Raw genomic sequence first — 57,671 nt, 5'->3', positions numbered from 1 at the left:
TATTCTTGCTTGAATAATCAATCTGGGTATGAGGAAACCGCTCAATGAAGGCAGCAGAGCTATTTGTCAAAGCACTTGAGAATGAAGGTGTTGAATATATTTTTGGCATTCCGGGAGAAGAAAACCTGGACGTGATGGATGCCTTGCTGGATTCACATATCCAATTTATTACAACTCGTCATGAGCAAGGAGCTGCTTTTATGGCGGATGTTTATGGTCGGCTTACCGGGCATGCTGGCGTCTGTATTGCTACCTTGGGTCCGGGAGCTACCAATCTGATCACTGGGGTTGCGGATGCAAATATGGATCACGCACCGTTAATTGCTATTGCTGGTCAGGCATCCACTCACCGCCTGCACAAAGAATCTCATCAAGTGCTAGATCTGGAAGCGATGTTTCGGCCGATTACTAAATATGCCTCGCGTATTGTCAGCCCAGAAGTTATTCCAGAAGTGGTTCGAAAAGCATTTAAAGTCGCCCAGACAGAAAAAACCGGAGCCTGCTTTATTGAGTTTCCGGAAAATATTGCTGAGATGGAGATTGACGATGTTCCATTACGAGTCAAAAATGCCTCCGCTCCGGAACCTGCTGCAGAAGAAATTGAACGTGCGGCAGAAGTGATTTCTAATGCAAAAAGCCCGATCATTCTCGCTGGTAATGGTGTGATCCGTGCCGATGCCTGTAATGAACTGGCCGAATTTTCAGAGAAATTGGGCATTCCTATTGCCAATACCTTTATGGCGAAAGGGGTTGTTCCTTTTCGTCATCCAATGGCTTTAGGTAGTGTTGGCCTGCAATCTAATGATTATGCTAATTGTGGTTTTGCTAATGCCGATGTCATTATTTGTATTGGTTACGATATTGTGGAATATCACCCTTATCTATGGCATCCATCACGTGACAGAACCATCATTCATATCGACACTACACATGCAGAAGTCGATGCACACTACAGTATCAGTCTGGCGGTTGTTGGCAATATTCGTCACAGTCTAAATCGAGTGGCTGCACTAACGACACCACATCAGGGCAAGGCTATGCGCACCCTGCGTGACAGCCTGATCGCGGAGATGAATATTCACCGTGACGATATTGAGTTTCCGGTTAAACCACAAAAAATTATCTGGGATCTACGTACCGCTATGGATTTGCAAGATATTGTGATCTGTGATGTCGGCGCCCACAAAATGTGGATGTCTCGGATGTTCCGCTGTGAATATCCCAACACCTGCATCATCTCCAATGGATTTGCCAGCATGGGTATTGCCGTACCGGGGGCGATTGCTGCTAAGTTAGCCAATCCACAACGCAAAGTTGTGGCTGTCACTGGTGACGCTGGCTTTTTGATGAATTCACAAGAAATCGAAACAGCGATGCGACTGAATATCGCCATTGTTATTCTGGTATGGAACGATGCCAGTTATGGCCTGATTGAGTGGAAACAACAAAATCAATTTGGCCGGACCAGTCATGTACAATTCACCAACCCCGATTTTGTTCAATACGCGCAATCTTTTGGTGCGTTTGGTGTCAGAGTTGAGAAGACAGAGCAATTAATGCCCATTCTAAAAGAAGCCTTAGACAGAAATACCGTGACGGTTATTGATTGCCCGGTTGATTATCGAGAGAACCTCAAACTAACAGAAGCATTAGGCCAACTAACCTTAACGATTTAATTTCACATGACACAGTTTATAAAACCCGCCATTGGCGTCATCGTTCTTGCGATAGTCGCAGTACTTATTTTTAATGTCGTCCAGACAAAACAAGGACTACCTGAACAAACCTTTACGGATCTGGATGGAAAGACACATTCATTTGAGGATTTTAAAGGGAAACCATTATTAGTTATTTTCTGGGCGACGGATTGTCCTGCCTGTGTCCAGGAGCTACCCGAACTCAAAGCGGTTTATAAAGAATACGTGCCTAGAGGCTTAGGTGTTGTCAGTATTGCGTTAGCACACGATAAACCTGAACATTTACTGGCAATGCGGCTTGAAAAACAGATCCCCTATCTGATTAGCTGGGATAAAACGGGTGAACTGGCAGATGCGTTTAATAATGTGCGGGTTACCCCTACTCACTTTTTATACTCCGCTGATGGTGATGTTGTTATGCGCAAAATCGGTAGTGTGTCAAAAGAAATGCTCAGCGAGAAACTCAGCAGTATGGGGCTATAGCAAATTCTAATACATTTACACTACACTTCTATAGTCTTATATGGTATAAAGTACGGCTTTGTAAATGCAGGCAGGGACCAAAATCGGCGCCCTGTGGTAAAAGTGTATCAGGAGCAGGTTTTAAAATGGCCAGAGTATGTCAGGTAACGGGCAAGCGCCCTATGAGCGGTAACAATGTTTCACACGCTCATAACAAAACAAAACGTCGTTTCTTACCCAACCTTCACTCACACCGTTTTTGGGTTGAGTCTGAAAATCGCTGGGTTAAGCTGCGTGTCAGCAACCATGGTCTGCGCATCATCGATAAGAGAGGGATTGATTCCGTTCTTACTGACATCCGCGCCCGTGGCGAAAAAATTTAGGAGTAAGACATGCGCGATAAAATTAAATTAGTCTCATCTGCGGGTACTGGTCACTACTACACCACAGACAAAAACAAACGTACTATGCCTGAAAAACTAGAGATCAAAAAGTTTGATCCTGTTGTGCGTAAACACGTTATGTATAAAGAAGCTAAAATTAAATAATGTTGCCCACAATATTATTTTAGAAAAACCCGCTTTCGCGGGTTTTTTTATGTCTGAAATCACACTATTATGCTCATTTCTTTATTATTAAGTTCTGATACATGAGTGACGACGCTGATTTATCTTCTATCATTATCGCTAGGCAGCCTATATTTGATCGTCACTATAATACTTATGCTTATGAACTATTATTTCGTAATAACCAAACATCACAATCAGCTGATCTAGATTATTACTCTGGCGATATCGCCACCACACGTGTTATCAATTACAGCTTTCTTGAACTGGGTATAGAGCGCGTTATCGGCAATCACCTGGCTTTCGTCAACTTGACCCGGAATTTTATACTAAGTGATGACCCAATACCTTTTGGTGGCGAGCGCGTTGTCCTTGAAGTGTTGGAGGATATTGAGGTTGACGAAGAACTGATCAATGCGGTTAAAAAACTAGCATTGAGTGGTTATCACATCGCACTTGATGATTTTATTTTCCATGAATCATTACGGCCACTTATTGAGTTATCCTCCATCATCAAAGTCGATATACTTTCTTTATCAGAGTCTGAATTAAGACATCATGTCGAGCGGCTTCGAGAGTTTCCAGTCAAGCTACTGGCAGAAAAAGTTGAAACCAAGGCTGAATTTGAACTGTGCATGGAATTGGGTTTTGACTATTTTCAGGGTTATTTTTTCTGTCGGCCTGAAATCATTAAAGATAATCCCATCCCTAATAATAAGATTAAACTGCTCGAGTTATTAGGTAAACTACAAGATCCAGATATTGAATTTAAAACGATAGAAGCAATCATTCGTCAGGATCCTGGTCTCAGTTTAAAGCTGTTACGTTTACTCAACTCAGCTGCGATAGGGTTTCCAAGACAGATAAACTCACTGCATGAAGGCCTCGTTATTTTAGGTTTAAAGGCAATAAAAACCTGGACGACTTTGATTGTAATGAGTGAAATGAGTTCTGGACCGGCAGAACTAATTCATATGACATTGGTCAGAGCAAAAATGGCAGAAAAGATAGCAGCTCAATTTAGCTGCTCACCGGATAGTGGCTTTTTATTAGGCTTGTTTTCAACCATTGACACCATATTGTCAAAACCGATGGACGAAATTATTAAATCAATCCCACTCAGTAATGAATCGAGCCTTGCACTGATTAGTCGTGGAGGTATAAAAGGTCAACTATTAAACTGTGTTACCGATTACTGTGAAGGATATTGGAATAAGGTAGCCGATAGTAACGGACCATCACTGGAAGTGATGAGCAATGCCTATATTGAAGCCTGTCACTGGTCCACAATTACTCTCGATACGATTTAGTGTAAATGACTGATTCCATACTCTTACTTGAAGCGAAAGAACTATCGCGTTTTTTTGGCGATACTGCAGCTGTTAACAATGTCAGTTTTAGTATAAAACAAGGTGAGGTACTTGGTTTCTTGGGACCAAACGGCGCCGGAAAAAGTACTACCATGCGTATGCTGACCGGCAACCTTGCTCCTGATAATGGACAGATAATTATCAACGGCATTGATTTACTGGATAATCCTAAACAGGCTAAAGCCTGCATCGGATATTTACCAGAAACCCCACCTTTATATAAAGAGCATACCGTCACTGAATTCCTACAGTTCTGTGCCCGCCTGAATGGCATCGCAAAAAAGCAGCAAAAAACAGCCGTGAATACCGTGATTGAACGTTGTGGCCTGGCTGACGCCAGTAAGCGCTTGATTGCGAATCTATCAAAAGGGTTTCAACAACGTGTTGGCATTGCTCAAGCGATTATTCACTCACCAGCCGTAGTGATACTGGACGAACCGACATCGGGGCTGGATCCTATACAAATTCGCGAAATACGTCAGCTTATCCGGGATATTGCCAATGAACACAGCGTTATCCTGTCTACCCATATTCTGCCTGAGGTGCAGATGTTATGCGACCGGGTGCAGATCATTTCAAAAGGCCAGTTATTGTTTAATGACAGTCTGCAAAAGCTCACTGAGCAAATGCAATCTACCGCTATTGTCGTTGGTTTTTCGCAAAGTATTGGACAACAGTCTCTGACTTCACTTCCTGGTGTGATCGATGTAGAAAAAATGGATAGTCATCACTACAGACTGGCGTATCTTCCTGAGCAAAACCCAACACAAGCCCTATTAAAAAGTGCTGTTGAAAATAACTGGCCATTAACGTCATTAATACCAGAGCAGCATTCTTTAGAAGATGTCTTTATGAAAATTATTCGTGAAGAAGATGCCCATGCTTAACATTGCTCGTAATGAATTACATCGCTTGTTTTTATCACCTCTGGCCTGGGTGATGTTAGCGTTGAGTCAGTTATTGCTGGCTTACCTGTTTTTAACGCATATGGATTATTTCAACAGTATCCAGAGTCGAATTTCTGCTATTCCAGGTGCCCCCGGTGTGACAGAACTTATTGCTATGCCTCTGTTGAGTAATGCCGCAATTATTGCATTGCTTATCAGCCCTTTATTAACGATGCGTACCCTTGCAGAAGAAAGACGAAACGAGACCTTGCCTTTGCTGTCATCAGCGCCACTCAGCATGTTCGATATCGTGCTTGGAAAATTCTTTGGGACCTTAGCCTTTTTCCTATTAATGACATTACTCACGGTATTCATGATTTGTTCATTAGCTGTTGGCACCGCACTGGATTTTTATCAGTTAAGTGCCGGTGTACTTGGGCTTATTTTATTAGTTGCCAGCTTTACTGCCGTTGGTATTTATATGTCCAGTCTGACCAGACAGCCAACCATCGCGGCCATCAGTACGTTTGCCATTCTCTTTTTATTCTGGATTATCGATTGGGCAAGCCACTCCACCACCGAATTCTCACTGTTTAGTTGGTTATCTCTGCTAAAGCACTTTGAACCGATGATGCAGGGACAAATCAATACACAAGATATCAGCTACTTTTTAATCATTATTGCGGCTTTTCTATTATTGACTGTACGTCGACTGGATAGAGAGCGTTTAGACTAATGAAAATCACCAAACGCGTACAACACTTTATTCGATTTCAACAAATCGTTTTTTATGCCTTATTAATTGCTGCTGTCGTCTTATTGAGTCAGCTGTCTATTTCAACTAATAAACAGTTTGACTGGACTCAGAATCATCGGCATACCTTATCTGACACCAGTTTAACTATTCTCCATAATTTAAAAGACAGCATCACTATCCAGGTCTTTGTTAGCCCTGACTATGAGTACCGTTCAGCTATCGTTGATTTGCTTCAACGTTATCAACAACACAGCGATAAACTGAAGATTCAGTTTGTTGATCCCAGCTTCTCACCGGATATCGTCAGACAATTTAATATTCAACAGCAAGGCGAAATGGTCATCAGCCGTGGTGAACAAAATCAGCATGTATTTGATCTCTCGGAACAATCACTGACCAATGCCATTGTCACTGTCTCCAGACAATCGCAACCCTGGTTAGTATTTATCGAAGGTCATGGTGAGAGAAGCCCTTATGACAAAAGTGATTTTGGCCTCGACACACTGGCGAAAAACTTGGAAAGTCAGGGTATAAAACTGCGGTCACAGAATCTTCTGGAAGCGCCCGAACTACCAGATAATACAGCGGCCTTAGTCATTGCCAGCCCAGAAAAAGACTGGCTACCAGGTGAAATCAAAATCGTTCGTGACTATTTAGATAAAGGCGGTAACCTCTTATGGTTAGCCGACCCGACTCAGACGAAATCATTAGCGCCTTTAGCTGAGCAGTTAGGCATTGAATTCGTGCCGGGCACGGTTCTCGATCCCAACTCCAGCATGCTGGGAATTCAAGATCCAAGATTTGTTCTGATTACTGATTATGCGAACCATCCTGTCGGGCAGGCAGTGAAAAGTGTGACCTTATTGGCAGAAGCGACAGCCATGCAAAAACGTGATGAAAACACAGAAAGTCCGTGGCACTACATTAATTTGCTCAACAGTCAGCCTAACGCCTGGGTAGAATCAACACCCATTACACAAGCCAATCTTAGCCAGCAAAAATATAACGAGGGTGCTGATGTATCAGGTCCAGTTTCACTCGGCATGCTAATTGACCGTGATACAGACAAGGATGATAGCCAGCAACAGCGCGTCGCTGTTATTGGTGATGCCGACTTTGTCGCCAATAGTTATATCGGTAACGCTGCCAATCTGGACTTAGGTATGGCGCTGATTAATTGGTTAGTTGAAGATGATGGTCTCATTTCTATTCCAATAAAAACCAGTATCGGCACGCAGCTTACCTTATCAAAAACACAATCTATTATTATTGGTTTTGGCTTTTTATTTGCTGTGCCATTACTCCTCCTCACTATCGGGCTGACCTTGTGGTGGCGGAGAAAACGTCGATGAAAAGCAGCTATTTTACAAACTTCATTTTATTGTTATTAGTTGTCGGGTTGTTCTGGTTTTCGCAACATAACACTAACAAGCAAGCTGACAACTCAGTTCAGTTATTAACCTCTTTAAATCCAGAAGATATCAACACGATTGATATCCAACAACCTCAAAAAGACGATATAAAACTAATACGCAATAATCAGTCCTGGCAACTGATGTCGCCTTACCCTGCCCCGGTGAGTCAAACTCGTATTAATCTTATTCTGAGCTTGTTAAAAACGCCGGTGCATGGCGAGTTTCAGCCAATGGACACTTCATCACTTGCCCAGTTTGGTCTGAATACACCCGCCGTCATTGTCAGCATGAATAATGAGAGTTTTGCTTTTGGTGATGTGGAATCAATCAGCAAACGACGTTATGTTCTATATCAGCATATGATTTATCTGATTGAGGATGATGTCACCCCTTTATTAACAGCAAGTGCTGATAGTTTTATTGATAACAGACTGATTACTGAAAATAATACGATTGAAAAACTCAGCCTTCCCCACTCACTGAGTAACTCAGATATAGTTCAGATTGATAATGTCGATGGGCAATGGCATAGCGATGATAAAAAACTCACGGCTGACCAATTAAAAATACTGATAGATGGCTGGCAGTTTGCCTACGCCACTCAGGTAAGAAAACTCGCGCCAGAGGCTTTAACTGCGTTGCCTAGTCCTCAAATACGCGTATGGCTCAAGGATCAGCAACAGCCTGTTTCTCTTATCCTGCAAACCACAGATAATAATCTTACTCTGATTAATCCAGACTCAGGTTTGGAATATATTTTCCCTATGGCAATGAGCACGCAATTGTTGCCGGACACACCGACTCAAACAAATTAATCGACTATGCCTGAACTACCTGAAGTAGAAACCACTCGGCGTGGTATTCAGCCCTTTATTGAAAACCAGTCCATTACCAAAATGGTGGTGCGTCATCGCGGATTACGCTGGCCGATTCCTGAAGGGCTGGAATCCATCGTAAAAGATCAAACTGTGCACACAATTGAGCGCCGAGCAAAATATTTACTCTTACACTGTGACACCGGCACCTTGATAATCCATCTAGGTATGTCCGGACGTTTACGTGTGCTCGATAATGATGACAACATCAATAAACATGATCATGTCGATATCTTTTTTCACAACGGTTACGTGTTGAGGTTTACCGACCCACGCCGCTTCGGTGCCGTTTTATGGACAGAGAAATCATATGAATACCATCCACTCATTGCCCATTTAGGGCCAGAGCCTTTGTCAGATGCCTTTGATCTTAACTATCTTCATCAGCGTGCCAAAAGTCGGACCAGCCCTATAAAAACATTTATCATGAATGGTGAAGTGGTGGTTGGCGTCGGCAATATCTATGCTAATGAAGCCCTCTTTATGGCGGGCATTCACCCGAGTACTGCTGCCGGTAAGATCAGCAAAAAACAACTTGCTGAATTAGTCGATGCCATCAAAAAAGTATTGGAAAAAGCCTTGCTCGCAGGAGGAACAACCTTACGTGATTTCAGAAAAAGTGATGGCAATCCGGGATATTTCGCACAAGAACTCCATGTCTATGGACGGGAAGGGCAAGCCTGCTTACGCTGCCACACCCCGATAAACAGTATCAGACAAGCGCAAAGAGCTACTTATTTCTGCCCCCAATGTCAGCCTCACTGATTATTTTTGCTCGGAAAAATACTGCGCCAGCAAACGAATCTCTTCCTCAGTATAGCCAGAAGCATGCTGTGTCATCACAGTCGCCTCTCGCTGCCCATGCTTGAAAGCCAGCATTTGCTGAACAAAATAATTTTTGTTTAAGCCAGCGAGGCTAGGTGTTCCTCCCTGACTATGACCATTGGTACCATGACAAACAGCACATGCAGATGCCAATAACGCGACATTACGGGGTTCAGCCTGTGCAGTATGAATTGAAATCAACATGATCCCAGCTACCATAAAATGAGAAAAACGCATTTTTGTCTCCATAATCCAACGCCAGTTATAAGCCTACGTTATAATGTCGCTTTAATCATCAGCTAAGTTTCCATGTCAGAAAAAATTCAATTAGAAGATATCATTCCGGATGAATTGATGGGTATGCGCATCGATCAGGCGCTCGCCAAAATGTTTCCCGAATATTCACGCGGACAACTGACAAAGTGGCTTAAAGCCGGTGATGTGCTGGTCAATGGGCAGTTACTTAAACCTAAGGAAAGTATTCAGGGTGGTGAGAAAGTCACTATCGGTACAGAACTGCAAGTCCAGGATGAAAGCTGGCTGGCTGAAACAATTGCTTTAGATATCATCTACGAAGATGACGATGTCATCATTATCAATAAACCAGCCGGTATGGTCGTACACCCCGGCGCTGGAAATCACCAAGGCACGCTGGTCAATGCGTTATTAGCCCATGCGCCACAACTGGCCAATATTCCTCGTGCCGGCATCGTGCATCGAATCGATAAAGCCACAACCGGCTTATTGATGATCGCCAAAACCTTAACTGCGCATAACTCACTGGTTTCCCAGCTTCAGGCTCGTAGCGTTAAACGTGAATATCTGGCTGTCGCCTGTGGTGTTTTCACCGCCGGAGGAACTGTTGATGAAGCAATTGGTCGTCATAGTATTGATCGCAAAAGAATGGCAGTCAGCGCAACAGGGAAACCTTCAGTGACCCACTATCGTGTTGAACAACGTTATCGTGCGCATACCTTGATTAAGTGCAAGCTTGAAACCGGTCGCACCCATCAGATCCGCGTACACATGGCTCATATCCGACACCCTCTTTTAGGAGATCCGGTTTACGGGGGCCGATTTAAACAGGCAAAAGGCATGACCGAGTCTTGCCGAGAAGTCATTCAGAATTTCCGCAGACAAGCGTTACATGCCGGTTTACTTGGCTTTATCCATCCAACGACTGGCGAAGAAGTGTCATGGCAAATCGATTTACCTGATGATATGCAACAGTTGGTGGATGCTCTGGCAGCTGATGCAGAAATGATTGACTGACTTTAACCTATGACATTGCATTGAATTCTCTGTCGTGGACAATACTTCACGGTCATGAGTCAATTCATACATCAGTTGGTACGCCATTAGTATTCAGATTATCTCATCAAGGAGACAATACAGCGTGATGACTGTGAATCATCTATATCCATCTCTATCTGCTCTCATTAAAGCAGGATTGTATGCTTTTTTGCTTTTCTTTAGCCTGTCCAGCCTGGCATCAGCTGAGAATGTCAAAGACGCAAAGTTCAGTCATCAAACAGTGCTTGATTTAGCCAAAAAATTAGCTAAGGAGCCCTATAAGCTTCCTAAACAAGCGCCCATTTCACTTACCCGCCTGGATGCCGAGACCTATCAGAAAATTCGCTTCCAGCAACATGCCGCTATTTGGGGTAACACACCCTCCCCCTTTTCTATCCAACTATTTGCTCCCGGTTTTTTATACAAGAACCTGGTGAATATTGATATTGTGGAAAGTGGAAAAAGTGTACCAATTAATGTCACCGAATCTTCCTTCAAAGTACCTAATCCAGAAATAGCCAAGGCGCTTGCTCAAGTAGGGAAGTATGCTGGATTCCGTCTGCACTACCCGCTTAATAATAGTCAGGATAAAAATGAGTTCATTATTTTTCAGGGTGCCAGCTATTTCAGAGCCGTCTCAAAAGGTCAGCTTTACGGTATTTCAGCCAGAGGTTTAGCCATTGATGTAGCAGAGCCCAAAGGTGAAGAACACCCTACGTTCACTCACTTCTGGATAGAACGTCCAGGCAGAGAGCAAAAAGCGATCGTTGTTCATGCCCTACTTAATAGTAAAAGTGTCACCGGCGCATACCGTTTTGGGATTTATCCTGATGATCCCACCCATATGGATGTCAAAGTTACTTTATTTCCACGTGCTGATATCCCACATATTGGTCTAGCACCGCTGACCTCAATGTTCTTACATGGCGGGATGGTGCCTGCGAAATCAACGGATTACCGGCCAGAAGTGCATAATTCACAAGCATTGGCCATCACCACAGGGAATAACGAACATTTATGGCGCCCCCTGAATAATCCCAGCTCACTGCAGATCAGTGGCTTTATGGATGAACACACCAAAGGATTTGGACTGATTCAGCGTGATCGTCAGTTTGTGAATTATCAGGATTTAGAAGCACATTATGAACTTCGCCCTTCTTTATGGGTAGAGCCTATTGAAGACTGGGGTAAGGGTCAGGTTCAACTATTTGAAATCCCTTCTAATGCGGATAGCAACGACAATATTGTGGCTTACTGGCGCCCGGAAGGCGGATTAAAAAAAGGCCAGACCTTTAGTTACAACTACCGTCTTATCTGGTTAAACGATATCAATCCAATGCCCGGCAAAACAAAGATTGTGCGCAGTACCAAAGGACAATCGTCAGAAGATGGCAACAGAGTGATGATTATCGATTTTAGTCACATTAGTGCCGAACAATTGAAAACGCTGAGCATTAATGCATCCAGCAATCATGGAAAAGTTGTTAAAACAAAGCTGATAGCTAACCCTAATATCGACGGTGCTCGTGTGTTTTTGACCTTCAACCCGGAAAATGCAGATGTTGCCGAATTACGATTGCAATTAATGAATAAAAATATCCCTATCAGCGAAACATGGCTATATCGTTGGATTAAGCCAGGTCTATTTACAGGCGAATAATGAAAGCACATAAAGTTTTACCTGAACGCGCACCACTAGATATGCCACGTCACCGTGTTAATGAACGCGGTCAAGCCTTACGTCAAAATTCAGTCTCCTTTTTTTATTCATTAAGTACTGTTTTTTCACGGTTATTTATTTTATTGGTCACGGTTGGCTTATCGAGCTACGGTATTATCGAAATGCATGGCGTGCTCAGCACCAATAGCATTACGTCATTACAGTGGGTGTTTTTGTTTTTGTTCAGTCTGAACTTTATCTGGATATCATTTGCTTTCTCGCAGGCTTTATTGGGGTTTTTAATTAATCTCAAACCACGCCTTATTAAAAAAGCCGAGACAGACCCCGCATTCAAAACGGCCATTTTATTTCCCGTCTATAAAGAAGAACCCGGCCGAATTGTGGCAGCAATAAAAGCCATGCGTGAAGATTTATTAAAACAGGCACCCGGTAAATATGCTTTTTTTATATTAAGTGACACGAATCAAGCTAATGCCTGGCTGGCAGAAGAAAAAGCGTTTATTGAATTATTTGAAACGCAGGATGAAAACTGCCCGGTTTATTATCGCCGCCGTGCGAATAATCAGGAGCGTAAGGCCGGTAATATTGCGCATTGGGTCACTAACTGGGGTGGTGCATATGAAGCGATGATCGTGCTGGATGCAGATAGCCTGATGAGTGCACAAAGCATGCTCACATTATCTCGCAGACTGGCAGCAGCGCCCGGTGTTGGATTAATCCAGACGCTACCCACTTTAATTAGCGCCAGTAGCCTGTATGGCAAGTTACAACAATTTGCCAATCACTGTTTCGGTCCTATTTACGCTGAAGGCCTGGCCGCATGGCATGGATTGTCTTCCAACTTTTGGGGTCACAACGCCATTATTCGCACTCAAGCGTTTGCTGAATCATGCTCATTACCGATATTACCCGGTAAAGCCCCTTTTGGTGGTCATATCCTCAGTCATGACTTTATAGAAGCAGCGCTGCTTCGACGTGCAGGCTGGGGCGTCAGATTTGATACCGATATTCAACACTCTTATGAAGAAGCACCTCCGTCATTAACCGATGTGATTGTGCGTGACAGACGCTGGTGTCAGGGTAACTTACAGCATGGGCGCATTCTGCTTGCGCATGATCTGGCATTTCCAACCAGACTGCATATTTTCTCTGGCATGATGTCCTACCTCAGCGCTGTGCTCTGGTTATCGTTAATCATGGTCGGTTTGGCCATTGCTGTTCAGGCTCAGTTAGTTCGCCCCGAATATTTTGCAAACCCGTCACTGTTCCCTATCTGGCCAGTATTTGATGCTGAACGTGCACTGGAGCTGTTTATTGTGTCTATGGCGATTGTTCTGGCACCAAAACTGTTTGGCTGGTTTGCTGCTTTGGTGAATTGGCGCCGTTGCAGACAATTTGGCGGACCAATTTTATTAACCCTGAGTACGCTTTTTGAAACGTTAATGTCGGCACTCTATGCGCCTATTCTGATGGTTGCTCAGTTTGGTGTTGTCTGTCATATCCTTATGGGCAAAGACAGTGGCTGGAACCCTCAGTCGCGAGATGATGGTGCCCTGAGTTTAGGACAAGTTACCCGTGCCCACCGCGGCCATACCTTGTTTGGTTTTATCCTGGCAGGTATTTCTTACGGCTTAAGCATCGAAATGTTTTATTGGCTGTTACCCATATCCGGTGGACTGATGCTGTCTATTCCTCTTTCATGGTTAAGTGGAGGAGCAAAACGGGCGAGACCCTTTACGATTTTCGGCTTCCTAAGGGCACCAGAAGAAAAACGCCCTAGCGCCATTGTCAAAAGCCTACTTGAACAGATTAACAACACGCCTAAACAAGAGCCTATTGATACTCCGCTTATTTGTCTGGATCAACATGCCGGACTCTGTAAATGGCATCTGGCTCAGTTACCGTTAATTGATGCGCCAAAGCCTGACGAATTCCATGCACCAACAGTAACGGCCGAATGGAAAATTCGACATGCCTCCTCTCTGCAACAACTGGAGAAGACATTAGAACCCGTTGAGTTGATTGCCTTACTCTCACAAGAGTCAGCCGTGAAACAACTCAAAACACATGGCCTGGTCAAACATCATGACTAAACCGACAAGCTAGTAGTTAGCCTTCTATGACAACTCTTTTACATATATCCGACCTACACTTTGGACGTATTCTGACTGATGTTTTAGAAGGCTTAGAACGTAGTATTCGTGTTTTAGCACCCGAGATGATTATCATTAGTGGTGATCTGACCCAGCGTGCAACAGCCAAAGAATATCAGCAAGCCGCTGACTTTCTTAGCTCACTCAATACACCTTATTTTATCGTTCCCGGCAATCATGATCTCAGTACATTCCGAGTTGTCGAGCGATTTATCTGTCCATGGCGTAATTGGAAAAAGTGGATTCAGTCTGATTTAGAGCCCCAGTTTTCAACAGAAAACTATCAGCTTATGGGTATTAACACTGCCAGAAAAGCCGGTTTTTATATGGATTGGTCCAGAGGGCGAATCAGTCCTTCACAAATACAACAAATTACACAGCAGATGAGTCATGCACCGCAGCACCAACTTCAACTGCTTGTGGCACACCACCCTTTCTGGCTACCTCCGCAATATGAAGCCAGGCATCTCATCGGCGGTCGCGATGAAGCGTTAGCATCATTTAAAGGCACTGGTCTTGATTTAATACTCAGTGGTCATGTACATATTGATTATTGTCACGTGCTTGACGGCATGATCATCTCTCATGCTGGCACCACCACATCAGATAGACTTCTACCCGATACGCCAAATAGTTTTAACATGATTCAAGGTGATAAAAACCGTTTGACTATTGCCCGTCACCATTGGCAGCAAGGTGAATTTCAGTTATCTCAGTCACAGGCTTTTCATCGTAAAAACGGGCGATGGCATGAAGCCTAATCAAAACGCAAGGCCCGAAACCAAAATACCGGTTTTTGTGAATAAACACGCAGGTAGTGCTGAAGCCGTTATAAAGAGCTTAACAGCACATGACAGCATTACTCTCCACAGCTTATCTGCCAGCGATATGCAAACGGCTATTCAACATGCCATTGATGATGGTCATAAACGCATTATCGTATCAGGCGGTGATGGTACGCTGGCATTAGCTGCTGGGATAATCACCGGTACTGAAACTGAACTGGCCATTATTCCAGGTGGCACGCTCAACCATTTTGCCCAGCGCTTATCCATTCCGACCGACACCTCTTTAGCCATCGAACTGGCTATTCATGGTAAAGTGGTTAGCACACATGTCGCTTATGTTAATGATCAGATATTTCTCAACACAAGCTCTGTTGGCGCTTATGTGACTTTTGTTCGCACCCGTGAGTATCTGGAACGAAAGATGCGATATATGATGGCCAGCATATTGGCAGGTATCAGAAGACTCTACCATTTTCGCCATACTCACATTATTCTGAATGAACAAAAAATCAAAACGCCTCTGGTGTTTGTTGGCGTCGGTGAACGCGATCTTCAAATCCCATCAGCAGGACAAGTTAAAGCTGGTGGCCGTGAAGGTCTGCACCTTATTGTTATTCGCTGCAACAGTAGCTGGTCAGCTATCAAACTCATTTTTAGTGCGATGTTAATGGGAATTGATCCCTTAAAAAAAGCAAAGCTTGTCGATAATGCCATTATTGACGAGGTGAAAGTGACCCTGCGTTCACGTAAGAAATGGCTTACTGTCGCTGTTGATGGGGAGTTAATCAAACTCAAACCACCATTACACTATCGTTTCAAACGCGATAGCCTGAATGTTGTTGTTCCAGATGCGAAGGATGGAGATGCATGAGTAATCGAACACGGTTTATACACCGACTTAGTTGGTTTTTAGATGAATCGATCACCTTACCCGGTGGCTATAAAATCGGCGCTGACGGATTTCTAGGTCTTATTCCTGGCTTTGGTGACTTTATTGGTGGCCTGCTTTCTAGTGTGATTATTTATCAGGCTCATCAGCTAGGTGCACCAAAAACGATTCTGTTAAAAATGGCTATCAATATGTTAATTGATACCACACTAGGTGCTATTCCGGTCATTGGTGATGTCTTTGATTTTGTCTGGAAAGCTAACCGGAGAAATGTCGCTCTACTCAGCGAGTATGAGCAGCAACCCCGGCAGGTATATCGTAAAACACTGCTGGAAAATATCGCTATTATTCTTATCTTAATCACCATGATTGGCCTGGCGGTAGCCTTTGTCGGCTGGATTATCAGCTTAATCTGGACGGCATTGTTTCAATCATAGTAAGAAAAACAACTATCAATAAAAGGGAGTTATTATGGACTTAATACGAATTCTGATTGCTATTTTGTTACCACCGCTTGGCGTATTCTTACAAGTCGGCTTCGGTGGTGCTTTCTGGCTAAATATCCTGCTAACTATTCTCGGCTATATTCCAGGTATTGTTCACGCAGTATGGATCATTGCCAAGCGTTAATACCGAGTATGATGCCTTTTGTAATCAAGGCATCACGTCAAAATCGAAAATTTTTTGATGCCGGGACTCATCCCGGCATTTTTGTATTTGTCTATGATCAATAATGTTGCGATCATATAACGCTAGATCCTGCAAACCTCTCTAAGGTGAAAAATGAATAAAGTATTAATTTCTGTTCTGGGAAGTGATCAACCCGGAATCATGGCCGTTATTGCAGATGTGATTAATCAGCGCAATGGCAATATTGAGAATTTGAGTCAAACTCTGCTCAACTCTGTTTTTGGTGCGTTATTACTTGTTGATGTTCCGCATCATGAAAAAGCTGAAGAACTGCAAACAGCATTAGAAAACGCCTGTAACAAGATGGGACTATTCATCCGTGTACATCCATGGAATGAAAAAGCATCAGACTGGTATCAAAATAAACCTGAGGTTCAACCCTATATTGTCACGGTTATTGGGCCGGATCGTCAGGGCATTGTGGCTGAGGTGGCTGGACAACTGTTTAAACACGGTGTGAATATCACCAATATGCAAGCCATTTTCAAAGGGGGTAAAAACCCTATGGATAATTTAATGGTATTTGAAATTGATGTACCTAAAGCCACGATCATGAATGATTTACGTGATGCGCTAGCTGAAATCTCACAACGACTGGATCTGGAAGTCAGCGTGCAACATCGTAAAATTTTTGATTCCGTGAGCAATATACTTAATTAATCGCCGTTATATTCTTACCCGTTCATATCAGGACATAAAATGATTAATCCCAAAGACATTATTTCTACCTTACAAATGGTACGTGAAGAAAATCTGGATTTACGTACTGTGACTGTAGGGATCAGTCTTGCTGATTGTGTCAGTGATGACATTAATACTTTTAAACGCAAAATCTACGACAAAATCACCCGTATCGCCGGCAACCTTGTCAGTACTTGTAACCGTATTGAAAGACGCTACGGTATCGAAGTAGCTAATAAACGTATCTCTATCAGCCCCATCGGTGTGGTGGCTGCTCCCTTTAACTCTGATCAAATGGTGGAGATTGCGCTCACGCTTGATAAAGCTGCCTCGGAATTAGGTATCGACTTTATCGGTGGCTTCACCGCTCTAGTGGAAAAAGGCATGACACATGGTGACAGAGCACTCATCAATGCTATTCCACAAGCATTAACTGAAAGCCAGCGCGTCTGCTCTTCAGTCAATGTCGCCAGCACTCGTGCCGGTATCAATATGGATGCCATCAAAGATATGGGCGTCATCATCAAACAAGCCGCTGAGATGACAGCAAAAGACGATGGCCTGGCAGCAGCAAAACTGGTTGTGTTTGCCAATATCCCGCAAGACGTGCCATTCATGGCCGGTGCTTATCTTGGCATTGGTGAAGCTGATGCCGTTGTCAGTGTCGGTGTTAGTGGCCCAGGTGTGGTCAAAGCGGCCCTGGAACGTGCTCTTGAAGAAGAAGACGGCATGGACTTAAGTCGTGCCGCAGATGTGATTAAACAGACAGCAGCGCGCCTAACAAGAGCGGGCGAATTAGTTGGCCGTGAAGTCGCTCAATTATTAGGGTTACCCTTTGGTATTGTTGACCTTTCACTCGCCCCTACGCCGAATAAAAACGATAGCGTCGGTGAAATTTTTGAGGCTATCGGTTTACCTGCGATAGGCGCACCTGGTAGTACGGCCTTTTTATCGATGTTGAATGATGCTGTCAAAAAAGGTGGTGCGTTTGCCAGTTCACACGTCGGCGGACTCAGTGGCGCCTTTATTCCGGTTTGTGAAGATTTGACGATTGCCGATTCCGCAGTGAATGGCACATTATCACTGGAAAAACTGGAAGCCATGACGGCCGTATGTTCTGTTGGCTTGGATATGGTCGCTATACCTGGTGACACCTCTGCAGAGATGATTTCAGCCATTATTGCTGATGAAATGGCCATTGGTGTTATCAACAAAAAAACCACAGCAGCGCGTCTGATTCCTGCACCAGGCAAGAAAGCCGGTGATCATGTTGTTTATGGTGGTTTATTAGGTGAGGGCCCTGTCATGGCTGTTAACATGGGTAGCCATGAGAACCGCTTTGTTCGACTCGGTGGACGTATTCCATCTCCGATACAAAGTCTAGTTAACTAAATCTAAGGCATAAAAAAAGGGCTGATAAATCAGCCCTTTTTTATTTTCTCTAGAAATAATGACTTATTTCTTAGCAGCTTCACGCTCTTTTGTTTCTTTGATAACTTCGTCAGCTACGTTACGTGGACATGGCATGTAGTGTAAGAACTCCATAGAGAACTGACCACGACCAGATGTCATTGTACGTAGTGAACCGATGTAACCAAACATTTCACTCAGAGGTACTTCAGCTTTAATACGAACGCCTGTTGCACCTGCGTCCTGAGATTTGATCATACCGCGACGACGGTTTAAGTCACCAATAACGTCACCGACATTATCTTCTGGTGTGAACACGTCAACTTTCATGATCGGCTCAAGTAACTGAGGACCCGCTTTAGGAATAGATTGACGGAAACCACCCATTGCAGCTAATTCAAACGCGATGGCAGATGAGTCAACGGCGTGGAACGAACCATCAAATAAAGTCACTTTAACGTCAAGTAATGGGAAACCGGCTAATACACCTTTACCCATCATTTTCTTGAAGCCGCCTTCAACAGCAGGCCAGAATTCACGAGGAACAGTACCACCAGTAACGGTAGATGTGAACTCAAAACCACTACCTGGCTCACCTGGTTCAATGATGTAATCGATACGACCAAACTGACCAGAACCACCTGATTGTTTCTTATGCGTGTAGCTATCTTCAACACGTTGAGTGATAGTTTCACGATAAGCCACTTGAGGTTCACCCACGATAACGTCAACATTATGTGTACGTTTCAGGATGTCGACTTTAATGTCTAAGTGAAGCTCACCCATACCTTTCATGATGGTTTCGCCACTATCTTCATCGGTTTCAACACGGAATGAAGGATCTTCTTTGATCATTTTACCCAGAGCAATACCTAGTTTCTCTGCTGCACCTTTATCTTTAGGTGCAATCGCGATTGAGATAACAGGATCTGGGAAGACCATTGGTTCAAGTGTCGCAGCGTTTTTAGGATCACATAAGGTATGACCTGTTTGAACGTCTTTCATACCTACGATAGCGATGATATCACCCGCATGAGCATAATCTAATTCATTACGATCATTCGCATGCATTTCCACCATACGACCAACACGTTCTGTTTTACCTGTGAAGGTATTCAGAATTGTGTCACCTTTACGAATTTCACCAGAGTAAACACGTACGAAGGTCAGCGCACCAAAACGGTCATCCATAATTTTGAATGCCAATGCACGTAATGGACCGTTAATATCAACTGTAGCGACTTTACCAGTTTCGTTACCTTCTAAATCGACTTCTGGTTGTGGATCCACTTCGGTTGGATCAGGCAGGTAATCAACAACAGCATCTAGTACTAATTGAAGACCTTTGTTTTTGAACGAGCTACCGCAGTAAGTTGGGAAGAACGCTAATTCTAATGTCCCTTTACGGATACATTTTTTCAGTTCATCAATAGAAGGTTCTTCACCTTCCAGGTATTTTTCCATCAAATCATCGTCCTGCTCAACCGCAGTTTCAATGAGTTTTTCACGCCATTCTTCAATCTGGTCAGCCATCTCTGCAGGTGGCTCTTCGATGCTGTAGTTTTCAGGATCTTTTTCGTCAGGCCAGTACCATGCTTTACGCGTTAACAGGTCAACAACACCTTTGAACTCATCTTCGATACCGATTGGCAGCACCATAACTAGAGGTGTGGCAGCAAGAACGTCTTCAACTTGCTTAACAACACGGTAGAAGTCTGCACCCATACGGTCAAGTTTGTTAACGTAGATCAGACGAGATACTTCTGATTCGTTAGCATAACGCCAGTTAGTTTCTGATTGAGGCTCAACACCACCACTACCACAGAAAACACCAATACCACCGTCAAGTACTTTTAATGAACGATATACTTCGATAGTGAAGTCAACGTGTCCCGGTGTATCAATAACGTTTAAGCGGTAACCTTTCCATGCACACGTGGTAGCAGCAGACTGAATGGTAATACCACGTTCAGCTTCCTGATCCATGAAGTCCATAGTTGATTCACCTTCGTGAACCTCACCAGTTTTATGAATTTTACCGGTCAGTTTCAGGATACGCTCAGTTGTTGTGGTTTTACCCGCATCAACGTGGGCGAAGATACCTATATTTCTGTACTTGGATAAATCAGAAGCCATAATCCTGTCTCTATTATTTAAATGAACAATTCGTGCATTTACACGGAGTTAAACCCGCCAATTCTAAACTAGAATCTTTGTATATGCACACATTTATAAGTAAAAAAGCGACAAAGACTGCTATGTCGCCATTCAATAAATCTACTATCTGGTAATGACAGCGTGATGTTAAATCATTTGCGGAATCTATAGAGGTTATTTAAACCTGTGTTGCATCGGTACCCATTGATAACGATATACGACCCCTGGTACCGACAGCACCAAAAACAAACTCAGCACTGTCACAAAAAATTCCCAACCTTGAGAGTAAACATCTCCGGAAAAGCGGATTTCAAAAGCTATACCGATAAGCAGGCTGATAAAAAAATACACGACTAATTCAACTAACCGAATCCAGTTTGATTTTTGTTCCAGTGCATAAACAAAAAACACACGTTCACCTATCCACGGTAGATTTGCCAATATAAAAAACAGCCCTAACATAAGCCAAATAGACATGTTGTTTCCTAAGAAAAAACGGTAGAACAAACCGACATTAATAATCCTGGAAATATCCCCAGTGCTAGCACCAATAAAGTATTAATGCTCAATACAAAACCAGCTGAACCAGAGGTATTCGCTTCATGATGATGTTCGGCATCATCAAAATACATGACTTTTATGACACGTAAATAATAAAAAGCACCGATCACTGACATCACCACCGCAACCAATGCAACGGCTAACATATCTGCATCTACCACCGCTTTAACTACACCTAATTTGGCATAAAAACCTGCTAATGGTGGTATGCCTGCCATTGAAAACATCAAAATCAGCATTAACAAAGCCAACCACGGATGTTGTTTGCTCAATCCTTTAAAGTCATCAATATTATCTGCTTCAAAGCCGTAACGGCTCATCAACAGAATCACACCAAAACTGCCTAATGTCATGAGGGCATATACCAAGGTATAAAACATCGAAGCGGCATAACCTGCTTCCGTACCGGCAAGTACACCCATCAATAAAAAACCGACATGAGAAATCGTAGAATACGCCAGCATGCGTTTAATATTGGTCTGAGCGATAGCTACGACATTACCGATTATCATCGATAAAACAGCCATCAACATCAGCATCGGTTGCCAATAGCTTTGTAAGTCTATCAGTCCATCGACTAATAATCGAATCAACAAAGCAAAAGCAGCAATTTTAGGTGCTGCAGCAATAAAAAGCGTCATCGCTGTCGGTGCACCATGATAAACATCCGGTAACCACATATGAAACGGCACCGCGCCAAACTTAAAGCCGATACCAATAATAATAAAAACCAGTGCAAAGCTTAGGATTGTGTCATTGCTGGACGATGAATACACAGCTGCAGCAATATCCTGCAACATCAAGCTTCCTGTAATGCCATAGATAATAGACATGCCATATAACAACATTCCCGAAGCAATTGCACCGAGGATGAAATATTTCATCGCTGCTTCAGTGGCAATCGCCGAATCACGATGCATTGCCACCATGGCATAAAGACACAAGGACAATAACTCCAGTCCTAAATACAAGGTCAGAAAGTGATTCGCCGACACCATAACGAACATTCCCAGCGTGGCGAACAAGGCTAAGACATAAAACTCGCCTTGAAGTAATTGACGTGCTCGTAAATATTCAACGGAATATAACAAGACACACATATTCACCAGACAGATAGCTATTTTTAATACATCACTCAGGCCATCTTTGACATAGGTGTCGGAAAAGGTCTTTCCGGCTTCGCCCCAGGAAGAAACCAGGATAATCAATACAGCAAGTAAACTTAACTGGCTGAGCCCATAGACCCAACTCACTTTTCTACTGCCAGTAAAAGCAACAAATAATAAGACAACACAAGCCATTGCCAGCATGACCATTTCAGGTAATGCAAACAACATATTTGGCACTTGGTAGTTCATTATCAGTTGTCCTTTTAGAGCTTGGATTGAGACACTTGTGTTAATAAATTTTCAACAGAAGCGTGCATCACGTCTAACAATGGATCAGGCCACAGACCTAACACTAAAACAATCACCGCTAAACTCGCTAACAGCATAAATTCACGCGTATTAATATCTTCCAGTTCAGCAACGTGTTGATTGGCCACTTCACCCCAAAAGACCCGTTTCACCATCCACAAGGTATAGGCGGCACCAAGAATTAAGGTTGTCGCCGCCAGAAAAGCAAACCAGAAATTCGCCTGAAAAGCAGCCAGAATCACCATAAACTCACCCACAAAACCTGAAGTGCCTGGAAGACCGGCATTTGCCATGGCAAAAAATACCGCAAACGCCGTGAATGTCGGCATGGTATTAATAACACCACCATAGGCACTAATTTCACGGGTATGCATCCGGTCATACAACACACCGACAGCCAGAAACATCGCTGCGGAAATAAAGCCATGTGACACCATCTGCACCATGGCACCCTCTACCGCCAGCACTGCACCACTACCTGTTGCTGAGTTGAAAAATATTCTGAAAACAATAAATAAGCCCAGCGTCACAAAGCCCATATGAGCAATACTCGAATAGGCGATTAATTTTTTCAGGTCCGACTGTACCAGTGCCACAAAGCCAATATAAACCACAGCAATCAATGACAAAGTAATCAATAACCAGTCAAAAACCATGCTGGCGTCTGGTGTAATAGGTAAGGCGAATCGGATAAAACCATAACCGCCAATCTTTAGGGTAATAGCCGCCAAAATGACTGAACCGCCGGTAGGGGCTTCAACGTGTGCATCTGGTAACCAGGTATGCACTGGCCACATGGGTACTTTGACTGCAAATGCAATCAAAAAGGCAAAAAATAGCCAGGTTTGCTCTGTCATGGATAAAGTAACCGCATGATAATCCAACAATGAAAAACTGCCTGCAACATGATGTAAATACAGCAGAGCAATTAATAAAAACACCGAACCAAAAAACGTATACAAAAAGAATTTGATCGTGGCATAGACGCGATTCGGCCCACCCCAGATGCCGATAATCAAAAACAATGGAATCAGCATGGCTTCAAAAAACACATAAAACAATATGGCATCCAATGCTGAAAATACCGCCAGCATCAAACCTTCCATAATCAAAAAGGCTGCCAGGTAATGATTTAAGCGATATTCAATGACACGCCATCCTGCCACTACAACCAGCAATGTCGAAATCGTTGTTAAAATGATTAATGGTAAAGAAAACCCATCAATACCAAGATGATAATTAATAGCAAACGTCGCAATCCAGGGATGCAACTCCTCAAACTGCATTTGATATGAGGTATTGTCAAAACCGATATACAGCGCGATGGATAATAAAATAGTCAGTGACGCTGTCCCCACCGCGAGCCATTTACTCAGGCATACCCGATCATTCAAAAACAGACATAACAAGCCCGCAGCAATGGGTAACCAGATAATCAGACTTAACAATGGGAGTTGTGTCAGCATGGTTTTCTATTCCGTCCCTGTCATGCTACAAAAAAGGTGAGTAACAGGCCCACACCAATAATCATTGCAAAGGCATAGTGATACAAATAGCCAGTCTGTATCTGTCTGGCTAAACGTGAACACCATGCCACCGTCTTGGCTGAACCATTCACCAAGGCACCATCAATCAACATACGATCACCAACTCGCCATAAAAGCTGACCTAGTTGACGGGAGCCACCAGCAATCACCGTCTGATTAAAGTCATCAAAACCATATTTATTGATCAGGATTCGATAAATAAACTGACCTTTATTCTGTAAAAAAGCCGGTAAATCAGGTCGCCGTAAATATAAAAACCAGGCTATCACGATGCCCGCCATTGCCAACCAGAACGGAACCGCTGTGAGGCCGTGCAATATAAAGCTCAACACACCATGAAACTCTATTGCCTGCTCAGCCAGAATTTCATGAGCCGCTGCCACATAAATAGCATCCGCAAAAAACTCACCATAGACCACGCTACCGATCCAGTAACCAGCAATAACCGAAGGGATTGCCAGCAGTATCAATGGTAAGGTGACCACCCATGGCGACTCCTTAGGCTGATGTCCGTGCTCAGTGTTAAATCGTGGCTTACCATGGAACACCATAAAAAACAGGCGGAAACTATAAAGGGATGTGATTAATACGCCAGATAACACAGAAAAATAGGCAAAGCCATGACCAGGTATATTCGAAGCATGGACAGCCTCAATGATGGCATCTTTAGAAAAGAATCCGGCAAAACCAGGGAAACCGATCAATGCCAAAGAACCAATAAGACTGGTCCAGTAAGTTATCGGCATATACTTTTTCAGCCCGCCCATCTTGCGCATATCCTGCTCATGATGCATAGCGATAATCACCGAACCTGCCGCCAAGAAAAGTAAGGCTTTGAAAAAAGCATGCGTCAACAGATGGAAGACACCAGCGGCATAGGCTGACACACCTAATGCCACCGTCATATAACCTAATTGTGACAAGGTCGAATAAGCGATAACACGCTTAATGTCGTTTTGAACTAACCCCAGCAGCCCCATAAAAAAGGCAGTAATGGCGCCAATAATCAGTACAAATGACAATGCCGTTTCTGAAAGCTCAAACAAAGGTGACATACGCGCCACCATGAAAATACCAGCCGTCACCATAGTCGCCGCATGAATCAAAGCTGAGATAGGAGTCGGGCCTTCCATTGAATCAGGCAACCACACATGTAAAGGCACCTGTGCTGATTTACCCATAGCGCCGATAAATAACAAAATGCAGGTCAGCGTCATCACCGACCAGCTTGTATCTGGAAATATACTGATAGTTTGTTCTGCCATATATGGCGCTTGTTGAAACACCGCCAGATAATCCAGACTGCCGGCATACATCAGTACAGCAGCAATACCCAGTAAAAAACCAAAGTCCCCTACTCGATTGACCAGAAAGGCTTTCAAATTGGCGTAAATTGCCGTCGGTTTTTTATACCAAAAACCAATTAACAGATACGACACCAGCCCTACGGCTTCCCAACCAAAAAATAACTGCATGAAGTTATTCGCCATCACTAACATCAGCATGGCAAAAGTAAACAACGAGATATAACTAAAGAAACGACAATAACCATCGTCATCGTGCATATAACCAATGGTATATATATGCACCATCAGCGAAACAAAGGTCACCACGGTCATCATTACGGCACTTAAGCTATCAATCATAAAACCGACTTCTAGCTGCAATGAGCCAGCCTGTAACCATTGATAAACCATACCGTTATAAGTCAGCCCATCAACAGTAACGAGCTTCAGTACCCAGGCAGATAAAAAGAAAGCAACGCCTACAGAAAAAATAGTAATCCGATGCGTCCAGCTTCGCCCCAAATGGCGACCAAACAAACCTGCAGCGATACTGCCAAACAAAGGCGCGATGACAATGGCAAGCAGCAAGCTCTGTGGCATTCGTTACCCCTTTAACCTATCAAGGTCAGACACATTGATGGTGCTGAGATTACGGAATAAAACCACCAAAATGGCCAGACCAATAGCCGCTTCCGCTGCTGCCACCGTTAAGATAAAGAACACAAACACCTGACCAGCGGGGTCTCCCAGAAAGTGCGAAAAAGCAATAAAGTTAAGATTTACCGCTAACAGCATCAATTCAATACACATCAATAAAATAATGATGTTTTTACGATTCAAAAAAATGCCCGCTAAAGACAAGCTGAACAATATGGCAGCGAGAATAAGATAGTCAGATAACACCATCATGGCTCTCTCCTCTCTCCTTGCTGTTTTTGCCGAAGATCCACCATTCTGAGCCGATCTGTCGATTTAACTGTCACCTGTTTAGCCGGATCCTGCAATTTACGGTGGTGTTCACGCAATGTCAGTGTGATGGCCGCCACAATGGCAACCGTTAAAATGACAGAGGCAATTTCAAACGGATACACATAAACGGTATACAGCAAACGTCCCAACATTTTGGTATTGCTGGCATCAGTCGCTGCAGCGGCGCTAATATTGAATTGTGGGGCATTCAACACAGCAATCATCTCCACCACAATCAACGCCGCCACAATAATGCCGAGTGGTAAATAACGCGTGAAACCTTCTTTGAGTGGAGCCAGATCAATATCCAGCATCATCACGACAAAGAGAAACAGCACCAAGACCGCCCCCACGTAGACAAGGACCAGACTAATGGCAAGGAACTCTGCTTCTAGCATTAGCCAGATACCAGCACTGGTGAAAAAGGCTAACACCAGAAATAACGATGCCCGCACAGGGTTACGTACTGTTATCACCATCGTTGCAGCAAACAATAAAATAGCCGCAAAGGTATAAAAGATAATGCTTTCCACTAGTCAGTCATCCTAACGATATGGTGCATCAGCCGCACGATCTGCAGCAATCTCTGGCTCATACTTATCCCCTATTGCCAGTAATTTATCTTTAGTCATAATTTGTTCGCCTCGATTTTCAAAGTGAAACTCAAAATGACGAGTTTCGACGATGGAATCGACCGGACAGGACTCTTCACAAAACCCACAATAAATACATTTAAACAAATCAATATCGTAACGTGTGGTGCGACGACTGCCGTCATCCCTGGGCTCGGTTTCGATAGTAATGGCTAATGCCGGACATACAGCCTCACATAATTTACAGCCAATACAGCGTTCCTCCCCATTCGGGTAACGCCTTAATGCATGAAGTCCTCTGAAACGGGGTGACTGAGGTGTTTTTTCTTCAGGGTATTGAACCGTCACCTTACCAGCAAATAAATAACGCCCAGTTAAACGAAGTCCCTGAATGAGCTCCCACAATAAAAAGCTCTTAAAAAAATGACGGAGACCTGACATCATCCCCCTCCCGCAGTTAATACTGCACTTTCTGTGAACCAAGGCCCGATATCCAGCACTTGAGCCGTCGATACAATCACCAACCAAACAAGTGTCACCGGGATAAATATTTTCCAGCCCAAACGCATAATCTGGTCATAACGATAACGCGGAAATGTTGCTCGAAACCACAGATACATAAACAAGAATATGGCGGTTTTTGCTAATAACCACACCAAACCAGGTACCCAGGCAAAAGCCGTTTCCAACACAGGGATACCATCAAACGGTGATAACCAGCCGCCCATAAATAGCGTCGCAGCCAGCATGGAAATCAAAATCATATCGGCGTATTCAGCGAGGAAAAAAATAGCAAACGCCATCCCGGAATATTCCACATGGAAACCGGCGACGATTTCAGATTCCCCTTCAGCAATATCAAACGGAGCACGGTTGGTTTCTGCCACCCCAGAGATAAAATAAACAATAAACAACGGAAACAGCGGTATGAAATACCAGTGCCAGAAGCCACCTTGCTGAGCCAGCACAATCTCACCAAGATTGAGACTGCCAGCCGCAATGAGTACACCGACCAAAGCAAATCCCATAGCAATTTCATACGACACCACTTGTGCCGCGCTGCGTAATGCGCCTAAAAAGGCATAACGAGAATTAGATGCCCAACCTGCCACCACTACGCCATACACACTCATTGAGGTGATCGCTAAGATGTACAGAAGACCAGCATCAATGTCAGCCAACACCATGCCATCATCAAACGGCATTACCGCCCAGGCCGCCAGCGCCGGACCAATCGCCAAAACAGGCGCTATCAGAAACAAATATAAATTGGATTTCGCTGGGAAAATGACTTCTTTAAGTAACAGTTTCAGGCCATCTGCTATCGGTTGTAATAATCCCCATGGACCGACTCTGTTAGGACCAATCCGCGTTTGTATATAACCAATCACTTTACGCTCGGCGTAAGTCAGATAAGCAACTGACAACATTAAAGGCACAATAATTAATAAGATCTTCAGCAGATTCGGCAAGATATCCTGTAAAAACATATCGATCATGTGGCTGCCTCACTTTGAGAAACAGAGACCTGACCAAATAAGCTGACTAAGCGGTTAGCCGCATCTGTAGTGGCGGCGACATACACGCAGCCATCTGCAATATTGTCATCAATCTCTAATGGTAAGCGTACCACTTTGTCTTCTTGTGTCAGCGTCAACGGCGTTTGATGGTTCAACCCCCATTTTTCTGCTTCTTTTCTGTTGATACGGGCAAACTGGGCACGCTGAGTTTCAGGCGTTTTTTGTAATGCGTCACTGTGTCTTAGTAAAACATCAGTCCGATACATTGGCACTTCAGAAATCATCATCAACTCTGATTCTGCCGTCAATGAATCAGGAATATAAGCTGAAACCGTCTTCGCCTGCATCTCAGACTGGCTTTGTCGAATCTCATCCACTACATCCTGTGATGAAATATAGTCAAATCCTTGTATTTGGCTGACATTGCCCAGTACACGCAGAATTTTCCAACCAGGCCGACTATCACCTCTGGGAGCAACAGCACCAGCAAACTGCTGCCATTGTTTATCCATTCCGACAAACGTGCCCGATGTTTCAGTAAAACAGGCCGTGGGTAATATCACATCGGCCGTTTGTCTTAAAAATTCACTGTCAAAACTATGCAGCCCCACCACAAAACTAGCACGTTTTAATGCCTGCTTGGCTATTGCTGGCACCGCAGTATCCTGTAATGCATCAAAGTCCATCAGCACATAAGCCCGCAGACTCTGTTGCCACATTTGCAGACTATTCTTAGCTGCACCACCGGGTAGCGTATTGGCAATCAAATGAGCCTGACTATTGGCTGATGGCATCACAACACAACGGCTGCCAGATAACTCGGCAATCTTATGCACTAGAGCACGAATTTTCGCTGCATTGGGATGGTGATTGGCTAAATCTCCTACAATAAGTGTTGCGGTAGTGGCATTGGATAATTGCATTGCCACATTTTGCTCAAACGCACTGGGCGTACGTTCCGGATACAAAGCCTGCCACTCATCATCAGTGTCATTGGCAATTGACGATAAGACTTTGGCAATACCAGCTAATGTTGTGAGCATCGCATTGATATCAACAGCCATTTCATACTCAACCGGCATCAGCATATCGGTCAGGAAAAAATTGATATTAGTTACTGCCGCTCCAGCCAAGGCCGCCTGTCTTATCCGATGAGCAAGGATAGGTTGTTCAGCCCGGATATTGCTGCCAATTAAGACAACAGCATCACTTTCCTGCACTTCTGCCAATGTCCAATTATTCAGAGGATACTGTTCTGGATGATCTGAAAAATCCTGTTGACGCAGGCGATGGTCAATATTCTCAACACCTAACCCCCGTAACCATTTCTGAAAAAGAAACGCTTCTTCCAGGGTCGCTGTCGGGGAAATTAAGCCACCCACCTCTTCTGTTCCATGTTTGTTAATAACGGTTTGCAAACCTTTTACCGCTGCTTCCAGCGCGGTTTGCCAGTCAACCACCTGCCAGTCACCCTCCACCTTAATCATCGGATCAGTGAGTCGCTTTGAATGTGCCAAGCCTTGATAGGAGAACCTGTCTCTATCTGATAACCAGGCCTCATTGATAGACTCGTTATCTCTTGGCACCACACGCATCACATCATTTTGTCTGACATGCAGCTCAATATTGGAACCAATGGCATCATGAGGTGCGATAGAAGGATGGGCTTTCATTTCCCAGGCACGCGCCTTATAACGAAACGGTTTTGAGGTTAAGGCACCCACAGGACAGAGATCGATAATATTGCCGGACAGCTCTGAAACCAGACTGTGCTCGACATAGGTACCGATTTCCATATGTTCGCCACGCCCAGTTGCCCCAAGCTCTTTAACGCCAGCGATTTCCACACCAAAGCGAACGCAACGAGTGCAATGAATGCAGCGTGTCATATCGGTACGAATCAAAGGCCCAATATCTTTGTCTTTGACAACACGTTTGCCTTCTGTAAAGCGGCTAACGCCTTCGCCATACCCCATGGAAAGATCTTGCAACTCGCATTCACCACCCTGATCACAGATAGGGCAATCCAGCGGATGATTAATCAGCAAAAATTCCATTACACTGCGTTGAGCATTGACCGCGACTTTGGAATGAGTAAACACCTTCATGCCTTCCGTAACGGGAGTCGCACACGCTGGCAACGCTTTACGGGATTTATCAACTTCAACCAGACACATCCGGCAGTTCGCCGCTATCGACAGCTTTTTGTGATAACAAAAACGTGGAATATCAATGCCCGCCTCATCAGCAGCCTGAATAATCATTTTTGTTGAATCCACTTTCAGCGGAATACCGTCGATTTCGATATTAACCATGTCTACTCAGCCTTCACGCTGTGTTATTCATACACCGACCGTGATCGATGTGGTGTTGAAATTCATCACGAAAATGTTTGATGAAACTGACAACCGGAGCCGCGGCAGCATCACCCAAGGCGCAAATCGTATTGCCATTAATATTCTCAGCAACATCCACCAGCCGATCTAAATCTTCTTGTCTGCCCTGGCCTTCTTCAATCCGTTTCACAACCCGATACAACCAGCCAGTACCTTCCCGACATGGCGTGCACTGACCGCACGACTCCTCATAATAAAAATAAGCAATACGCTGTAAAGCTTTCACCATACAAGTTGAATCATCCATAACAATCACCGAACCGGCACCCAACATTGAACGTGCTTTTGCAATGCCGTCATAACTCATATCCAGTCCCATCATGATGTCAGCGGGCACCACAGGGGTCGAGGAGCCACCTGGAATCACCGCTTTTAATTGATGGCCATGCCTGACGCCACCGGCTAATTCCAATAACTCAGCAAAGGGAGTACCGAGCGGTACTTCATAGTTACCGGGTTTATTGACATGGCCGGTCATACAGAAAATTTTGCTGCCACCATTATTCGGTGTTCCCAAGTCATGAAACCAGTCAGCACCATGCTGCAAAATCACGGGGATAGACGCCAGACTTTCAGTATTGTTAATCGTGGTCGGCCTGCCATATAAACCATAGCCGGCTGGAAATGGTGGTTTATAACGTGGCTGGCCTTTTTTGCCTTCCAGTGATTCGAGTAAGGCGGTCTCTTCCCCGCAAATATAAGCGCCAGCACCGATATGGGTATGCAACTGAAAATTAAAGCCACTGTCCAGAATATCCTTACCTAGATAACCTGCCTCCCTGGCTTCTTCCAATGCCGCTTCAAAGCGCTCTATGGGCTCATAAAATTCACCACGGATGTAGTTGTAACCCGTTTGGGCACCAATGGTGTAACCAGCGATAATCATGCCTTCTATCACCTGGTGTGGATTAAATCTGAGAATGTCACGGTCTTTACAGGTACCGGGCTCACCTTCATCAGAATTACAGACAATATATTTATCGCCGGGCAAACGTCTGGGCATGAAGCTCCATTTCAACCCGGTAGGGAAACCGGCGCCACCACGGCCACGTAATGCCGAGTTTTTAATCTGTTCGATAATGGCTTCAGGTTTGAGCTTATTACTCAGGATATTTTCAAGCACCTGATAACCACCTACCTGACGATAGGCATCCAAGTTCCACGATGGAGACAGATGGCTGGTACGAAAGCAGACTTGATCCAGCTTCATGACTGAACCCCGTCAATTAAAGCATCAATTTTTTCTTTAGTGAGGTATTCATGATATTGCTTATCCATCAACAACATTGGTGCACCGACACAAGCCCCAAGACACTCCACTTCTTTTAGCGTGAACAAACCATCTTCTGTTGTTTCCCCTGGCTTAATGGATAAGCGTTGCTGCAAATGTTCGAGAATTTCTTCTGATCCACACAACATGCAAGAGATATTGGTACACAGGCTAATCTTATGTTTACCGACCGGCTCCAGCTCAAACATGCTATAAAAGGTAGCCACCTCGTAGACACTGATGTTTGACATGGATAAGTATTCCGCCAACGCATCCATAATGGCTCTGGAAAGCCAGCCACCATTCGCTTCTTGCAGAATATGTAAACATGGAATGACCGCCGACTGAGCCCGGCCTATCGGGTATTTGGCTATCCACTTATCCAACTCAGCACGAAGTTGCTCAGTAAATAAAGTCTGTTTAGGTCCGGTCAATACCATTTCTGTCATCGGTCAATCTCACCAAACACAATATCCATCGTACCGATAATGGCAACCACATCCGCCAGCATATGGCCTTTTGCCATCTCATCCATAGCCGCCAGATGTGGGAACCCTGGCGCGCGAATTTTTACACGATAAGGCTTATTGGCCCCATCCGAAATCATATAAATACCAAACTCACCTTTGGGATGTTCAATCGCACTGTAGACTTCACCTTCAGGGACACAATAACCTTCAGTAAATAATTTGAAATGATGGATCAAGGCTTCCATATCATTTTTCATCGTACTGCGTTTGGGTGGAGCGACTTTAGTATCGTCAACGATCACAGGCCCCGGATTCGCTTTAAGCCAATCCACACATTGTTTGATAATGCGGTTAGACTCACGCATCTCGGCTACACGGACTAAATAACGATCGTAGCAGTCGCCCTCCCTACCTATCGGAATGTCAAAGTCCAATTGGTCGTAGACTTCATAAGGCTGTTTACGGCGTAAATCCCATTCAATACCTGAACCTCGTAACATTGGCCCTGAAAAACCAAGTTGCAAGGCTCGCTCCGGACTGACCACACCAATACCGACCGTGCGTTGTTTCCAGATACGGTTGTCGGTTAATAAGGTCTCGTATTCGTCGACACAATGAGGAAATCGTTGTGTGAAGTCTTCAATAAAGTCCAGCAGACTGCCTTCTCGGTTTTGATTCTTTTTCTTTATCTCTTTTTCGTTGTGCCATTTAGATGTTTGATATTGAGGCATCTTATCGGGTAAATCGCGGTAAACGCCGCCGGGACGGTAATAGGTGGCATGCATTCTTGCCCCAGATACCGCCTCGTAACAATCCATCAAATCTTCACGTTCACGAAAACAATAAAGAAAAACGGTCATCGCACCAATATCAAGGCCATGCGCTCCCAGCCACATCAAATGATTTAACACCCGGGTAATCTCATCAAACATGACGCGGATGTATTGCGCTCTGATGGGCACATCGATACCAATCAGTTTTTCGATAGCCATCACATAGGCATGTTCGTTACACATCATCGATACATAATCGAGACGGTCCATATAACCGATGCTTTGATTAAACGGCTTGGATTCAGCCAGTTTTTCGGTACCCCGATGCAACAGACCAACATGCGGATCCGCTCTGACAATGACTTCGCCATCCATTTCCAGAATAAGGCGAAGCACACCATGCGCAGCCGGATGTTGTGGACCAAAGTTCAGTGTGAAATTTTTTATCTCAGCCATTATTTCTCATCCCTGAGATAACGGTTATCGTCACGAATCACCCTGGGTACCAGAGTTCTTGGTTCAATGCTGACCGGTTCATACACCACGCGTTTCTTGTCTTCATCGTAACGCATCTCAACATTGCCAATAAGTGGGAAGTCTTTGCGAAACGGATGGCCGACGAAGCCGTAGTCGGTCAAAATGCGACGTAAATCAGGATGACCTTCAAATAAAATACCAAACATATCAAAGGCTTCACGTTCATACCAATCCGCACTTGCCCAGACACTTGTTACGCTGTCGACGAGGGGTTGTTCGGCAGCCAGTCTGACTTTTAGTCGTAGGCGCTGGTTATGTTTAATTGACTGCAACTGATAAACCACAGCAAAGCGATAACCATCCGTCACCGGTTCTGCATGACCCAATCCATCTACAGCCCGGCTAAAGCCAAACTCTGTTGATTGTTTCGTTTCCCAACTGCTGCCACCGTACTCTGAGTAATCCACTCCCGCCAAATCCATCAATTGCTCAAATTGATAGTCGTCGCGTAGTGTTGTGCAAACGTTGATAAGGTGCTCTGCAGCCACATGCAAAGTGATTTCATCTCTAACCAGCTCACAGTCCAGCAAGGCTTCTGAAAAATCCTGTTCAAGTTTAGCTTTTAGGGTTTGCATCATAAAACAGGTCGCTTTCAGGGTTGTCTGGCTATGGTATTAGTACGGTGAATTTTTTTCTGCAGTTGTAATATTCCGTACAGTAATGCCTCAGCCGTTGGGGGGCAGCCCGGAACATAAATATCTACGGGTACAATCCGGTCACAACCACGGACTACAGAATAAGAGTAATGATAATAACCACCGCCGTTAGCACAGGACCCCATTGAAATCACCCAGCGTGGTTCGGACATCTGGTCGTATACTTTACGAAGTGCCGGCGCCATTTTATTTACCAGTGTACCGGCAACGATCATTACATCAGATTGACGAGGACTGGCTCTGAATACAATGCCAAATCGGTCCAGATCATAACGTGCAGCACCCGCGTGCATCATTTCCACAGCACAGCAGGCCAGGCCAAATGTCATTGGCCATAAGGATCCGGTTCTTGCCCAATTAATCAGCTTGTCAGCAGAGGTGGTGACAACGCCTTTTTCAAGAACACCTTCTATTCCCATTCCAGCGCTCCTTTTTTCCACTCATACACAAACCCAACCACCAGAATGCCCAGAAATAAGAACATGGCTAGGAGTCCGAATACACCGATCTCATCTAATACGATGGCCCAGGGGAACAGGAATGCGATTTCTAAATCGAAGATAATAAAGAGAATAGCGACGAGATAATAACGAACATCAAACTTCATGTGAGCATCTTCAAAAGGCTCGAACCCACATTCATACGCTGAGCGTTTTTCACTATCCGGATGACGAGGTCCTAATACAAAACCAGCCAGCAATGGCAGAACACCAAAGCCGATGCCGATAATGATAAACAACAAAATCGGGAGATAATTCTCCAGCATGCTGCGCTTCCTTACGATGTCTCGACAACTCAGCATGAGGGACTTGCGTCACTGCTCATGCCCCTGATTGCATTATCAACTATGACCGCAATCATCAGGATTGATACTACACACTAAAAACGCTGATGAGAAGTCACAATATTTGATAAATAACGATTTTTACCAAGCTTATGAGACTGGACAGAACTGAATAGATTGTGCTCGAATATGCCTTACTTTGATTTGAGCAATGCTCAACTCCCAACAAACCAATGTCTCAGATAAAAAAACAATAAAGTGCATCATTTCAGGTGAATAAGAATAAGTGGTTAAGTACACCTGTTGTGGTAGCGATCATCATTTTATTAGCGGCTTTAATAGCCGCTGGTGTGGCAGCTTCGCATTTATTCTCACTGATTCAGGAGGATGTCACGTCACGTCTAAATACGGCATTAGTTACCTCCATTAACAGAGTCAAACAATCTTTCACCAATCACCAGCGAAATAGTGTTTATTGGGCAGAGAATACCGTTATTCAGCAAATCGCTTTATTAGCTAATAAACATGAAAACAGAGCGATGCAGCAGGATTTATATCAACTCGTTGATGGCAGTCTGAAAGCAACGATCACCAATGAAGGTTACCGAGACTACAAATTATTTAACCTCAACGGTGAGTTGATTTTGTCAGGCATCAGCGGTTTCGCAAAGCCTGAACAGAATATTACCCTGCCAGATAATATTCTTGCTGCATTATCGAAAAAGGATGTCTATACCTCTCATCCATTTATGCCTTCATCCGTATGGCAATCAACATTACGGCATCAATATCCCTTACCAACCATGTTATTTATTGCTCCTATCCATGATTGGGCGGGAAAAACAGTCGCTTTTTTTGCGTTTGAAATTAATCCAGACAAGCTGTTTAACCCGGCTTTTCATGAAAATCAGGTCGGACAAACCGGTCAAGCCTATGCCATAGATGAACAAGGGCGGATGCTGACCCAAAGTAAATTTACTAACCAATTAATTCGAGCAGGATTAATCGATGCTTCGAATCCGCTCACTGAGTTGAAACTCGAAGTCCGTGACCCCGGTTTTGATTTACTGGAGTCACCCGACAAAAAAGTGAAAAGCCCTATGCCATTGACACTGATGGCTAAGTCCCTGACCCAGCATAAAACTGGGGTCAATCTGAAAGGCTATCGTGATTATCGTGGCGTCAGAGTCATCGGTAGCTGGCGCTGGGATGAGCAACTCAATATGGGGGTTGTCACAGAAACAGAGGTTTCCGAAGTATACAAACTATACCGTTCGCTGTTATTCAGCGTGATTGTCAGTATTGTGTTTATCATTTTTATGACGGCATTTGGTACCTATTTCTATCGCCGTTCCACTCAGCAACAAATTGTCTCACTGCAACAACGTGATGCCATTATTAAACAAACAGATGATGGTTTTGTCACCATCGATGATCAGGGAAGAATCACGATGGTCAATCCCGCCATCTGTTTGCTATTTGGCTATCAGGAAGCCGAATTGATTGGTCAGCCGGTATCCATCTTAATAGATGAAGAACAGCGACATAAACATGATAATTATCTGAAACAAGCTGATATACATGAACCGAAAATTATTCATCGGACCCGTTCATTATCAGCGACCAGGAAAGATGGCAGCCAATTTCCGATTGAACTCAATGTTAGTCCAATGCAGTTTGGCCATCGTAAATTTTATATTGGTGTTATTCGTGATATTTCTGAACGTTATCAATACCAGCAAGAACTGATCAAAGCCATGCAGCAGGCTGAACATGCTAATCAGGCTAAAAGTGAGTTTCTTGCCAAGATGAGTCATGAGCTGAGAACACCGCTCAATGCCATTATCGGTTTCTCTCAGCTGTTACAGATGGATAAGTTAAATGATGACCAACGCGAATCGGTCAGTATGATTGAAAGCTCAGGTAATCATTTACTGTCATTAATCAATGAGGTGCTTGACCTGTCACGTATAGAGAGTGGTCATATGTCAGTTTCAGTGGAAGATGTCGAACTAAAACCACTCATCGAACATATTTTACCTTTCATTCATAATCAACTTAGTGCGCTTGATTTACGTATTACCGAAAGTTACCCAACACAATCCTCATCTCTATTTGTCCGTGCCGACCACATTAAATTAAAACAGGTATTGCTTAACCTATTATCCAATGCGGCAAAATACAATAAGCCTAGTGGCAGTATAGAAATTATTGTCAGCCATACGGATAGTGACTCGATACGCATTGCCATCAAAGACACGGGCTACGGTATTGATGAAAATTTACAGCAACGTCTTTTCGAGCCCTTTGACCGTCTTGATAAAGACAGCTCTGATATACAGGGAACAGGAATAGGGCTGATTATTAGCCGTGAACTGATTAAGTTAATGAATGGACGTTTTGGCTTTGAAAGCAAGCGAGATATAGGATCGACATTCTGGATAGAGCTTCAGCGCTCATCCGTCAACAATAGCTCGATATTATCAGCTGCAAATAACCAGTCTGATCAATTGGATGGTGAGCAGAGTCAGCATATCAAAGTGTTATGTATAGAAGACAACCCTACCAACTTGAACCTGATGCAGCGGTTTTTTAAACAGTACTCGCAATTTATTCTGTTAACAGCCGTCGATGCAGAATCAGGGTTAGAAATAGCCAGACAATTTGAGCCTCAAGTGATTCTGATGGATATTAACTTACCAGGCAAAAATGGCTTCGAGGCATTAAAAGACCTGAAACGTTCTGCCATCACTCGCGATATCAAAACAATCGCGTTAAGTGCTAACGCCATGCGAGAAGACATTGATAGAGGCCTGAAAGCAGGTTTTGATTATTATCTGACTAAACCGCTTAACTTTGAACTGTTAATTGAAACTATCAACCAAGCTATAGAAAAATCTATCAAGCACTAAGCTCAGTTGAGTCACCCTAAACAGGTATAAGTTAAGCTGACCCGGCCCAGTGTTGTATGGCGTCTAACGCCTGCTGGTTTAATGCTATTGCACGTTTTTCATGACTGGCTTCAATATAACAACGGAGCTCCGGCGCATTGCCAGAGGGCCTGATGTGAATGATTTCATCATTAGCAAAAGACATTCTCACACCATCGGTTGTATCAACAGCTTTCACCTCACCCATGAATGGAAATAGCTGTTTAACCTGCTCTCGACTCAGCTCATTATCAGGTAATAATGTTTCAAGCAGTAAACGACTTTTTTCCAGTGCGAAGTTTTTCAGTCGATCACTACTGGTGTAAATCGCAGGCATAGAAGAATTCAGTTCAGACACGCTCTGTTGTCGTTGTTTGGCCAATAACAACACACTTAAAATAACAATAACCGCATCCCTTGTAGGCAAGGGGCTTAATGTATTTCCTGCTAATTCAATGGCTGATTGCTGTAAAAAACCGCCATTGGCTTCATAACCCACAATACATTTTTTTGATTCTGCGACTGCCGTTTGCATGGCTGAAATAACATAAGGTGAACCTATTCGGGTACGTATGACCTGCTCAAAAAAGTCAGCATTGACAGCGGAGTTACTGCTGACAGGGGTCACGACAATATCAGCAGCAAGATAGATCGCTGTTAACAAACCGACAATATCACCTCTAAGCCAACGTCCCTTTTCATCACTAATAAGCGGTCGATCACTATCACCATCCGTGGACACAATCGCATCCAGCTTATGCTCCGATGCCCATTGTTGAGCAAGTTTGACATCTTCCGGACGAATAGCTTCAGTATCCACTGACACAAATTGATCACTTCGCCCCAGACAAATAGTGTTTGCACCTAGCACAGATAAAATCTGTTGGAGTAAATCCCTACCCACAGCAGAATGCTGGTAAATACCAATAGTCATGCCTGACAAGCAATTTTCTGGGAAAAAATGTGAGAAGCGTTCGATATAAAGCGTTTCAGCTAATAGAGATGGCTTAGCAAAAACATCATCTTGTTTGATGAACTCACCTTCGTTATTAAACAACTCATCAGGTATATCAACAAACTGTTGTTTTATGGCTTGTTCATCCGCCTGCAGTATTTCCCCAATCGGCAAATTAAATTTCATGCCATTACGGTCATCAGGAATATGGCTTCCGGTCACCATAATGGTCGGCATTTTATGTAAGATACCGTACAAAGCAACCGCTGGCGACGGAATAAATCCCAGATTAACGGGCTGTAAACCATAATGCTGACAGGCTCTAGCCACGGCATTCATAATGCGCGGACTGCTTAACCTCAAATCACCACCAATACCGAACTCATCACCTGTTTGTATCTGCTTATCAGCTATCAGATGCTGCAAAAATGCTGCGGTATAAGCAAAACAAACACGATCTGTCATATCAGTGACCAGACCACGGGTACCACTGGTACCAAATTTGACGCCAGAATCTGACATCAATTGTTCAATATGAATTTTCATCTGAATAGGTTAGTTGCGGTGATAATTATCCTGGAAGCGTACAATATCGTCTTCACCAAGATAGCCACCAGATTGAATTTCAATAATTTCTAAAGGCACTCGCCCCGGATTATGCAGTCGATGCTTTTGTCCGACAGGAATGAAAGTTGATTCATTTTCAGAAAGTAAGAAAACCTCATCATCTCTGGTTACTTCAGCCGTCCCCTGGACTACCACCCAATGCTCAGCACGATGATGATGCATTTGCAGAGAAAGTGATGCGCCCGGTTTTACTCGGATACGCTTGACCTGAAACCGTTCACCCAAATCAATAGAATCATAATATCCCCACGGGCGGTAACAAAGACGATGATTTTCAGCTTCAGGGCGTGATTGTGACTTGAGTTTGGCAACGATATCTTTGATATCCTGCGCCTGTGCTTTACTGGCGACCATCACCGCATCCGCTGTCTCAACGATCACCAGATCCTCAACTCCAACCACAGAGACAAGTCGGTGTTCGCTGTGAATATAAGCGTTTTTCACATTCTGTATTTCGACATCGCCTTTCAGTACATTATTGTTCTCATCCTGTTGTGAACACTCCCACAACGATGACCAGGAGCCGACATCATTCCAGCCAGCATCAAGCGGCACGACGACGGCCTTATTGGTTTTCTCCATCAAAGCATAATCAATGGAGTCCGATGGGCAGGCTTCAAATGCGGCTTTATTTAAACGGACAAAATCTAAATCCTGTTCACTTTGTGCTACGGCTAAACGGCATTTTTCAACGATATCGGGATTGAATTTGTTCATTTCTTCGATCAATAGCGAAGCTTTGAACATAAACATCCCACTGTTCCAGTAATACTCGCCAGAGGCCAGGTATTGCTCAGCGGTTTCTAAATCTGGCTTTTCAACAAACTGTTTAACCGCTGAAATCCCCCCTTTTTCTTCAGCCTGAATATAGCCATAGCCAGTATGAGCACAATTCGGAACAATACCAAATGTCACTAGATTTCCGGCTATTGCTTGCTGTTCAGCGATTTTTATCGCTTGATGAAAGGCTTCAATATCCGCAATCACATGATCAGCAGCCAAAACTAACAGTACCGGATCCTGTTCACGAGAAAGTGCTTGAAATGCAGCACTCACAATAGCAGGAGCCGTATTTCTACCTGCTGGCTCAAGAAGAATGCTGGGAGATTCAATACCAATTTCTAATAATTGCTCCGCCACCATAAACCGGTGACTCTCATTACATACCACTATGGGTGATGCACTATCTAAACCTTTCAGTCTAAGAATAGTTTGTTGAAACATAGAGTCATCACCAAACAAATTCAAAAATTGTTTGGGTTTATGTTTACGTGAAAGTGGCCACAAACGCGTACCACTTCCCCCAGACATTACAACAGGTATCATTTAAAATTCCGCTTTAACAAGTTAATAGCTTTAGTTATCCAGTGCACTCAATGCCGTGTCAATATCGGCCATTAAAGTACTATCATTATCTTGTGATGCTTGTTGCTTAGCCGTGTTCAGATATTGTCTGGCTAAATCATTATTGCCCTGCTTCGCATGTAAAACACCGAGATGATAATTAAATACCGCCACATTCGGATCTAATGAAACCGCCTGCTCCAGCACCGGTTTTGCTTCATCGAGCTTATTCAGTTTTACATTGACCCAACCATAACTATCCAAAAAGTAAGGTTGAGTTGAAGACTTAAAGCGTTGGGTGATTTCCAACGCACGGTTTAAGTTTTCTGGCGACTCAAACCGATCGGTTAATAAACTGGCTAAATTATTAGCAGCAATATCCACATTATTATTCTTTTTCAGAATTGCATCGTACAAATTACGTGCTTCACCATAATTACCCCGTGACTCTTCTATAGAAGCCAGTTGTAGTGAAAAACGGATATTGTCATCAATATTATCCACCGCTTGTTTTAATACTTTTGCAGCCTCATTTAATTTGTCATTACGTAAGTAATAATCTGTTAAGAGCGAGTAACCAAGCGTCCAGTTTTTCTGTTCAGCAATTTTTTTCTCAAGAATAGTGACAGCCTGTTCCGCTTTGTCGACCCTAAAGTAGTGAATAGCCAGAGTGGCATAACCATTCATTGAATTAGGATATTTTTGGTTGAAATTATTCAAATAGCTTTCTAGTTGCTCATTTTCATCCAATGCTTCCATACTGGTAGCCAGTCCCTGCATTGCACGACTTGAATTAGGTTCCAACTCAAGAGCAGCTTCATACTCGGCCTTGGCAAGCGCGTAGTCCCCCTGCCCTTCGTATAACTGTCCAGATAATAAATGAGAAAGTAAGGTATCACCTTGCTGGTCTTTAAGAAGGTCAATGGTTTCAATGCCTGCTTTCCAGTCTTTCTTAAGAATTCTGACCTCTGTCAGTTGTTGCAGTAATGTAGCGTTGGTCGGATTTTTGTCTAAAGCCGTCACCAAAACTTGTTCAGCCTTATCGTAATTACTTTCTTGAAGCAACATACTCGATACTGTTAAAGCAGCAGTTGCGTTATAAGGGTTGGCTGCTAAAGCTTGTCTAAAACTGTCTTCTGCCAGGGCTTCAGAACCTTGTTTCTGATAGGCTTGCGCAAGTAGTATCATGGCTTCATCAGAATCAGGCGAGTTTCTTAATACGGTCCTTAAATCTGTGACTGCCTGGTCATACTTTTGATCGATTAAGTCCAGTTTGGCTCTGACCAACAACGCACCACTTTCCTCAGGAGCAACATCGAGAACTGCCTGAGCTAATTCACGTGCCTTGTCGAAATCCTGTTTTGACGCATAGTAAGACGCTAACATTACACGCGCCTTATTTCCGTTAATACCCTGTGGGTCTTCCTCAACAATACGGTTAAGTTCACTGACAGAACCATCCACATCACCATTTTTATCTAACAAGGCCGCTTTAGCAAAACGCAAGTCATAGTTTTCAGGTGCGGCTTTAATCATCTCGTCCAGTTTAGTGAGTGCTTCTTGAGGATTTTTCTGATTAATTAGTCCCAATAAAAACTGCTGAGCTTCAGCGTCATCAGGATGGTTTTTCAGGAAAGACTGTAAAATGTTTAACGCATCATCATATCTATCCAACTGCGAGACTAAAAGTTTAGCGTAAGACAATACCACTTCGCGTTCATCAGGCTTTCGCTCTAAAATTTCTTCATAGACATTCGCCATACCCTTGTAGTCTTTCATTTCGTTATAAAGACTTAATTCGATTAATCGTAATGACAGATCTTCAGGATATTTTTCTACAGCGTCTTGAGCTTTTGCCAGTGCGGCAGGTAACTGACCTTTGTCTTTCAAGATTAAGACTTCTAAAGACAGAATGTCTTTATGATCAGGATAATCTTTTGCTACTTCAGCAAGCAGTTTGGAAGCTTGATCAAACTTCTGCTCCTTAGCCAGAATAGAGGCTTTGAGAATTCGACCATCAAAACTTTCAGGTTTTAAAGACAGCGCTTTATCGGCTCTGGTCATCGCTTCATCGAGTTTACCGCCCAGCAGATAGAGTCTTCCAAGTTTAATTTGAGCATCTACATGGTTGGGGTCAAGCTGTTCAACTGTGGTCAGATTAGCAAACATTTGCTTCCAGTTTTTGCTTTGCTCATCTAACAGGGCTAATCGATAGTAAGGTTCTGCTTGTCGGGGATCAATCTGAATAGCATTTTTATATTCCAACCGAGCTTTGTCATAATTCCCGTTATCAAAAAACTCGTTACCACTTTCAACATAATCCGCTGCACTATCAGCAGAACTTCCACATCCCGCTGCCATCCCCAGCATCAATACCAGCAATAAACCTTTACTCGCTTTCATATCCCTACCTTATTCCGCAATATATTGTTTTAACTTTGGCTCGGCGACCTGCATAAACGACAATATTCGTTGTTCTGCCTGCGCCGCTGTTTCATTGTCTGCCACCATGGTGACCATTCTCACCAATGAGCCATCAGTTCTGTTTTTAATGATTGAATCTTGTAATAAATACCACTTGTTAATGTATTCATTCGCGACAATACGACCATGCCCCTGGAACCAGTAATACACGAGTTGTTCTTGTGTGCCTTTTTTAATGATGACACGATTGGCGGGGTGGCCATTCGCTTCGATTCGGTCAAATGCAGCTATCTCCCAACCACCGCCAGGAATACATACGCGTGGAGAATGTGGTGACTCACCTTTACGTTGCGTTTCATAATAAGCCACATAAAAGTTGACTGTTTGTTTCTGCTTATTTTGATAGTTAGCCAATAAATAATCAGTCATCGCCAATTTGGACTCAACCCTGTCATCTAGAGGCATTTGATATCCTGTCCACTCATCCAGTTTCATCGGAAAATTTACTAAGGCATTATGCTCTGGAATGATTTCCTGACGATTATCAATATAGTGTGTTACACCATAGCTTGATAAAAGGGTGAGAACAGTCAGAGAAAAAATTATCAGATTACCTGATGACGAAGCATTGTTTTCATAAAATATTGGTTTGGTTTTATTGTATTGCTCTACCCCGAAGACATCGGCAAACGAATAGCCCGTTGTCAGCTTTTCCATTAACCAAATCAGCAATGCAAGTAGGCCAGCACAGGCCATGAAGATAATCCAGCCTTCAAAATCATGTAAAAAACCTTCTGCTTGAGCAATACCCCAGTTATCCACCAGCACACCAATCACACCAATTCGGAAACTATTCATCAAAATCGTAATAGGGATGGTTGCCAGAAAAACGACTGCTTTTTTCCAAAAGCTGGCACGGTAAAAATAAGCTGCAATAAACCCAAGACTCATCAATGGGAATAAGTAGCGTAAACCACTACAGGCCTCAACCACCTGAAGTTTGTATACGCCAAGGTCAATAATATTCCCTTCCAGATACACGGGAATATCAAACAGGCGAATGACCTGAACACCTAACCAGGATGACACCAACTGCAATTTCGCCGTCAGCACGACCTCAATGACGTAAGGTAAAGGTATGGCAAATAATAGTAGCAAGATCGGAGCGAGTGTATATCGACTGGCTTTACCAAGAAAAATCATGGACAAGCCAACCAGAGTCAAAACAAAGGAATATTGAATCAGAATAAATAAGGCGCTTAATTCTCCAAGTATGTATACGAGCAGTGAAAGAAGAATTAAAAAATAGCCACTCCACATGGGCCGAGAGACCGATGAGAGAATCAGATCTTTTTTCTCCCAAAGTATATACAGACTGACCAGTGGAATGAGGAAACCATGACTATACTCTTCCTGGGTATTCCACCGCGTATATGCTTCAGCAATTCCCCCCCAATAGGTGATAAAAGCCAACACAAGCGTGACTATAAATACACTTGCTTTTTGATAGCTTAACACTGTGCCCGCTCCTTGCTGTTTCATGTAATGAATTAGCCTGAGATTACCTTGAATCGTTTTAAAACACCAGCTAATGACATTAATCGTTTTATTTTCTGTTTGGGATTCAAAACAATAAGCTCACAACCTGCCAAATTAAGCTTGCCCTGAAGTGTCAATAACCTCGCCATAAATGAACTATCAATATAGCTAACACCAGACAAATCGATCTTTAATTGAGAGTGATTAGCTAGCACCATGGTACTTATCAATGCATCTAATTTTTCAAGATTATCAGACTGAAAATATCCGGCTAAAAATAAGGTGTATGTGTTTGGCTGCCAGTTGACGGCATTATCCTGACTCATACCACGCTTATATTTTTTATTCACAAAATAATAGGGAAGTTGCTTTGTCAGTAATAACCAACTCAAACTCCAGCCATCTTTTACATACCGTTTCCACAAGTTTGGCTCTTGTTTTATACGCCAAAGCCATTCCAGTCCGAATTTACGCCATTTCTCAGGCGCTCTGACAACTGAACCAGCCACGAAATTAATTACCGCCCCCAAATGGCTAATCACTGGCGCGTTTAGCTTCGCCATATTATTCATAATCCAGGCCTGACCTTTTTTGGCACCCAGCGCAACAAGCAAAAAATCAGGTTCTGCGTCATTAATTTTCTGGATAATATTGTCCTGACTCATTTCTTCAATACTGATAAAACCCGGATCATAAAAACCAACACTCACCATACCCGCGGAATCAATATTAAGTTGTTTATGAGCTTTTTCGGCAACACCGCTTTCACCACCAAAGAAAAAGACTTTAATCGGTTCCTCTCTCTTTTTTTCGGACAAAAACTGAAATAGATCTGAACCGGCTACTCGTTCTTTGACCGGTAATTTCATCATTTTAGCCAGCCAAACTAGAGGCATGCCATCGATCACGGATAAATCACTGACCGCGACTGATTGATAAAAGGCATCATCTTCATTCGCCGTTATGGTGAAATTAATATTTGGGGTAGAGAGAAAACAGCGTTTTTTTGATGAAATAGCCTGCTCGATTAGGCTTGCTGATTCAGCAATACTGACAAAGTCAAAAGGCAAGCCCATCAATACATGTTGTTTGTTTCGCTGATCAAGGTCAGGAAAAAAAGATGTGTTACTCATTTTATAGTCTCATCGCGAGGTAATCCCCACATTTCCTGGTGAGAATTCCTGGCTGGTAAATCAAAACAACAATGTGCATAAATCCAGCCGATTAATTCAACCAGTACCGTTTTGGCTCCGGCACTGGTTTGCCACCAATATTGCAAAGTGAAGTCCTCAGGCACAGCACGGATAATACCAATGGGTATGGGCAAAGCATTAAAGGCCTGTTGATATAAAAACTGAGTTCTACGGCTGTGAACATCAGCAGAAAATACATTAATGCCTATCACTTTATCTCCGACAATTGATGACTCAATAAATTGTCTCACCATCACGGCACTTAAGTAGGTTCTATCCTGAGCGGAAGCGGGAGTGGCAACAACCTGTAACTTATCCTCATCAAGTCCGAATAAGGCTAGCTGATATGCCGCTTGTTCAGCATATGAATCGAACTGGTCGGTAAAATTTCTTGCTTCAGGGCCGCCGGTAGTAATGACCAAATCATAATGACCTGTTTTATATTCAGTGTAAGCCTGACTGAGTGCGGCTGGCTCAAGCCAGCCTTCTACCACTAGAATATTAGCTTCAACTGGCTCTTGTTTCGCTAAAAAGAACGCAACATTGTTTACAAGAAATACGCTTATGGTAAGCAATAACAATATAGTAATAATTACTGTCCATAGCGTAGGAACAAGAATATATCGTCGTCTGAAAAACCGTCCCTGTTTTTGCATCTAAAAACGACCGATTGTTTCAGTAAATAATGTCTGCAAACGCCTGGCGTTGATATCCTGTGCAAACTCTTGTTGAACTTTTTTCTCGGCATTACTGATCAGTGTCGTCCTTAAAGCCTGGTCCTTTATGAGCTCGAGCATCGCTACAGCCAATTGTTCGCTGTTGTCAGGCTCAATCAGCATGCCGGTTTGTTCATTAACCACCAGCTCAGGAATACCTGAGATCTTTGAGGATACGACGGCCGTCCCCACCATCATAGCTTCCATCAGCACGACCGGGATACCATCCATATCGCCCTGCTTATCTTTTTTACAGGGTAAGACAAACAAATCCAATCCAGTAACAAATTTAACCACCTGATCGTGAGGTAATGCCCCTAAAAATGTAACTTTATCGGTCAGCTCAAGTTGGTTGACTTGCTGTTTTAATTGCTCTTCCAGTGGACCTGAACCAGCAATCTCCACTTTAAAATCAGAAAAGCGAGTACGCATGATAGCTATCGCAGAAATAAGAGTATCAATACCTTTTTTCTCTACCAGCCTGCCTACCAGACCAATCCGTACCGGAGTCGATAAGTCTGTAGAAGGCTTGCGGGTAAAGACTCGACTATCAACACCGCAGCGAATAATCTCTAATTTGTCAGGCTCAACTTGATAGGTCTGCTGAATATAGTGACGATTAAAGTCAGAAATTGTGGCAAAAAAACCTGACCTTCCGACCTTTTTATCTAACAATAAACCGCGCTCAAATATATCGTTGGCATGAGCTGTTACGCTGAAAGAAATACCTGAAAGCATACTGGCATACATCGCAATATCAGTGGGCACATGTGCAAAATGCACATGTAAATGCTGAATATCATTGTCTAATAAATCTTGTGCCAGCTTAGCTGCATAGAAGAAGCGATAAAGAAGACCTCGTGCATCACGCGATAGAATGTTCACTTGGAACATATCTTTCACACACTTACTAAGTTCTTTGATGTAGTGAATAGGTTTTTTAGTCAGTAATTTGAGATGACCAAAAAAAACAGTCTTTTTTGACATTGCATAAAGGTATATAACCTTCGACCTCAATTCATCAAGGTGTTGATCAGTGGCAGGCATGATTGGTTTATGCACAGAGAACGGTATTATCTCATGGCCTAGTTCAGTCAAGGCCAGAATTTCGTTATATACAAATGTGGCAGATAACGCAGGAATCTCAGGTGCCAGATATGCCAGTTTCAAACGTATTCCCTTCTAGCCGTGAGATTGTTGCCAAACAACAGTTTGTTGTTCGTTTAACTGTCGGGTTGCTTCAGCTTTCCCTTTGACAAGACATTGCCATTGATAATGACGAATAAACGCAACGAGAGGTTTGTCAGCAAAGCGTGGCTGACGGGTCAGCATGCTTTTCACATAGCCCCACCACATAGCAGCTCCCCCCAGAAAGTAAGGAGGATGCAACATACGGAAAACCGAGGAAGCGGTCATATAAATCAGCCCAGTTCCCATAAAATACTGACCAAAACCATGACGCATACGACCAGTAAATATCCCCTTCTGACTTGACCCCATAGGTCTAAGGTGGATGAATTGTAAATCAGGCTCATCCCAGCTCACCGCTATCCAGCCCAATTGACGGCACTTATGACAGTCAATTCCATCCCACATCACCTGTCTAACAAAGCCACCAATTTCTTCAAAACAGCTTCGGCGATAAAACTTTGTCATGCCAACAGACATCTCATCACCACATTTCTCACTTATAAGCTCACCAGATTTTTTATCTCTGAAATATGCTTTACCACTGCATGTACCAATACGTGGATTTTGCTTCATGCGGTCAATCAAAATCTCAAAATAACGTGGGGGTAAATCTAAATCCAAATCAAATTTACAGATAAAATCAAACTGACTGACATCCACCTGATCATAGCCATAATAAAAGGCCTCGATCACACCAGGCCCTACGCTACGGTGACCACGATTCTCACGTGTTATCACTTTGATGAAGGGATATTTCTCTGCGTAATCAGCCAAAATCTGTGGCGTCGCATCAGTAGAACCATCATCAACAATCACCCATAGATCAGGCTTGACGGTCTGATTCACGACACTATCCAGTGTTATCCGCATATAGTCAGATTCATTGCGACATGGTGATACCAATAAATAACTCATAATCTTTTCCATAATCCTTCATTAAGGTGATTCAAAATTGGAATCCTAATCAGAAATAGCTATGCCACCCCTTGTTAACTGCAAACTTTTTTTTCCATGATACTCTCCACAAGTTGTATTACGAGGTTTCCCCATAATTGACTGGACTTCTTCATTTCATCAACATGGTCTTTTAAATGTTCTCTAAGAGAAAGATAGTAATCAGGGTTTTCTATAATGTTGATTAATTTATTTTTTAGATCTTGTTTATCATCTGCTCGGAAAACTGAACAAGCATCAACAAAATAATCCTTTGCAGGTACTACATCTGAATAAAGACAAGGAACGAGATGAACAGATGATTCGAACCCTACCTTAGCAAGTCCCTCATTAAAACTAGACATCGTTGGGACTACTAGTAAATCAGAAGAATGTAAAAATTCATGAACCTCTTTACCTGATAAAACTCCAATGTACTCAAGGGCATCACTCTGTGAATCACTAATAGATCGTTCTAATAAACCCACAGCTGTACCAGAGCCAGCAAAAAAACATTTTAACTCTGGGTAATCTTGTTTTAACTCATTAATTACCTCAGCCAACAAGAAAATACCTTTGTTTTTCTCAATCCTCCCTAGATATGCAATACGTCGAACAGATGATGAATTGTTTGGAGTGAACTCATGGGTAACAGCAGGAATTTGAGTAAGAACAGGTACATCATTTATATGCATTGATTTGTATTGTTCAGCACATTGGACTGATGTACAAAGTGCACCATCAGTAAGCCTGATATTACTTTTGATAACGTAATATTTAATTTTTGATTTCAAATTAGAGTATGGCATCCGACCAGCACTCCAGTATGTATTATGTATCGACAAACATAATTTCCATTTTTTATTTTTCAATAAAAAAAGCAACATTACGGGAACATCTGAGCCAACTATAACAAGATCAGGCCGGAAAGCATCAAGAGTTTTTCTGATATTTCTTAATCTTTCAAATTGAGCAACAAAATAGCTTTTCGATTGAGATGTTTCAGGTATTTGAGAAAATGATATCCAATCATCATGTATTTTAGGCGGCTTATTAGTCGTGATAACTTGCAACTTAGCTTTTAGTTTTTTACAGGCACTGTACATCATAGATGAATATGTCAGTACTGGGATTCGAGGGTCTTCTATACCTTCTCTCCAGTAATTGTATGTACCAACAACGTCACCAGGACCAGGAATATACGTTATTTTGATCATAGAATTGACCTTATAGGATTTGTATCTTTCTTAATAAATAGAAACGTAATACACTCAGAGCAGCTATAACTCGCTCACCCTACACTGTTGAGTTGCTACTTATATTCAATTAAGCCTTGTTTTCTTCCAGTTAACACATTCCTGTAAAATACAAAAAGCCCCAGTGTTTGTGGAATCTTTGCTAAAAGGTTCGATGTTGATACTAATAAAGATTGTAGAAGATCTCTATTGTTAGATTGATCTCGTAGCACCGTTCGAATAATTTGCATAATGAAAAGTATTAAACACCATAAAAAAACTGGCTTCCATAAAGATAACGAGAGTGTAATGAGAAGCAACCCAGACCAGAAAATATTACTTCGAACCTCTTTAAACCTAAATTTTTCTGTGGTTTTACCATGTAGAAAGTATGACTCAGCATAAGCATGGCCAGCTCTCAGATGTCTCTTCCACCATTGTGAGACTTTAGTCATGGCTGCGTCATGCAGTGTCATTTCTGCATCTAGACGCATAACCCTCCACCCATTCTGACGCATACGAAAACACATCTCAGGCTCTTCTCCAGCAATAAGGCTGTCACGATAGCCATTCACCTGTTGAAATGCCTTTATTCTTATCAGGGCGTCACCACCGCATGATACTGATTCACCGACTGGAGTATTCCATTCGATATCACAAAGCTGATTGAATACTGAAGCATTTGGATACCTTTCACGTCGCCTGCCGCATACAACAGCATAATCGTCCGAAGATTCGAGAAAGTCTAAAGCTTTACTTAGCCAACCAGACTGTACTTCACAATCACCATCCACAAATTGGATAAACTCAATTTGTGGATGGTGATTTTGTATGCATATAGCCCCCTCATTGCGAGCTCTTGCAGCAGTGAATGGTATTCTAAGGTCAAGATTGATTACGTGAACACCAATTGATTTAGCTATCTCCACACTTGAATCTGTAGAACCAGAATCAACATAAACCACATAACGAATCTGTTTACGAAGAGATTCAAGACAAATTTTTAGACGCTCACCTTCATTTCGTCCTATTACCACTGCACCAATATTTTTCATATTATGATTTCGTTATCGCGTTTACAATGATATCTGCGACGACCTTATTATATGGTGGTGTGATGATTTCAATATGGCTACCATCAACCTCATACACTTCTGGTTTCTTACCTAGGATATCTTGCCAACCATAATCACTTTCAAAACTGACACCACTACCCCACTCAGAGCGGTCTTCTGCTTTGATGAGCAGGACTCTCGCATTCAGTTCACCACTGATTTTATTATAATTTTTCAGAGCTCGATGATAGGCACGTTTTCTCATTGAGTCTATATCAATCTTAGTTATAGATTTCCCTGCCACCGCATTTTTTAAAGAGGTGTATGCAGACTTAAACAAAAGTTTGCTTCTTTTAGGTAAAGTTCGCTTCACTGTCTGTGGAAGTATTGTGTCAAGCATGACCACAGCCTCAACTATCTTTCCAAGTTTCTGAAGAGCTACCGCCGTCTCTATAGCGATCATCCCACCAAATGAGATGCCAGCGACTATATATGGTCCTTCAGGTTGATATCTGAGAATTGAGTCGGCGTATGCTTTAGATAACTCTATTGTGGATATATCAGACTCTTGTCCATCAAGTATTTTCTTAAATAAAGTCTCTTCTTGTGCAACGTAGATACCATATACAGAATTCTGACTTGGTAATGCATCAGCAAGGTGTTGATATAAATTGATCCCACATACGAAAAAGATAGGAGTGGCGTTCTCTCCTTTTTTTAAAGGAACTACAGATGACAATGTTCTTGGTTCACCTTTGGATACATGCTCCGACAGAGTTCTTATCGTTTGATTTGTAAATAAATCTCCCAGTTCAAACTCTACGCCCGTTGCCTGAACCATCTCGTGCACAGCCATAACAGCAGTGAGTGAGTCACCACCTAATGCAAAAAAATTATCATCTATTCCGATGGCATCGCGTTTTAGAATGCCTTGCCAAACTACAGATAAACTCAACTCAAAGTCATTACGTGGTTCATGATAGCTCGCCTGTTTGATGCTAATCGCAGTTTTGTTTGTATAAAGCTCCGCTAGGGCTTTCCTACGAACCTTGTTCGTATTTGTTAAAGGAAAGTCATTTACTAAACAAAATTTTGCCGCACTTCCTCCGTTGATCCCTTTTGAGGATAAAATTTTGTATGTTGTTTCGATTAGCTTATCCGTGTCTATGTTGGCGTCAGCTTTCACCGCAACAAGTACAGACTCGCCAGTAAAATCGTTACTGATAGCTCCAACAGCTAGTCCATCTTTGATTTTTAATTCTTCCCGAATCTCACGCTCAATGTTGTCAGGATTTAATTTAATCCCATTACAGTTGATTTGATCGTCAGCTCGTCCTAAGTAATGAAGGAATCCATTCTCTAATTTCCCGAGGTCGCTTGTATGAAACCAGCGCTCATCATCCACATTGCTTATTGGTTTACCATGTTTGAGGAGTGTCTCAGACACATGGGGTCCCCTAATACAGATTCTCCCATTTCCATCAATTTTTAGCTCTGTATGACCATAAGCTTTTCCGACTGATTCCAACAGTTCTCCTTCAGTATTATCTATGCGTAAGAAAGTCGTACGAGAAGCTTCGGTAAGACCGTAATGCTGAGCAATTATTGCGTTAGGAAAAAGACTTTTCAGTTCTTCTTTTTCCGAACGGCTCATATACTGACTTCCAATTTCAATCCATTTTAAGTAATTGGCTTCATTCCCAAAAATAGCTTTATTTTTTAACAATACTCGCCATAGACTTGGTACTGCAGATATTGAATTGATTTCCTTATTACTTAACATTTTTTGAATTTCGACAGGGTCAAAACCATTCTTTGGAAGGTAAGCACTCCCTCCTATAGATGAGATAGCTCTGAAACGACCAAAACCAAACGAAAAATTTGCAGGAACCCCAACATACTCTTTGATTGAGCTATCCACCTCCATCACTTCGTTAAGTCTTTTTGTTACGTCCGAGAGAATTCTGTGCGTGAGCAACACGCCTTTTGGTTCCCCCTCAGTGCCTGATGTAAAAGCAATCTGAGCTAGTGTGTCATCATCCCTAAATGTATTATATTTAGAGCTAAACCACCCACTCACTAATTCAGGCTGAATAATACTACTAGCGCCCACCATTTCGATACGAGCGTCATCAATATCTCTTAAAAGAACTACAACTTCATTTTTCTCATAACAGGAAAAAATTTTCTCAACATAGTCTAGAGAATTTAGAGAAACAACACCTGTAATTCTTTTGTCAAACATTTGTAATCCTAATTCCTGTATTACTCGACACGACTCTTACAAAAAAATTAATAGTACATAGTACAAGGGTGGTTAACTTTTTAACTTACACGAAATATTTTAACTACAGTCATTAACGTGGCGTGTTTATTTTGATAATTTTTGCAGGTACTCCAACTGCAACTGCATAGTCAGGCAAATCAATAGTGACAACTGCGTTTGCACCAATTGTCACAAAATTACCAACACTCACGTTGCCCAAAATCTTAGCTCCAGCACCAATATTAACGTTATAACCAATTTTGGGCGCATCATGGGGAAATTCGGTATTTTTGTTTCCGATTGTGACTCCTTGGCGAATAATACAGTCATCTCCAATAGTTGCATTGCCATGGATCACAATGCCATGCTGATGCTCGAACACAACACTTTTACCGAGTACTACCGTATATGGTAGCTCTATTCCGTATTTGAAACGAACATGCCTTTCCATAATTCGATATAAAAAACTCAGAGCAGCTCTTAACATTCGAGGTCGAATAGACATTCGCCATCGTCCAAAACGATAGACAATCAAGGTCCTAAACCCAGCCTGGTTAATTGATTTATTATTCGCCTTTAGATCATCCCTAATATTTGAAAAAAACATATCAGAGTCTATCTAACCATGAAAAGAAAATACTATTGCGCCAAAAATCAAACCATAAATACTTAGGATCATTTTTGAATCTTAATCTGATGATATCTAGAATCTTATGAAGACTAAACATTACTCCCCAAGATAAATCAGCCAATGCGGTATAAAATAAACCATAATTCTTCAAAAAATAATGTTGTCTTGACTTAAACCAGTATTTCGGCCGTCTTCGGCGGAGACTATCACCACTAACAATACCAGTACTTTGTCCAACATAATGAATGACCCTGCTAGATGGAACAAACCAACAGTCCCAACCAGACTTTTTTGCCTGCAGACAAAAATCTGTTTCCTCAAAGTAAAGAAAATAATTCTCATCCATTAATCCAATATCTTCAATGACCGAATACCTAATAAACATACTTGCACCAGCCAACCAATCAACGATTTCAGGCTGAGTAGAAATATATCTAGGAGAAACTAAATACTTAGAAAACAGTTTATCCGTTACCCCTAATCTCAAACCTGACAACAACTCACTTTTCAGAGAATGAAACCTAAATGCAGACTCTTGGAGTTCTCCATTTTCACCCTCTAAACTACTACCGAGAATACCTGCGTCAGGATACTTATGAAAAAAACTAGTCAGATTATTAAGAGCATCATCCAGAAGGTAAGTATCAGGATTCAAAAGCCACACATATTCAGGAGGAGTCTTGAGATAATTTATGGCATGTTTGATTGCTAGATTATTACCATACGAAAATCCGCCATTATCTTCTGACTCAACTAATAAAACAGTGTGTTTTAAATCCTTTGCATCAATAAATTTCCTTAAAACCTGAACTGAGTCATCTGGAGAGTTGTTATCGACAATAATCACTTTATCTCTAGTGATATCTAATTGACTGACTAACTGTTTAAGCATCCTACAGACTAAATCAGAGGAATTGTAATTTACAATTGAAACAAGCACCCTAATCGTGTTGTTAGACATCATCTATCAACCTAAGTATTTTTTTGATGTGAAGCATCATTTTGAAATAATTGTCCGTAAAAAGCACTTAACTCTCTCTTAGTATTTGCTAAATCATACTCTCTAGCTTGGTTATAGCCCTGCATTCTTATTTGTTCTTTCAAGTCAGGCTGACTCAAGAGATTACGGAGATCTTGTGCTACTTTAGTGCAATCACCATCTTTTGATACTAATGCAGTTTTGTTGTCAATCATAAACTCCGATGCCGCGCCACCCGTAAAACCAACGACAATACATGCACAACACATTGCTTCCAGAGGAGGCAAACCAAAGCCTTCTGGATAACCTGTTGCTAGAAAAATATCTGCCTGCTGATATTCTCTAATAAGTTCGTCTTGAGTTAGACCATCCACGATTTTAAATTCATATGGAGTATCAATAAGTAAGTTCTTGATGTAGTGAAGATCATTTGGATTTTTACGAGACATAGCAAGAATACGATTATTCTTTTTAGAACTATCACCGGGTTTAAAAAGAGATGTGTCGATTCCATTGGTTATGGTTTTGACATTGATCTGCATTTGTTCGCGAACATAATTACTGCAGAAATCACTACAAGTAATGACAATATCGTAGCCCAACTGTATATATGTTTTGTGAATATCAATTGGTTTTCTTCTGGACCAAAGGCCAGCCCAATTTTGTAAAAACATTATCTTAATGCACTGATTGAAAAGTAATCCCTGATATGGCTCAAATTCGGTAGAAACAACCACATCAGTACTATCAATAGTATTAATTACATCTTTATATTTTACAGTATTGATATCATAACCATAGAAATTACCCTCGTACTCTCCCATTAGTAAGGGAAAAGCCTCATAACCAAGTTCCCTGAGCAATACGCAATGTTGATAAATAATCTTCACACCACCGACAGGCTTCGGTGTTCTTAGAAAACAATCAGATAGGTATTTACGTACCCCCCCATGTCTTAAGGAACTAAGTACTCCCTTAAATGAAAAAGCCTTTTTTTTATATAAGTCAGGGATTAGGTAATAAATTTTTCTCACATTCCCCCCCTGTCTCAATCACTGACTCTCGCATAGTTAACTTCTCTGATAAAAAACTTCTTTTGGTTGAGCCGTAGAACTGGTTCCTGATCTTTTCTTTATATATAGAACTCTTCCTAACAACGAGCCAACTACTAACCAATATAGCGGATTCATTGAAGCATTAGGTAATTGGTCAATTAGAATTACAGCGACTATTAATGCATGAGAAGATAATAACTTAGCTTCATTTATCGGTAAGATATTCTTCTTTCGTTGCAAACTGTACGACATCCACAGTGGAGCTATAATAAAAAATGATTCTGTCAAAAACCCCAACCATCCTCTGATACCCAGGGTTAAAATCCATTTTCCATCGGTTGTACTAATATCTTCCCCCGTGTTGATATCGTAAACACGATTTCTTCCCCATCCTCCCCATCCAACTAATGGTTTCAGATTCGCATGGGCAAGTAATATATTTTCATTCTCAAATCGATATTCTAACGACCCTGCACGCTCATCACTAAAGTTTCTGGCTAATTCAACTAACTGTTTATGAGGAAATAAGTGTGTTGCACTGAGAATTGGGTAAGTCACATATAACCCCCCAATCATAAGAGCAGCAAAATGAATACGTCTATTTGAAAAAAACATAATCATTACTAATAAAAAAGCACCATAGATTAACGCTGCTACGCTTTTCTGAAAAATAAGAGCAACAAAAATACCTGCCAGAATAGCCCCTGTGGCTACAGGTAATACTTTTATTTTTAACCGTTGAAGTGTTGCTGTACACCCGATGCATACAGCCAGAAACATGGCGACAAGTAATCCATGCCCCATAAAAACAATAGATCTGAACCCTCCATCACGAACTTGCTGTAGCCATGAATGAGGAAAATAGCCATATAGCTGTTTATGTAGTTGTGGACTCATTCTTACTTCATATAGAGTTAAGAGGCCATAAATTACACCGGCAATCACAAAATACTTGAACATGGTTAATTGTCGGTCGTACGTATTGAAGTATCGAATACCAACCAGTAATGGAAGAATAGTTAAAAAGCTCAAGACTGAAGAACTGATACCGTCATAAAGCGTTAGTGCAGGCAAAAATAAATACCTACTGGTGTTAGCTAAAGAAGTCAACACAGGAGAAATAACAAAAGCTACAAAAACAAGCTTCATCATTTTACTTAAGTCCATAAATCCAAGCTTTTTGCCTAGTATGAAAAAAAATAGAATGAAACTCATTGTTATT

General features: G+C 42.6%; 52 protein-coding genes (1 of these 52 running past the window's edge). 20 read left to right on the top strand and 32 right to left on the bottom strand.

The features are described from left to right. Window positions 1-44: 44 nt before the first annotated feature. The 10 genes from B2248_RS13965 to mutM all read left to right on the top strand — a co-directional run bounded on the left by B2248_RS13965 (window position 45) and on the right by mutM (window position 8,794). Entirely contained in the window at window positions 45-1,676 is a 1,632-nt protein-coding gene (locus tag B2248_RS13965; RefSeq protein ID WP_273180054.1) for an acetolactate synthase large subunit, read from the top strand. 6 nt (window positions 1,677-1,682) lie between these two features. Beyond that, window positions 1,683-2,180: a TlpA family protein disulfide reductase gene (locus tag B2248_RS13960; protein WP_273180051.1), complete on the top strand. Its 498-nt coding sequence runs from the start codon at window positions 1,683-1,685 to the stop codon at window positions 2,178-2,180. 125 nt (window positions 2,181-2,305) lie between these two features. Beyond that, entirely contained in the window at window positions 2,306-2,542 is a 237-nt protein-coding gene (gene rpmB / locus B2248_RS13955; protein ID WP_007146527.1) for a 50S ribosomal protein L28, read from the top strand. Between the two features lie 9 nt (window positions 2,543-2,551). Beyond that, the gene (gene rpmG, locus B2248_RS13950) at window positions 2,552-2,707 is read left to right on the top strand and encodes a 50S ribosomal protein L33 (RefSeq protein WP_007146528.1); all 156 of its coding nucleotides are present in this window, start codon (window positions 2,552-2,554) and stop codon (window positions 2,705-2,707) included. Window positions 2,708-2,808: 101 nt separating this feature from the next. After that, window positions 2,809-4,035 (top strand): EAL and HDOD domain-containing protein, encoded by a 1,227-nt coding sequence (locus B2248_RS13945; protein WP_273180048.1) that lies wholly within the window; start codon window positions 2,809-2,811, stop codon window positions 4,033-4,035. 5 nt (window positions 4,036-4,040) lie between these two features. Further along, entirely contained in the window at window positions 4,041-4,982 is a 942-nt protein-coding gene (locus B2248_RS13940; RefSeq protein ID WP_273180046.1) for an ABC transporter ATP-binding protein, read from the top strand. Further along, a complete protein-coding gene (locus B2248_RS13935; protein ID WP_273180044.1) occupies window positions 4,975-5,718 on the top strand; it encodes an ABC transporter permease subunit in 744 nt (247 codons plus the stop codon). The genes B2248_RS13940 and B2248_RS13935 overlap by 8 nt, the downstream gene beginning before the upstream one ends. Next, a complete protein-coding gene (locus B2248_RS13930; protein ID WP_273180042.1) occupies window positions 5,718-7,091 on the top strand; it encodes a GldG family protein in 1,374 nt (457 codons plus the stop codon). The genes B2248_RS13935 and B2248_RS13930 overlap by 1 nt, the downstream gene beginning before the upstream one ends. Beyond that, window positions 7,088-7,969 (top strand): DUF4340 domain-containing protein, encoded by an 882-nt coding sequence (locus tag B2248_RS13925; RefSeq protein ID WP_273180039.1) that lies wholly within the window; start codon window positions 7,088-7,090, stop codon window positions 7,967-7,969. Before B2248_RS13930 ends, B2248_RS13925 begins: the two co-directional genes overlap by 4 nt. Before the next feature lie 6 nt (window positions 7,970-7,975). Further along, window positions 7,976-8,794 carry a bifunctional DNA-formamidopyrimidine glycosylase/DNA-(apurinic or apyrimidinic site) lyase gene (gene mutM / locus B2248_RS13920; RefSeq protein WP_273180037.1) on the top strand — a complete coding sequence of 273 codons (819 nt, stop codon included), beginning with the start codon at window positions 7,976-7,978 and terminating at the stop codon, window positions 8,792-8,794. Here the strand turns inward: mutM and B2248_RS13915 are convergent, their stop codons facing one another. Continuing rightward, a complete protein-coding gene (locus B2248_RS13915) occupies window positions 8,795-9,091 on the bottom strand; it encodes a c-type cytochrome (protein ID WP_273180035.1) in 297 nt (98 codons plus the stop codon). A 72-nt stretch (window positions 9,092-9,163) separates the two neighbouring features. Between B2248_RS13915 and rluD the strand changes: the two genes are divergently transcribed. From rluD to B2248_RS13870, 9 genes are all read left to right on the top strand, one after another. Further along, the gene (gene rluD / locus B2248_RS13910; protein ID WP_273180033.1) at window positions 9,164-10,126 is read left to right on the top strand and encodes a 23S rRNA pseudouridine(1911/1915/1917) synthase RluD; all 963 of its coding nucleotides are present in this window, start codon (window positions 9,164-9,166) and stop codon (window positions 10,124-10,126) included. Between the two features lie 127 nt (window positions 10,127-10,253). Beyond that, complete coding sequence (locus tag B2248_RS13905; RefSeq protein ID WP_273180221.1) at window positions 10,254-11,807, top strand: glucan biosynthesis protein G; 1,554 nt, start codon at window positions 10,254-10,256, stop codon at window positions 11,805-11,807. Then, window positions 11,807-13,921 (top strand): glucans biosynthesis glucosyltransferase MdoH, encoded by a 2,115-nt coding sequence (gene mdoH / locus B2248_RS13900; protein ID WP_007146538.1) that lies wholly within the window; start codon window positions 11,807-11,809, stop codon window positions 13,919-13,921. The genes B2248_RS13905 and mdoH overlap by 1 nt, the downstream gene beginning before the upstream one ends. A 26-nt stretch (window positions 13,922-13,947) precedes the next feature. Continuing rightward, window positions 13,948-14,742, top strand: a complete 795-nt coding sequence (locus tag B2248_RS13895; protein ID WP_273180030.1) for a metallophosphoesterase family protein — start codon at window positions 13,948-13,950, stop codon at window positions 14,740-14,742. Further along, window positions 14,732-15,640, top strand: coding sequence for a diacylglycerol/lipid kinase family protein (locus tag B2248_RS13890; RefSeq protein ID WP_273180027.1), 909 nt, complete (start codon window positions 14,732-14,734; stop codon window positions 15,638-15,640). Before B2248_RS13895 ends, B2248_RS13890 begins: the two co-directional genes overlap by 11 nt. Continuing rightward, entirely contained in the window at window positions 15,637-16,095 is a 459-nt protein-coding gene (locus tag B2248_RS13885) for a DUF4112 domain-containing protein (RefSeq protein ID WP_273180024.1), read from the top strand. Before B2248_RS13890 ends, B2248_RS13885 begins: the two co-directional genes overlap by 4 nt. A 34-nt stretch (window positions 16,096-16,129) precedes the next feature. Next, window positions 16,130-16,288, top strand: coding sequence for a YqaE/Pmp3 family membrane protein (locus tag B2248_RS13880; protein ID WP_007146542.1), 159 nt, complete (start codon window positions 16,130-16,132; stop codon window positions 16,286-16,288). A 153-nt stretch (window positions 16,289-16,441) separates the two neighbouring features. Continuing rightward, complete coding sequence (locus tag B2248_RS13875; protein WP_273180022.1) at window positions 16,442-17,008, top strand: glycine cleavage system protein R; 567 nt, start codon at window positions 16,442-16,444, stop codon at window positions 17,006-17,008. 39 nt (window positions 17,009-17,047) lie between these two features. Beyond that, complete coding sequence (locus B2248_RS13870) at window positions 17,048-18,421, top strand: PFL family protein (protein WP_007146545.1); 1,374 nt, start codon at window positions 17,048-17,050, stop codon at window positions 18,419-18,421. 63 nt (window positions 18,422-18,484) lie between these two features. On the opposite strand, the gene fusA is transcribed toward B2248_RS13870, so the two are convergent. From fusA to B2248_RS13790, 16 genes are all read right to left on the bottom strand, one after another. Next, window positions 18,485-20,575 (bottom strand): elongation factor G, encoded by a 2,091-nt coding sequence (gene fusA / locus B2248_RS13865; RefSeq protein ID WP_273180019.1) that lies wholly within the window; start codon window positions 20,573-20,575, stop codon window positions 18,485-18,487. Between the two features lie 195 nt (window positions 20,576-20,770). Then, complete coding sequence (locus B2248_RS13860) at window positions 20,771-21,073, bottom strand: DUF2818 family protein (RefSeq protein ID WP_273180017.1); 303 nt, start codon at window positions 21,071-21,073, stop codon at window positions 20,771-20,773. Window positions 21,074-21,081: 8 nt separating this feature from the next. Beyond that, on the bottom strand, window positions 21,082-22,515 hold the full coding sequence (gene nuoN, locus B2248_RS13855) for an NADH-quinone oxidoreductase subunit NuoN (protein ID WP_273180015.1): 1,434 nt from the start codon (window positions 22,513-22,515) through the stop codon (window positions 21,082-21,084). 14 nt (window positions 22,516-22,529) lie between these two features. Beyond that, complete coding sequence (locus B2248_RS13850) at window positions 22,530-24,041, bottom strand: NADH-quinone oxidoreductase subunit M (protein WP_273180013.1); 1,512 nt, start codon at window positions 24,039-24,041, stop codon at window positions 22,530-22,532. Window positions 24,042-24,061: 20 nt separating this feature from the next. After that, entirely contained in the window at window positions 24,062-26,008 is a 1,947-nt protein-coding gene (gene nuoL / locus B2248_RS13845) for an NADH-quinone oxidoreductase subunit L (RefSeq protein WP_273180011.1), read from the bottom strand. A gap of 3 nt (window positions 26,009-26,011) precedes the next feature. Then, on the bottom strand, window positions 26,012-26,317 hold the full coding sequence (gene nuoK, locus B2248_RS13840) for an NADH-quinone oxidoreductase subunit NuoK (RefSeq protein WP_040576605.1): 306 nt from the start codon (window positions 26,315-26,317) through the stop codon (window positions 26,012-26,014). Next, complete coding sequence (locus B2248_RS13835; protein ID WP_273180008.1) at window positions 26,314-26,910, bottom strand: NADH-quinone oxidoreductase subunit J; 597 nt, start codon at window positions 26,908-26,910, stop codon at window positions 26,314-26,316. The genes nuoK and B2248_RS13835 overlap by 4 nt, the downstream gene beginning before the upstream one ends. Before the next feature lie 12 nt (window positions 26,911-26,922). Beyond that, window positions 26,923-27,414, bottom strand: coding sequence for an NADH-quinone oxidoreductase subunit NuoI (gene nuoI / locus B2248_RS13830; RefSeq protein ID WP_007146553.1), 492 nt, complete (start codon window positions 27,412-27,414; stop codon window positions 26,923-26,925). Next, entirely contained in the window at window positions 27,411-28,469 is a 1,059-nt protein-coding gene (gene nuoH, locus B2248_RS13825; RefSeq protein WP_273180004.1) for an NADH-quinone oxidoreductase subunit NuoH, read from the bottom strand. The genes nuoI and nuoH overlap by 4 nt, the downstream gene beginning before the upstream one ends. Further along, window positions 28,466-30,805 (bottom strand): NADH-quinone oxidoreductase subunit NuoG, encoded by a 2,340-nt coding sequence (nuoG, locus tag B2248_RS13820; RefSeq protein WP_273180000.1) that lies wholly within the window; start codon window positions 30,803-30,805, stop codon window positions 28,466-28,468. Before nuoG ends, nuoH begins: the two co-directional genes overlap by 4 nt. A 13-nt stretch (window positions 30,806-30,818) precedes the next feature. Beyond that, the gene (nuoF, locus tag B2248_RS13815; protein ID WP_273179996.1) at window positions 30,819-32,096 is read right to left on the bottom strand and encodes an NADH-quinone oxidoreductase subunit NuoF; all 1,278 of its coding nucleotides are present in this window, start codon (window positions 32,094-32,096) and stop codon (window positions 30,819-30,821) included. Continuing rightward, complete coding sequence (nuoE, locus tag B2248_RS13810; protein ID WP_007146557.1) at window positions 32,093-32,605, bottom strand: NADH-quinone oxidoreductase subunit NuoE; 513 nt, start codon at window positions 32,603-32,605, stop codon at window positions 32,093-32,095. Before nuoE ends, nuoF begins: the two co-directional genes overlap by 4 nt. After that, window positions 32,602-33,855 carry an NADH-quinone oxidoreductase subunit D gene (locus tag B2248_RS13805; protein ID WP_273179993.1) on the bottom strand — a complete coding sequence of 418 codons (1,254 nt, stop codon included), beginning with the start codon at window positions 33,853-33,855 and terminating at the stop codon, window positions 32,602-32,604. Before B2248_RS13805 ends, nuoE begins: the two co-directional genes overlap by 4 nt. Beyond that, the gene (locus B2248_RS13800) at window positions 33,855-34,514 is read right to left on the bottom strand and encodes an NADH-quinone oxidoreductase subunit C (RefSeq protein WP_273179990.1); all 660 of its coding nucleotides are present in this window, start codon (window positions 34,512-34,514) and stop codon (window positions 33,855-33,857) included. Before B2248_RS13800 ends, B2248_RS13805 begins: the two co-directional genes overlap by 1 nt. A 14-nt stretch (window positions 34,515-34,528) precedes the next feature. Then, entirely contained in the window at window positions 34,529-35,011 is a 483-nt protein-coding gene (locus tag B2248_RS13795) for a NuoB/complex I 20 kDa subunit family protein (protein WP_007146560.1), read from the bottom strand. Further along, complete coding sequence (locus B2248_RS13790) at window positions 35,002-35,358, bottom strand: NADH-quinone oxidoreductase subunit A (RefSeq protein WP_007146561.1); 357 nt, start codon at window positions 35,356-35,358, stop codon at window positions 35,002-35,004. The genes B2248_RS13795 and B2248_RS13790 overlap by 10 nt, the downstream gene beginning before the upstream one ends. A gap of 290 nt (window positions 35,359-35,648) precedes the next feature. On the opposite strand from B2248_RS13790, the gene B2248_RS13785 reads away from it, so the two are divergent. After that, window positions 35,649-38,288, top strand: a complete 2,640-nt coding sequence (locus B2248_RS13785) for a PAS domain S-box protein (RefSeq protein ID WP_273179987.1) — start codon at window positions 35,649-35,651, stop codon at window positions 38,286-38,288. 31 nt (window positions 38,289-38,319) lie between these two features. Here the strand turns inward: B2248_RS13785 and B2248_RS13780 are convergent, their stop codons facing one another. From B2248_RS13780 to B2248_RS13710, 15 genes are all read right to left on the bottom strand, one after another. Beyond that, window positions 38,320-39,807, bottom strand: coding sequence for a phosphomannomutase (locus B2248_RS13780; protein WP_273179985.1), 1,488 nt, complete (start codon window positions 39,805-39,807; stop codon window positions 38,320-38,322). A gap of 9 nt (window positions 39,808-39,816) precedes the next feature. Further along, window positions 39,817-41,214, bottom strand: coding sequence for a mannose-1-phosphate guanylyltransferase/mannose-6-phosphate isomerase (locus B2248_RS13775; RefSeq protein WP_273179982.1), 1,398 nt, complete (start codon window positions 41,212-41,214; stop codon window positions 39,817-39,819). Window positions 41,215-41,244: 30 nt separating this feature from the next. Next, entirely contained in the window at window positions 41,245-43,635 is a 2,391-nt protein-coding gene (locus B2248_RS13770) for a tetratricopeptide repeat protein (protein WP_273179980.1), read from the bottom strand. A 9-nt stretch (window positions 43,636-43,644) separates the two neighbouring features. Beyond that, on the bottom strand, window positions 43,645-45,198 hold the full coding sequence (xrtD, locus tag B2248_RS13765; RefSeq protein ID WP_273179977.1) for a VPLPA-CTERM-specific exosortase XrtD: 1,554 nt from the start codon (window positions 45,196-45,198) through the stop codon (window positions 43,645-43,647). 8 nt (window positions 45,199-45,206) lie between these two features. Next, window positions 45,207-46,328 carry a WecB/TagA/CpsF family glycosyltransferase gene (locus B2248_RS13760; RefSeq protein WP_273179974.1) on the bottom strand — a complete coding sequence of 374 codons (1,122 nt, stop codon included), beginning with the start codon at window positions 46,326-46,328 and terminating at the stop codon, window positions 45,207-45,209. Continuing rightward, a complete protein-coding gene (locus B2248_RS13755; protein WP_273179972.1) occupies window positions 46,325-47,044 on the bottom strand; it encodes a hypothetical protein in 720 nt (239 codons plus the stop codon). The genes B2248_RS13760 and B2248_RS13755 overlap by 4 nt, the downstream gene beginning before the upstream one ends. Beyond that, a complete protein-coding gene (locus B2248_RS13750) occupies window positions 47,045-48,274 on the bottom strand; it encodes a glycosyltransferase (RefSeq protein ID WP_273179970.1) in 1,230 nt (409 codons plus the stop codon). Window positions 48,275-48,286: 12 nt separating this feature from the next. Beyond that, window positions 48,287-49,210, bottom strand: a complete 924-nt coding sequence (locus B2248_RS13745) for a glycosyltransferase (RefSeq protein ID WP_273179968.1) — start codon at window positions 49,208-49,210, stop codon at window positions 48,287-48,289. A gap of 74 nt (window positions 49,211-49,284) precedes the next feature. Beyond that, window positions 49,285-50,445, bottom strand: coding sequence for a glycosyltransferase family 4 protein (locus B2248_RS13740; protein WP_273179965.1), 1,161 nt, complete (start codon window positions 50,443-50,445; stop codon window positions 49,285-49,287). A gap of 95 nt (window positions 50,446-50,540) precedes the next feature. Then, entirely contained in the window at window positions 50,541-51,518 is a 978-nt protein-coding gene (locus B2248_RS13735) for a glycosyltransferase family 2 protein (RefSeq protein ID WP_273179962.1), read from the bottom strand. A gap of 1 nt (window position 51,519) precedes the next feature. Then, entirely contained in the window at window positions 51,520-53,763 is a 2,244-nt protein-coding gene (locus B2248_RS13730) for an AMP-binding protein (RefSeq protein ID WP_273179959.1), read from the bottom strand. 112 nt (window positions 53,764-53,875) lie between these two features. Next, window positions 53,876-54,289: a serine O-acetyltransferase gene (locus B2248_RS13725; protein WP_273179958.1), complete on the bottom strand. Its 414-nt coding sequence runs from the start codon at window positions 54,287-54,289 to the stop codon at window positions 53,876-53,878. Between the two features lie 103 nt (window positions 54,290-54,392). Continuing rightward, window positions 54,393-55,376 (bottom strand): glycosyltransferase family 2 protein, encoded by a 984-nt coding sequence (locus B2248_RS13720; RefSeq protein WP_273179955.1) that lies wholly within the window; start codon window positions 55,374-55,376, stop codon window positions 54,393-54,395. 11 nt (window positions 55,377-55,387) lie between these two features. Then, window positions 55,388-56,428, bottom strand: coding sequence for a glycosyltransferase family 4 protein (locus tag B2248_RS13715; protein ID WP_273179952.1), 1,041 nt, complete (start codon window positions 56,426-56,428; stop codon window positions 55,388-55,390). Between the two features lie 36 nt (window positions 56,429-56,464). Next, window positions 56,465-57,671 carry the 3' portion of a hypothetical protein gene (locus B2248_RS13710; RefSeq protein WP_273179949.1) on the bottom strand. Its footprint extends 179 nt past the window's final position, so 1,207 of the gene's 1,386 nt are visible here — the last part of the coding sequence; the start codon falls outside the window, past its right edge; its stop codon occupies window positions 56,465-56,467.

Origin of the sequence: Methylophaga sp. UBA2012, assembly GCF_002335235.1 — a bacterium.
GTDB lineage: Bacteria > Pseudomonadota > Gammaproteobacteria > Nitrosococcales > Methylophagaceae > Methylophaga > Methylophaga thalassica.
Note: the sequence above shows the minus strand (reverse complement) of the source record. Positions and strands in the feature narration are given on the sequence as shown.

Excerpts from the sequence above, each read along its gene's own strand:
- B2248_RS13795 (WP_007146560.1), bottom strand. The coding sequence starts at position 35,011 with ATGGGAATAGAAGGTGTTCTTGAAAAAGGCGTTGTCACCACCTCTGCT.
- B2248_RS13875 (WP_273180022.1), top strand. The coding sequence starts at position 16,442 with ATGAATAAAGTATTAATTTCTGTTCTGGGAAGTGATCAACCCGGAATC.
- nuoK (WP_040576605.1), bottom strand. The coding sequence starts at position 26,317 with ATGATGGTGTTATCTGACTATCTTATTCTCGCTGCCATATTGTTCAGC.
- B2248_RS13870 (WP_007146545.1), top strand. The coding sequence starts at position 17,048 with ATGATTAATCCCAAAGACATTATTTCTACCTTACAAATGGTACGTGAA.
- B2248_RS13890 (WP_273180027.1), top strand. The coding sequence starts at position 14,732 with ATGAAGCCTAATCAAAACGCAAGGCCCGAAACCAAAATACCGGTTTTT.
- B2248_RS13805 (WP_273179993.1), bottom strand. The coding sequence starts at position 33,855 with ATGGCTGAGATAAAAAATTTCACACTGAACTTTGGTCCACAACATCCG.
- mutM (WP_273180037.1), top strand. The coding sequence starts at position 7,976 with ATGCCTGAACTACCTGAAGTAGAAACCACTCGGCGTGGTATTCAGCCC.
- B2248_RS13965 (WP_273180054.1), top strand. The coding sequence starts at position 45 with ATGAAGGCAGCAGAGCTATTTGTCAAAGCACTTGAGAATGAAGGTGTT.
- B2248_RS13880 (WP_007146542.1), top strand. The coding sequence starts at position 16,130 with ATGGACTTAATACGAATTCTGATTGCTATTTTGTTACCACCGCTTGGC.
- B2248_RS13915 (WP_273180035.1), bottom strand. The coding sequence starts at position 9,091 with ATGCGTTTTTCTCATTTTATGGTAGCTGGGATCATGTTGATTTCAATT.
- B2248_RS13725 (WP_273179958.1), bottom strand. The coding sequence starts at position 54,289 with ATGTCTATTCGACCTCGAATGTTAAGAGCTGCTCTGAGTTTTTTATAT.
- B2248_RS13755 (WP_273179972.1), bottom strand. The coding sequence starts at position 47,044 with ATGCAAAAACAGGGACGGTTTTTCAGACGACGATATATTCTTGTTCCT.
- B2248_RS13760 (WP_273179974.1), bottom strand. The coding sequence starts at position 46,328 with ATGAGTAACACATCTTTTTTTCCTGACCTTGATCAGCGAAACAAACAA.
- rluD (WP_273180033.1), top strand. The coding sequence starts at position 9,164 with ATGTCAGAAAAAATTCAATTAGAAGATATCATTCCGGATGAATTGATG.
- B2248_RS13720 (WP_273179955.1), bottom strand. The coding sequence starts at position 55,376 with ATGTCTAACAACACGATTAGGGTGCTTGTTTCAATTGTAAATTACAAT.
- B2248_RS13885 (WP_273180024.1), top strand. The coding sequence starts at position 15,637 with ATGAGTAATCGAACACGGTTTATACACCGACTTAGTTGGTTTTTAGAT.
- nuoL (WP_273180011.1), bottom strand. The coding sequence starts at position 26,008 with ATGCCACAGAGCTTGCTGCTTGCCATTGTCATCGCGCCTTTGTTTGGC.
- B2248_RS13800 (WP_273179990.1), bottom strand. The coding sequence starts at position 34,514 with ATGATGCAAACCCTAAAAGCTAAACTTGAACAGGATTTTTCAGAAGCC.
- B2248_RS13745 (WP_273179968.1), bottom strand. The coding sequence starts at position 49,210 with ATGAGTTATTTATTGGTATCACCATGTCGCAATGAATCTGACTATATG.
- B2248_RS13925 (WP_273180039.1), top strand. The coding sequence starts at position 7,088 with ATGAAAAGCAGCTATTTTACAAACTTCATTTTATTGTTATTAGTTGTC.
- B2248_RS13790 (WP_007146561.1), bottom strand. The coding sequence starts at position 35,358 with ATGCTGGAGAATTATCTCCCGATTTTGTTGTTTATCATTATCGGCATC.
- nuoE (WP_007146557.1), bottom strand. The coding sequence starts at position 32,605 with ATGACAGAAATGGTATTGACCGGACCTAAACAGACTTTATTTACTGAG.
- B2248_RS13730 (WP_273179959.1), bottom strand. The coding sequence starts at position 53,763 with ATGTTTGACAAAAGAATTACAGGTGTTGTTTCTCTAAATTCTCTAGAC.
- xrtD (WP_273179977.1), bottom strand. The coding sequence starts at position 45,198 with ATGAAACAGCAAGGAGCGGGCACAGTGTTAAGCTATCAAAAAGCAAGT.
- B2248_RS13780 (WP_273179985.1), bottom strand. The coding sequence starts at position 39,807 with ATGAAAATTCATATTGAACAATTGATGTCAGATTCTGGCGTCAAATTT.
- B2248_RS13905 (WP_273180221.1), top strand. The coding sequence starts at position 10,254 with ATGACTGTGAATCATCTATATCCATCTCTATCTGCTCTCATTAAAGCA.
- B2248_RS13895 (WP_273180030.1), top strand. The coding sequence starts at position 13,948 with ATGACAACTCTTTTACATATATCCGACCTACACTTTGGACGTATTCTG.
- mdoH (WP_007146538.1), top strand. The coding sequence starts at position 11,807 with ATGAAAGCACATAAAGTTTTACCTGAACGCGCACCACTAGATATGCCA.
- B2248_RS13940 (WP_273180046.1), top strand. The coding sequence starts at position 4,041 with ATGACTGATTCCATACTCTTACTTGAAGCGAAAGAACTATCGCGTTTT.
- rpmG (WP_007146528.1), top strand. The coding sequence starts at position 2,552 with ATGCGCGATAAAATTAAATTAGTCTCATCTGCGGGTACTGGTCACTAC.
- nuoF (WP_273179996.1), bottom strand. The coding sequence starts at position 32,096 with ATGAAGCTGGATCAAGTCTGCTTTCGTACCAGCCATCTGTCTCCATCG.
- nuoN (WP_273180015.1), bottom strand. The coding sequence starts at position 22,515 with ATGAACTACCAAGTGCCAAATATGTTGTTTGCATTACCTGAAATGGTC.
- B2248_RS13740 (WP_273179965.1), bottom strand. The coding sequence starts at position 50,445 with ATGATCAAAATAACGTATATTCCTGGTCCTGGTGACGTTGTTGGTACA.
- fusA (WP_273180019.1), bottom strand. The coding sequence starts at position 20,575 with ATGGCTTCTGATTTATCCAAGTACAGAAATATAGGTATCTTCGCCCAC.
- B2248_RS13735 (WP_273179962.1), bottom strand. The coding sequence starts at position 51,518 with ATGAAAAATATTGGTGCAGTGGTAATAGGACGAAATGAAGGTGAGCGT.
- B2248_RS13770 (WP_273179980.1), bottom strand. The coding sequence starts at position 43,635 with ATGAAAGCGAGTAAAGGTTTATTGCTGGTATTGATGCTGGGGATGGCA.
- rpmB (WP_007146527.1), top strand. The coding sequence starts at position 2,306 with ATGGCCAGAGTATGTCAGGTAACGGGCAAGCGCCCTATGAGCGGTAAC.
- nuoI (WP_007146553.1), bottom strand. The coding sequence starts at position 27,414 with ATGATGTCAGGTCTCCGTCATTTTTTTAAGAGCTTTTTATTGTGGGAG.
- B2248_RS13960 (WP_273180051.1), top strand. The coding sequence starts at position 1,683 with ATGACACAGTTTATAAAACCCGCCATTGGCGTCATCGTTCTTGCGATA.
- B2248_RS13850 (WP_273180013.1), bottom strand. The coding sequence starts at position 24,041 with ATGCTGACACAACTCCCATTGTTAAGTCTGATTATCTGGTTACCCATT.
- B2248_RS13860 (WP_273180017.1), bottom strand. The coding sequence starts at position 21,073 with ATGTCTATTTGGCTTATGTTAGGGCTGTTTTTTATATTGGCAAATCTA.
- nuoG (WP_273180000.1), bottom strand. The coding sequence starts at position 30,805 with ATGGTTAATATCGAAATCGACGGTATTCCGCTGAAAGTGGATTCAACA.
- B2248_RS13935 (WP_273180044.1), top strand. The coding sequence starts at position 4,975 with ATGCTTAACATTGCTCGTAATGAATTACATCGCTTGTTTTTATCACCT.
- B2248_RS13930 (WP_273180042.1), top strand. The coding sequence starts at position 5,718 with ATGAAAATCACCAAACGCGTACAACACTTTATTCGATTTCAACAAATC.
- nuoH (WP_273180004.1), bottom strand. The coding sequence starts at position 28,469 with ATGATCGATATGTTTTTACAGGATATCTTGCCGAATCTGCTGAAGATC.
- B2248_RS13775 (WP_273179982.1), bottom strand. The coding sequence starts at position 41,214 with ATGATACCTGTTGTAATGTCTGGGGGAAGTGGTACGCGTTTGTGGCCA.
- B2248_RS13945 (WP_273180048.1), top strand. The coding sequence starts at position 2,809 with ATGAGTGACGACGCTGATTTATCTTCTATCATTATCGCTAGGCAGCCT.